39 protein-coding genes and 12 pseudogenes (1 of these 51 running past the window's edge) are annotated in these 57,671 nt (G+C 45.7%); 23 read left to right on the top strand and 28 right to left on the bottom strand.

Annotation, left to right across the window (positions count from 1 at the left end):
• The 4 genes and pseudogenes from mfd to CS022_RS15785 form a co-directional block, all read left to right on the top strand.
• Positions 1–3,392, top strand: a pseudogene (mfd, locus tag CS022_RS15795) (transcription-repair coupling factor); it begins 70 nt to the left of the window's first position.
• Positions 3,393–3,418: 26 nt separating this feature from the next.
• Positions 3,419–3,652, top strand: coding sequence for a CsiV family protein (locus CS022_RS27365; RefSeq protein WP_268967905.1), 234 nt, complete (start codon positions 3,419–3,421; stop codon positions 3,650–3,652).
• A 38-nt stretch (positions 3,653–3,690) separates the two neighbouring features.
• Positions 3,691–4,218 (top strand): annotated as a pseudogene (locus CS022_RS27360) (CsiV family protein); the annotation flags it as partial.
• Between the two features lie 31 nt (positions 4,219–4,249).
• Positions 4,250–4,825, top strand: coding sequence for a GNAT family N-acetyltransferase (locus CS022_RS15785; protein WP_235869558.1), 576 nt, complete (start codon positions 4,250–4,252; stop codon positions 4,823–4,825).
• 123 nt (positions 4,826–4,948) lie between these two features.
• Here the strand turns inward: CS022_RS15785 and CS022_RS15780 are convergent.
• The 8 genes and pseudogenes from CS022_RS15780 to hinT all read right to left on the bottom strand — a co-directional run bounded on the left by CS022_RS15780 (position 4,949) and on the right by hinT (position 11,135).
• Positions 4,949–6,237 (bottom strand): annotated as a pseudogene (locus tag CS022_RS15780) (NAD(P)/FAD-dependent oxidoreductase).
• Positions 6,238–6,619: 382 nt separating this feature from the next.
• Complete coding sequence (locus CS022_RS15775) at positions 6,620–7,411, bottom strand: DUF6279 family lipoprotein (protein WP_145964519.1); 792 nt, start codon at positions 7,409–7,411, stop codon at positions 6,620–6,622.
• 62 nt (positions 7,412–7,473) lie between these two features.
• Entirely contained in the window at positions 7,474–8,340 is an 867-nt protein-coding gene (locus CS022_RS15770; RefSeq protein WP_161569652.1) for a phosphotransferase, read from the bottom strand.
• A gap of 16 nt (positions 8,341–8,356) precedes the next feature.
• Positions 8,357–8,946, bottom strand: a pseudogene (gene lpoB / locus CS022_RS15765) (penicillin-binding protein activator LpoB).
• A gap of 121 nt (positions 8,947–9,067) precedes the next feature.
• Positions 9,068–9,361, bottom strand: a complete 294-nt coding sequence (locus tag CS022_RS15760; protein ID WP_235869557.1) for a DUF1425 domain-containing protein — start codon at positions 9,359–9,361, stop codon at positions 9,068–9,070.
• Positions 9,361–9,855, bottom strand: coding sequence for a hypothetical protein (locus CS022_RS26535; protein ID WP_235869556.1), 495 nt, complete (start codon positions 9,853–9,855; stop codon positions 9,361–9,363). The genes CS022_RS15760 and CS022_RS26535 overlap by 1 nt, the downstream gene beginning before the upstream one ends.
• A gap of 2 nt (positions 9,856–9,857) precedes the next feature.
• Complete coding sequence (locus tag CS022_RS26530; protein ID WP_235869555.1) at positions 9,858–10,634, bottom strand: hypothetical protein; 777 nt, start codon at positions 10,632–10,634, stop codon at positions 9,858–9,860.
• A gap of 153 nt (positions 10,635–10,787) precedes the next feature.
• A complete protein-coding gene (gene hinT, locus CS022_RS15750) occupies positions 10,788–11,135 on the bottom strand; it encodes a purine nucleoside phosphoramidase (protein WP_129123097.1) in 348 nt (115 codons plus the stop codon).
• A 362-nt stretch (positions 11,136–11,497) separates the two neighbouring features.
• Here hinT and CS022_RS15745 point away from each other — a divergent pair, with 362 nt between their 5' ends.
• Together CS022_RS15745 and CS022_RS15740 are read left to right on the top strand one after the other, a co-directional pair.
• Positions 11,498–13,501 carry a methyl-accepting chemotaxis protein gene (locus CS022_RS15745; protein ID WP_129123096.1) on the top strand — a complete coding sequence of 668 codons (2,004 nt, stop codon included), beginning with the start codon at positions 11,498–11,500 and terminating at the stop codon, positions 13,499–13,501.
• A 161-nt stretch (positions 13,502–13,662) separates the two neighbouring features.
• Positions 13,663–14,118 (top strand): hotdog fold domain-containing protein, encoded by a 456-nt coding sequence (locus CS022_RS15740; protein WP_129123095.1) that lies wholly within the window; start codon positions 13,663–13,665, stop codon positions 14,116–14,118.
• 96 nt (positions 14,119–14,214) lie between these two features.
• Here the strand turns inward: CS022_RS15740 and CS022_RS15735 are convergent, their stop codons facing one another.
• On the bottom strand, positions 14,215–14,790 hold the full coding sequence (locus tag CS022_RS15735) for a MarR family winged helix-turn-helix transcriptional regulator (protein WP_129123094.1): 576 nt from the start codon (positions 14,788–14,790) through the stop codon (positions 14,215–14,217).
• A gap of 263 nt (positions 14,791–15,053) precedes the next feature.
• Here CS022_RS15735 and CS022_RS15730 point away from each other — a divergent pair, with 263 nt between their 5' ends.
• Entirely contained in the window at positions 15,054–15,647 is a 594-nt protein-coding gene (locus CS022_RS15730) for a redoxin family protein (RefSeq protein ID WP_129123093.1), read from the top strand.
• 55 nt (positions 15,648–15,702) lie between these two features.
• Here CS022_RS15730 and CS022_RS15725 read toward each other — a convergent pair whose 3' ends face one another.
• Entirely contained in the window at positions 15,703–17,217 is a 1,515-nt protein-coding gene (locus CS022_RS15725) for a fumarate hydratase (RefSeq protein WP_129123092.1), read from the bottom strand.
• 316 nt (positions 17,218–17,533) lie between these two features.
• On the opposite strand from CS022_RS15725, the gene pabB reads away from it, so the two are divergent.
• The 4 genes from pabB to CS022_RS15705 all read left to right on the top strand — a co-directional run bounded on the left by pabB (position 17,534) and on the right by CS022_RS15705 (position 22,627).
• Positions 17,534–18,907 (top strand): aminodeoxychorismate synthase component 1, encoded by a 1,374-nt coding sequence (pabB, locus tag CS022_RS15720; protein ID WP_129123091.1) that lies wholly within the window; start codon positions 17,534–17,536, stop codon positions 18,905–18,907.
• A 58-nt stretch (positions 18,908–18,965) separates the two neighbouring features.
• Positions 18,966–19,640 carry a CoA pyrophosphatase gene (locus CS022_RS15715; protein WP_235869553.1) on the top strand — a complete coding sequence of 225 codons (675 nt, stop codon included), beginning with the start codon at positions 18,966–18,968 and terminating at the stop codon, positions 19,638–19,640.
• 186 nt (positions 19,641–19,826) lie between these two features.
• Positions 19,827–21,098 carry a serine/threonine transporter gene (locus CS022_RS15710; RefSeq protein WP_129123090.1) on the top strand — a complete coding sequence of 424 codons (1,272 nt, stop codon included), beginning with the start codon at positions 19,827–19,829 and terminating at the stop codon, positions 21,096–21,098.
• Positions 21,099–21,265: 167 nt separating this feature from the next.
• Complete coding sequence (locus CS022_RS15705; RefSeq protein WP_129123089.1) at positions 21,266–22,627, top strand: L-serine ammonia-lyase; 1,362 nt, start codon at positions 21,266–21,268, stop codon at positions 22,625–22,627.
• Between the two features lie 367 nt (positions 22,628–22,994).
• Here the strand turns inward: CS022_RS15705 and CS022_RS15700 are convergent, their stop codons facing one another.
• Together CS022_RS15700 and nfsA are read right to left on the bottom strand one after the other, a co-directional pair.
• A complete protein-coding gene (locus CS022_RS15700; RefSeq protein ID WP_129123088.1) occupies positions 22,995–23,582 on the bottom strand; it encodes an acetate uptake transporter in 588 nt (195 codons plus the stop codon).
• A gap of 168 nt (positions 23,583–23,750) precedes the next feature.
• Positions 23,751–24,463: pseudogene (gene nfsA / locus CS022_RS15695) on the bottom strand (oxygen-insensitive NADPH nitroreductase).
• A gap of 236 nt (positions 24,464–24,699) precedes the next feature.
• On the opposite strand from nfsA, the gene CS022_RS15690 reads away from it, so the two are divergent.
• A complete protein-coding gene (locus CS022_RS15690) occupies positions 24,700–24,966 on the top strand; it encodes a GrxA family glutaredoxin (protein WP_129123087.1) in 267 nt (88 codons plus the stop codon).
• A gap of 219 nt (positions 24,967–25,185) precedes the next feature.
• Positions 25,186–26,868: pseudogene (locus tag CS022_RS28180) on the top strand (aspartate:alanine antiporter).
• A gap of 105 nt (positions 26,869–26,973) precedes the next feature.
• Here CS022_RS28180 and pgsA read toward each other — a convergent pair.
• The 3 genes from pgsA to uvrY are packed head-to-tail and all read right to left on the bottom strand — an operon-like array spanning position 26,974 to position 30,055.
• Positions 26,974–27,522, bottom strand: coding sequence for a CDP-diacylglycerol--glycerol-3-phosphate 3-phosphatidyltransferase (gene pgsA, locus CS022_RS15680; RefSeq protein WP_129123086.1), 549 nt, complete (start codon positions 27,520–27,522; stop codon positions 26,974–26,976).
• A 47-nt stretch (positions 27,523–27,569) separates the two neighbouring features.
• Positions 27,570–29,393 carry an excinuclease ABC subunit UvrC gene (uvrC, locus tag CS022_RS15675; protein WP_129123113.1) on the bottom strand — a complete coding sequence of 608 codons (1,824 nt, stop codon included), beginning with the start codon at positions 29,391–29,393 and terminating at the stop codon, positions 27,570–27,572.
• A 17-nt stretch (positions 29,394–29,410) separates the two neighbouring features.
• The gene (gene uvrY / locus CS022_RS15670; protein ID WP_129123112.1) at positions 29,411–30,055 is read right to left on the bottom strand and encodes a UvrY/SirA/GacA family response regulator transcription factor; all 645 of its coding nucleotides are present in this window, start codon (positions 30,053–30,055) and stop codon (positions 29,411–29,413) included.
• Between the two features lie 363 nt (positions 30,056–30,418).
• Here uvrY and CS022_RS15665 point away from each other — a divergent pair, with 363 nt between their 5' ends.
• A complete protein-coding gene (locus CS022_RS15665) occupies positions 30,419–31,132 on the top strand; it encodes a type 1 glutamine amidotransferase (RefSeq protein ID WP_129123085.1) in 714 nt (237 codons plus the stop codon).
• Positions 31,133–31,180: 48 nt separating this feature from the next.
• On the opposite strand, the gene CS022_RS15660 is transcribed toward CS022_RS15665, so the two are convergent.
• The 5 genes and pseudogenes from CS022_RS15660 to puuE form a co-directional block, all read right to left on the bottom strand.
• Positions 31,181–32,401, bottom strand: a complete 1,221-nt coding sequence (locus tag CS022_RS15660; protein WP_129123084.1) for a urate hydroxylase PuuD — start codon at positions 32,399–32,401, stop codon at positions 31,181–31,183.
• Between the two features lie 72 nt (positions 32,402–32,473).
• Complete coding sequence (locus CS022_RS15655; protein ID WP_129123083.1) at positions 32,474–32,986, bottom strand: ureidoglycolate lyase; 513 nt, start codon at positions 32,984–32,986, stop codon at positions 32,474–32,476.
• 70 nt (positions 32,987–33,056) lie between these two features.
• Complete coding sequence (gene alc / locus CS022_RS15650) at positions 33,057–34,049, bottom strand: allantoicase (RefSeq protein ID WP_129123082.1); 993 nt, start codon at positions 34,047–34,049, stop codon at positions 33,057–33,059.
• Between the two features lie 191 nt (positions 34,050–34,240).
• Positions 34,241–34,755 (bottom strand): annotated as a pseudogene (uraD, locus tag CS022_RS15645) (2-oxo-4-hydroxy-4-carboxy-5-ureidoimidazoline decarboxylase).
• Between the two features lie 7 nt (positions 34,756–34,762).
• Positions 34,763–35,683, bottom strand: coding sequence for an allantoinase PuuE (gene puuE / locus CS022_RS15640; protein WP_129123081.1), 921 nt, complete (start codon positions 35,681–35,683; stop codon positions 34,763–34,765).
• Positions 35,684–36,068: 385 nt separating this feature from the next.
• Between puuE and uraH the strand changes: the two genes are divergently transcribed.
• A complete protein-coding gene (gene uraH, locus CS022_RS15635) occupies positions 36,069–36,422 on the top strand; it encodes a hydroxyisourate hydrolase (protein WP_129123080.1) in 354 nt (117 codons plus the stop codon).
• A gap of 108 nt (positions 36,423–36,530) precedes the next feature.
• On the top strand, positions 36,531–37,856 hold the full coding sequence (locus tag CS022_RS15630; protein ID WP_129123079.1) for an NCS2 family permease: 1,326 nt from the start codon (positions 36,531–36,533) through the stop codon (positions 37,854–37,856).
• Between the two features lie 61 nt (positions 37,857–37,917).
• Here CS022_RS15630 and CS022_RS15625 read toward each other — a convergent pair whose 3' ends face one another.
• From CS022_RS15625 to CS022_RS15600, 6 genes and pseudogenes are all read right to left on the bottom strand, one after another.
• Positions 37,918–38,529: a TetR/AcrR family transcriptional regulator gene (locus CS022_RS15625; protein ID WP_129123078.1), complete on the bottom strand. Its 612-nt coding sequence runs from the start codon at positions 38,527–38,529 to the stop codon at positions 37,918–37,920.
• A gap of 321 nt (positions 38,530–38,850) precedes the next feature.
• Positions 38,851–40,133, bottom strand: a pseudogene (locus tag CS022_RS27770) (glycerate kinase type-2 family protein).
• Between the two features lie 192 nt (positions 40,134–40,325).
• Positions 40,326–41,209, bottom strand: a pseudogene (locus CS022_RS15615) (2-hydroxy-3-oxopropionate reductase).
• A 12-nt stretch (positions 41,210–41,221) separates the two neighbouring features.
• The gene (gene hyi, locus CS022_RS15610) at positions 41,222–42,001 is read right to left on the bottom strand and encodes a hydroxypyruvate isomerase (protein WP_129123077.1); all 780 of its coding nucleotides are present in this window, start codon (positions 41,999–42,001) and stop codon (positions 41,222–41,224) included.
• Positions 42,002–42,038: 37 nt separating this feature from the next.
• Positions 42,039–43,819: pseudogene (gene gcl, locus CS022_RS15605) on the bottom strand (glyoxylate carboligase).
• 430 nt (positions 43,820–44,249) lie between these two features.
• The gene (locus tag CS022_RS15600; protein ID WP_129123076.1) at positions 44,250–44,972 is read right to left on the bottom strand and encodes a class I SAM-dependent methyltransferase; all 723 of its coding nucleotides are present in this window, start codon (positions 44,970–44,972) and stop codon (positions 44,250–44,252) included.
• A 527-nt stretch (positions 44,973–45,499) separates the two neighbouring features.
• Between CS022_RS15600 and CS022_RS15595 the strand changes: the two genes are divergently transcribed.
• Entirely contained in the window at positions 45,500–45,844 is a 345-nt protein-coding gene (locus CS022_RS15595) for a hypothetical protein (protein WP_129123075.1), read from the top strand.
• A gap of 52 nt (positions 45,845–45,896) precedes the next feature.
• Here CS022_RS15595 and CS022_RS15590 read toward each other — a convergent pair.
• Positions 45,897–47,107 (bottom strand): annotated as a pseudogene (locus CS022_RS15590) (iron-containing alcohol dehydrogenase).
• 257 nt (positions 47,108–47,364) lie between these two features.
• On the bottom strand, positions 47,365–48,708 hold the full coding sequence (locus CS022_RS15585; protein WP_129123074.1) for a uracil-xanthine permease family protein: 1,344 nt from the start codon (positions 48,706–48,708) through the stop codon (positions 47,365–47,367).
• A gap of 809 nt (positions 48,709–49,517) precedes the next feature.
• On the opposite strand from CS022_RS15585, the gene CS022_RS15580 reads away from it, so the two are divergent.
• From CS022_RS15580 to CS022_RS15555, 6 genes and pseudogenes are all read left to right on the top strand, one after another.
• Positions 49,518–50,246 (top strand): GntR family transcriptional regulator, encoded by a 729-nt coding sequence (locus CS022_RS15580; protein ID WP_129123073.1) that lies wholly within the window; start codon positions 49,518–49,520, stop codon positions 50,244–50,246.
• Between the two features lie 323 nt (positions 50,247–50,569).
• Positions 50,570–51,969: pseudogene (gene xdhA, locus CS022_RS15575) on the top strand (xanthine dehydrogenase small subunit).
• On the top strand, positions 51,959–54,367 hold the full coding sequence (gene xdhB, locus CS022_RS15570; RefSeq protein WP_129123072.1) for a xanthine dehydrogenase molybdopterin binding subunit: 2,409 nt from the start codon (positions 51,959–51,961) through the stop codon (positions 54,365–54,367). The pseudogene xdhA and the gene xdhB overlap by 11 nt, the downstream one beginning before the upstream one ends.
• Positions 54,354–55,172, top strand: a complete 819-nt coding sequence (xdhC, locus tag CS022_RS15565) for a xanthine dehydrogenase accessory protein XdhC (RefSeq protein WP_129123071.1) — start codon at positions 54,354–54,356, stop codon at positions 55,170–55,172. Before xdhB ends, xdhC begins: the two co-directional genes overlap by 14 nt.
• A 22-nt stretch (positions 55,173–55,194) precedes the next feature.
• On the top strand, positions 55,195–56,511 hold the full coding sequence (gene guaD, locus CS022_RS15560; protein WP_129123070.1) for a guanine deaminase: 1,317 nt from the start codon (positions 55,195–55,197) through the stop codon (positions 56,509–56,511).
• 88 nt (positions 56,512–56,599) lie between these two features.
• The gene (locus CS022_RS15555) at positions 56,600–57,595 is read left to right on the top strand and encodes an adenosine deaminase (RefSeq protein WP_129123069.1); all 996 of its coding nucleotides are present in this window, start codon (positions 56,600–56,602) and stop codon (positions 57,593–57,595) included.
• Positions 57,596–57,671 lie beyond the last annotated feature (76 nt).

Here is a 57,671-nt window from a genome sequence, read left to right as displayed (position 1 = left end):
ACTTGGGCTCCTCAATGGCGCTGAGTATTGCCACAATTTCCTGTCAACAACAACGCATGACACTTGTTATCGTGCCTGATACTCAGACAGCACTGAAGCTTCAGCCTGAAGTTCAGCAGTTTGCTGAGCAAACCTGTGAGGTTTTTCCTGACTGGGAGACACTGCCCTACGATAACTTTTCGCCGCACCAAGATATTATCTCTGATCGTCTTGCTCGGCTTTACCAAATGGCGAATCAGTCTTCCGGGATATTGATTGTGCCCGTGACCACGTTATTGCAACGTGTCATGCCGCATTCATTTTTGATGCAACATGCGTTGATGGTAAATACCGGAGACTTACTGTCTCTTGAAAAGCTCCGCGGCCAACTCGAGCTTTCAGGATATCGCCACGTTGACCAGGTTATGGAGCATGGTGAGTACGCCAGTCGGGGCTCAATTCTCGATTTGTTTCCTATGGGTTCAAACGAACCTTACCGGATTGATTTTTTTGATGATGAAGTCGACACCATTAGAGGTTTCGACCCCGAGACACAGCGCTCGACAGGCGATCTTGACGCGCTTCGATTGCTTCCTGCCCATGAATTTCCGACTAACGAAGACGCGGTAGAGTACTTCCGGACACGTTGGCGCGAACGCTTCGACGCACGTCGTGAGCCGGAATCAATCTATCAGCAAGTCAGCAAGAAAATTTGGCCTGCAGGGATTGAGTACTGGCAGCCACTGTTCTTCGAACAAATGGAAACCCTTTTCGACTATTTGCCTGAGAGCACCCTGCTACTCACTGCTGGTGATTTAGAATCCGCCGCTAAGCAGTTTCTGGCCGATGCTGACAGCCGCTACGATCAAAGACGTGTCGATCCTCTGAGGCCTCTTCTAGCACCTGAGGAATTATGGCAGGGCGTGGATGAGATGTTTGGACGTTTCAAAGCATTTCCGCGTGTAAAACTCGACATATCAATTACAGATGAAAAAGCGGGCAGACAGAATTTGCCTCTGAGCGAGCTGCCTGAGCTGACCGTTAACCAGCAGCTCAAAGAACCACTCGTTGCTCTCCGTCAGTATACCGAAACGTTCACCGGCAAAGTAATTTTCTCGGTGGAAACAGAAGGCCGACGTGAAGCGATGCTGGATCTGCTGGCACGCATTAAAATACGTCCGATGGTGTCGGTCAACTTGTCTGAAGCGCTTGACGCTCCGGGACGTTTTGCGTTGGTTATTGGTCATTGCGATGCCGGTTTTCAGGCGTCGGAGCCTGACTTTGCTTTGATTTGTGAAAGTGATTTACTTGGGCAACGCGTTGTCCAACAGCGACGCCGAGACAAAAAAAAGCCAGCCGTTAATAGTGACACCTTGATTCGTAACCTTGCTGAGCTAACTGAGGGACAACCTGTCGTTCATTTAGAGCATGGCGTGGGACGTTATCTTGGCCTACAAACATTAGAGGCAGGCGGTATCGCGACCGAGTATGTCACGCTTGAATACCAGCAGAGTTCTAAACTCTATGTACCTGTCTCATCACTTCACTTAATTAGCCGCTATTCCGGTGGTGCTGAAGAAACGGCGCCACTTAGCCGTCTAGGCAGTGATAGCTGGGAAAAAGCTCGAAAGAAAGCAGCCGAGAAAGTTCGCGATGTAGCGGCCGAATTGCTGGATGTCTACGCAAAACGGGCAACCAAGCCGGGTTTTGCGTTCAAGCATGACAGAGAGGCCTATCAAGATTTCATCGCTGGTTTCCCTTTTGAAGAAACTCACGATCAATCGTTGGCAATCAACGCAGTACTATCTGACATGTGTCAGCCTATCGCAATGGACAGACTGGTTTGTGGTGATGTGGCTTCGGTAAAACTGAAGTCGCCATGCGCGCCGCTTTTCTCGCTGTCTCAAATAACAAGCAGGTTGCCGTTCTTGTACCAACGACACTGCTTGCTCAGCAACATCATGAAAATTTCTGTGACCGATTCGCGAATCAGGCGGTTCGTGTTGAGGTGCTATCTCGCTTCAAATCAGCGAAAGAGCAAAAGCAAATACTCGCAGACTGCCGAGAAGGCAAAGTAGACATCATCATTGGCACCCACAAGCTCTTGCAAAACGACGTGAAGTTTGAAGACCTCGGTTTGCTCATTGTTGACGAGGAGCACCGCTTTGGCGTGAGACAAAAAGAAAAAGTCAAAGCGATGCGTGCCGACGTTGATATCCTGACTCTCACTGCGACACCCATACCGCGTACGCTGAATATGGCAATGAGTGGAATGCGAGATCTATCGATTATCGCGACCCCGCCCCAACGTCGTCTGGCAATAAAAACGTTTGTGCGTGAGCGAGATAAGACACTGATCCGCGAGGCGATACTTCGTGAGACACTTCGCGGTGGTCAGGTGTATTTCCTGCACAATGATATCGACTCCATTGAAAAGACCGCGGATGAAATCGCGGAGCTTGTTCCGGAAGCGCGTGTAACGATTGCGCATGGCCAAATGCGTGAACGAGAACTCGAACGCATCATGACTGATTTCTATCACCAGCGATTTAATGTTCTCGTCTGTACCACGATCATCGAAACAGGTATCGATGTACCGACCGCCAATACTATCATCATGGATCGTGCAGACCACTTGGGACTCGCGCAGCTTCACCAACTTCGTGGTCGCGTCGGTCGTTCGCACCATCAGGCATACGCTATCTACTCACACCGCATCCAAAGCGAATGACCAAAGACGCCATCAAGCGCCTCGATGCAATATCTTCGCTAGAAGACTTGGGCGCAGGGTTCACGCTCGCGACACACGATCTGGAAATTCGAGGTGCAGGTGAACTGCTGGGTGATGAGCAAAGCGGGCAGATTCAGTCTATCGGCTTTACTCTTTACATGGAAATGCTCGAGCAAGCGGTTGAAGCATTGAAAGAGGGCCGCGAACCGAGCCTTGACGATATGCTCAATCAACAAACGGAAGTAGAAATGCGCCTACCTGCGCTTCTGCCTGAAGCATATGTCCCAGATGTGAATACGCGACTATCGCTCTATAAGCGTATCGCAGGAACCAAGTCGTCAGAGATGTGAACGAAGTGAAGGTAGAACTGATCGATAGATTTGGTTTGCTTCCTGACGCAGCGACTAATCTCTTGCAGATTCAACAAATCAAAATCGATGCGGCACGTCTTGGAGTCAAGAAAATCGATGCGCATGACAAAGGCGGTGTGATCGAGTTTAACCAAACAAGTCAAATCGATCCCGGCTTTTTGGTCGGTCTGTTACAATCAAATCCAAGTCGTTATCGTTTTGATGGACCAACCCGGTTAAAAATTATTGAGTCATTGACTGACAGACGTGAACGTGTAGGTTTCATTACTACGCTTCTTACCCAGTTCTCAGAAAACCTTTCGGCCGCCTGACAGGCATGGTCAAACGGAGTAAAAGTTTGAAAAAATATTTTGGGATTTTATTGTGCTTATTGAGCTGGTCAGCAGCAGCAGAGCGTCAGTTCGATGTGGAAGTCATCGTGTTCAAACGCAACCTTAGCCCAGAAGTTGTTAAAGAAAGTTGGCCTGAGCAAACGCCCGCAGTCGACTTCGCAGGTTCGGTATCCGCGTCGAACAGTGCGTCGATGCTGATAAATGACCTTCAGGTTCTGCCAGAAGCTCTTGGCAATTAAACGGCGTTTATAAGAAGCTTGCAAATCATGCAGGTTTTACTCCGTTGGCTCACTTTGCCTGGCGTCAGGGCGATGGTAACCGAAACAAAATGCCGCCGATCCGAGTGTCAGCCGGCAAAAACTATGACACGGAATACAATGCGGACGGTACACCTGTCGGCTCTGTCTCTTTCCAGACAGCGTCTAACGGTGAAGTTAGTCAACAGGCAGGTGGACCTCTCTTCGCTCTCGACGGCATTATCCGCGTTTATGTTCAGCATTACCTGTTTATCGAAACCGACCTGAGACTCAGAGAACCGGGGGAGCGTAAACAACTTACAGCAATCAATGAAGTGGCAATCTCACAGTCAGACAGCAATACTACTGCCGCTGGTTTAATAGTTGGAGAAACAGAGAATAATGTCACTCAGCAAGGGCCAACAGAGCTAGAGAGAACCTATTCAGTTGAGAAATTCCTTCGTTCATTCTCTTTTGTTCAGAAACGCAGAATGAGAAGCGGAGAGATACATTACCTTGACCACCCTCTTATGGGGCTTATTATTCAGGTAAGGCGTGTAAATAGTTAATCAAATCAAGCCCCTCTTCAGGGGCTTTTTAATGAGAATGGCAATGCAGGCAGACCTTGAATTCGTCACAGATCGACTTGTGCTTCGGGCATTGAAAAAAACAGACCTTGCTGAGTTTAAACAAGCAATTTCATCGTCAGCCGATACCATCGGTATTTGGCTCGATTGGTGCCACGAAGGGTTCGATGATTTAGAAGCTGATGCATGGATCAGCCGAAGTCGTCAGAATTGGTTGACTGGCTCGTGCTTTGAATTTCTTGTATTGGACAAAGCCACAGAGCACATCGTCGGTGCAATATACCTTTCCCAAATTGACCAATCCGCTAATCAGGCTAACCTCGGATATTGGATACGTTCTGAGTTCCAAGGTTGTGGTTTTGCTGTTGAGGCCGCTGAGATTGCAATCAACATTGCCTTCAGCCACTTGCTGCTTACCCGATTAGAGCTAGTAATGTCTCCGAGAAATAAAGCCAGTATAAAGGTTGCTGAAAGACTTGGTGCTCATTTTGAATGCCGAGCACGTAATCGCATTATCTATAACTCAGATCCACAGGAAGGATTGGTCTACAGTTTGATCCCCTCAGATATTGAAGTCCCGAGCAGGTAAATAGCGCACTTTTTGCCTGGCTATGGAAATTTAGAGGGGATTCAACCTAATTTCTAATTAAATCCAGGGCTGTCTAACGAAAAAAGCTGCTTAAAAGCAGCTTTTTTCGTACAAGACACCAAATCAGTGAAGCTTTAACGACGGCCTTAACACACGGTTAATACGATCAACAAACATCATCAAACCTGTTTTGAAAATACCGTGAATTGCTATTTGGTGAACTCGATACAATCCAATGTAGACGACACGAGCCAAGCGACCTTCCACCATCATACTGCCTTTGGTTAGGTTGCCCATCAAACTCCCCACCGTTGAGAATTGACTGAGTGATACCAGTGAACCATGGTCTTTGTAGATATAAGGCTTCATCTCCAAACTAGCGACTTGAGCAACAATATTTTTGAAACAACGACTCGCCATTTGGTGTGCTGCCTGCGCACGCGGCGGAACTAACTTACCATCTGGCTGCTCACATGCGGCACAATCACCAATAACAAAGATACTGTCATCACGCGTTGTTTGTAGAGTATTTTTAACAACTAGCTGATTAATGCGGTTAGTTTCCAAACCACCGAAGTCTTTTAGGAAATCTGGTGCTTTAATTCCCGCGGCCCACACCATTATTTGTGCAGGAATCTTATCGCCGTCTTTGGTAGTCAGACCTGTTTCATCGGCCTTCACAACCATTGTTGCTGTCTTGACGTTCACACCCAGCCCCATCAATTCACTTTGCGCTGATGATGAGATACGGGGTGGCAAGGCAGGCAAGATACGAGGACCCGCCTCGACGAGAGTGACATTCAGTTTCGAGCTGTCTAACTCGGAGTAACCATAAATGTTGAGTTCTCGTGCAGCATTATGAAGTTCGGCAGATAGTTCTACGCCTGTTGCGCCACCGCCAACAATGGCAATATCGACAGCACCTTCACCAGAACGGGCATGTAGCTTGAGAAACTGGTTGTTCATTTCCTTACGGATAGGTGCGCCTGCTCTGGGCTATCAAGAAAGATACAGTTATCACGGACACCCTGAGTGTTGAAATCATTCGATGTCGAACCAATCGCCAGAACGAGAATGTCATATTCAAGTTCGCGTTCGGGGACGAGCAGCTCTCCCTCATCATCTTTGATTTCTGACAGTTTGATGGCCTTTCGTTCTCGGTCGATACCACAGAGGCTACCCATGTGAAATTCGAAAGAGTGATTTTTTGCATGAGCACGATAGCTGATTGCATCGATTCCTTCGTCCATCGCACCTGTAGCAACTTCATGAAGCAAAGGCTTCCACAAGTGACTCGCCTTACGATCAACCAGGGTTATTTTTGCACGTTTTTTTCTGCCGTATGTTCGACCGAGTTTTGTTGCTAACTCCAATCCACCAGCACCACCGCCGACTACGATTATTTTTTCCACGAATACACCTCGTAACTTCTAAAAATTTTGTACTCGCTCCGGCTTTCAAAACCCAAGCAAATGAAACTGTATAAACAAGGTTTTCAGGCAATACATCCTGCTCTGCCCACAACGTATTCGAATTTTATTTCGACGATATAGTAGCTAATTTACGTAATAAACTTTCTAAGTCGTTACCATTATACGTCCGTTTTGAGCTGGATCAATTTCTATCATCAAAAAGTTGAATTAATGATAAAAACCAATAAATCCCCAATTATTTCAGTGCGTTAAAAATTATTACTTTTAATATTCGCGCTAATTTTTCATAGGTGTGCATGTACCTATACATGTTATGTAAAGATACATGTTCGTAGAAAGGAAACATGAATGACTGAAAGTGTTAGTCATTGATCAGTTTATTGATGTCGCTTGATAGCGATGCAAGGTGTTCGCGAAATGTTTGGCGTTGTTGAAGACTCAAATGTTTATCCATCCTCAGTAACACTTCGTTGCGCCGAACAAAATAAAGCTGTAATGCTTTCTTATCCTCAAATTTCAACAACACTAGCTCATCAAAATAACGGTTTAGTCTAACCTGCAATCCGGGCTCTTTTCTTGTCGCCAATAACGATTCCAAACCAGACAGACGAGAGTCCGTCACTCCTTCGAAAAGCGGTAACATTTCAAGATAATATCCTGCAATTTCCCGAAACAATCTTTGCTGTCTGTCGTCAATGTCATTCAGCCAGAATTTCGCTTGCTTCTCCATCTTTGATGACCAATGGTTAATCGCTTCTGATTCACTTCTTCCAGCACGGCGCTCTCGTGACTCAGCCACATCTTCTTTCACTTTTTTCATCAGATAAGCCACTTGTTCATCAGAAAGTGTTGAAAAAAGGTGCGACAGTGTGGGTGTTAATCCTTTCAGTGTTGCCAGTATCCTTTCATTTATCCTGTCGTTGTAGCGCGCGACCGCATTGTAATTGAGAGGCTCGGTACTATTTTGTCGCAAATCTGATAGTAACGCGAGGATATTGGGGAGCTCGTTCTTTCTGTGCCAGTCATGAAAGGCCTGAAAGTCTCGGGAAAATCTTGCCTCCTGTGCGCCCGTCATAGGGACATAATCGGCAAGCAGATATTTAGACCAGTAAGGTAACGTATTGTATACCATACGATACTTACATCCCGTCACGAACATGACCAAAAACAATAAGAAGAAAATATGGATTGTTTTTGGGGTCGCTCTAACGACACTTAATAAGCTGCTTTGCCCATGCATAGTCGTCCCTCTAATTCAGTAAGAATCATTTTGGCATTATCCTCATAAATAGGTAGACCATAAAGTTGATAGCCAAGTTCAAACCAAAGTAACGATAAATAATCTGACAACAGCTCGTAGTTGGGCACTAGCCCCGCCCATTTTTCGTGTTCTCTTTGATTGTTGAGTTCGCAGTAGTCATTCATCACCCTCATCACGTCTAGCTCATTTGCGCGACAGAAAAAGACAATATCTAATAAGGGATCACCTGCAGCAGCGTATTCAAAATCAATGATCTGCAGGCCATTTTCAGGAGTCTCGATTAGATTGTATAAACCGAAATCGAAATGGCAGAAAACACGTTGTCCTGTACCCATGCAGTTAATCTGCTGACACTGGTCATGCACGCATTTTAGACGCGAAAAACGCTCACTCTCGGGTGATAAATTTGAAAAGTAATCTCGCCCTTGTTTGGCTGGATGGAATTGCTGGCGAGGAAGCGGCAGTTGATGCAGTCGATGGAGCAGCTTTAATAGTCTCTCCACATCCAGTTGGGTGGGTTGGCTGCCTTCAATCCATTCAACCAACAGCCCTTGTTCATGGTTAATTAAAGGCTTAGACGTTAACTTGTGCTTCGAGGCAATAGTTAAGCACTCATACTCTCTGTTGCGATCAATATTGAAGAGATCGCTGGCTCTACTTTGTGGACGCCAGACATAATGCTTGCCATGCTCATCGGTCAGTTTCAAGCAGCGATTAGTCAGTCCGCCCGCTAAAGGTTGAACGTCGCGAATAGACAAATAAGGCCGCAGTAGCTCAACCACTGCGGCCTCATCATGCGACAACGTATTGCCATTCGTCACATTAATCGCTTATATGTTACCAACCCAGCACTGATCGGCTAGATTGTTTGCGGATCTCTGTTTCGTCGGCCCATTCGATCAAGCCAGTTTCAAGATCCATCAAACGCATGGTCATTTTGTAGTACACGTCCTGCTCTCGACCCGCCGTTTTATTGATGCTGGAGAGGTTGCCATACAACATGTATTGCGCACCAACCATTTTACCGAACTGGACAGCTGTATTTGGGTTGACGAGTTCATCGTTGTTCTGGAAATCCAATTGCTTACGGACATCCTCTACGCGTGTCATATCAACGAAACGGAACTTACCCGAGTTCAAAAGGCGTGTGCTGATACTGTCGGTAATTGATTCAGTGTCGATATGTTCTGCTGTTTTGTTTTGATTGATTCAACAAAAACAATCGGACGTTTTCCAGCAGTAATAACACCTACAGAGCCTGACGAAAGCATGCTGTCGGTCATCTCTACCGCGATTTTCTGAAGGTCAGTTGAGCCAAAATCAATGGTCTTTGTCTCAACAGACTGCGCATCGCCATAGCTGATTTTGTTTGAACAACCTCCCATAAGGAGGGCAACGCCCATTAATGCAATGACGCTTTTTTTCATGTGATTATCCTATTTGTATTGTTGAATTCTTAGTCCAGATTTCTCACAGACACACGGAAGTCTCGCGCAGCTGGATGCAAAGCCATACCCGAAATTACCTTGGTATCTCCGGCATAGATGATCAATTGTCGCATGGGGATTTACCGCTATCCACCTCAAGCCCCTGCGCATCATACCAATCAAACTTATACTGAATAGCCTGATCGCTCCCTGTTTTGTTGGTGACTTTCACCTGCGCATTCAATCTGTCATTGACCATGTTCGTACGAGCATTTCCAAACTCCAAATCTTGCCCCAAGCTTGAATTCGCCAATACAACATTTTGATTACTGCTGTCGATGCTAATGCCTCGACCGTCTGTCGTTGCACAACCCATGAGCAGTGCCGCTGACAGAGCGGCAGCCAAATATCGCATTAAAGTTCTCCTAATATCCCCTGCCAGTAAGCAACACTCTGGCCCTGTCGTGAAAGCCACACCACACTGGTTCGACCCGCTTTTACAGGGACATTGATAGTATGACCACCAATATCCACGTTATGTTTCCCTTCCGACAAATATTTACTGTAAATACCTACCGTGTCTGGCAACGTCTGCCAACTTCTCGTGTCAGCTTGCTCTGTGACCGTATTGTATACATTCGCCAACAGATTAGTGACGCCAGAAGTATCATTTCTGGCAAGCTCTTTTCTGAGTTTGTCTTTGGCAACAACACGCAGTAACTGCCTTATTGCCATCTCAGTAATGTTTTCTCCCAATGCTGACTTTGCCATCAAGGTGACATCAGCCAAAAGCGTTGGCGTAATTGTCGTGCCATCTAACATCAGCGTTTGTTGACTGGGGCTGTACATGTCTTCGAAATAAGGTAACGACAGCGTGTACGTGACATAGTTACCGTTCGAATCGACCATATTCACCGGTAAGCGCCAGTCTTTCGCACTCTGAACAACGCCTTGCTCACTGAAAATGACGATCTGCCTTCTGTTTTAGCCGGACGCTGAAACGAGCCAAACTTTTTTTCCAAACGTTTTAAATCACTTTTTCGGCTTTGCTTTCTCGCCACACGCATCGCAGCATCCGCGATAAAGGCGTTATTTGGTGCCACTGCCAGCGCTCTTGTGTAATCGATATACGCATCATTTAGGTTTCCTTCAGCCTCATACAGCAAAGCCGATAAGTAAAACAGGTAGCCATTCTGCACAGCAGCAAGTTTTTTACCCGCACTGGGATAGCGAGAAAGCACAGAGCCGAGGTTATCATCGCTAATACCATCATTACGTGCTTCACTTTCCGCTTCTTCTAAAGCAGCTTCTCTGAGCTTTCGAGCATTTTCCTGAACTTTGTTAGCTCGTCTGGCTTCAACCAATGCGCCTGTCAGGTCATTTGTCGCCATAAAATTGAGTGCACGATAAAGATGAAGAAAACCCAGTTCATAATCTGAGGGCGTGTAATCAATGACACTGTCATTCACCAATAACGACCCAACCTGATCAGCACCGGATGATAAACGCAGCACAGCCTGGCGGGATTTTTCAACAACTTGCTTATCTGCTTTTTCAAGACTGGCCTGGCTTTCGACATACTGCCCTGCCAGTAATTGAAGTCTCCCGCGCTCAAAGCCATCCAGCACATTTCCAGACGGAGTTTCTGGCAAGTTATCAAGCGCAGTTTGAAAATCCCCCTGCTTCACAGATGTCTCGTGGGCGACATAATCTGGGAATAATGGCTAAAGAAGTTGCTTACTGACATGTTCGCACAGCCCGCAAGCAAAGTAATACATGCTGCAGTCACAACTCGTCTTGAAGTTCGGCGTCGTATCATTTTAATTACCTTACCCAATACGCTATAGCAACATCGGACCTAGAGGACGGCCTCCTACTAGGTGCATATGCACGTGATAGATTTCCTGGCCTCCGTGAGAATTACAATTGATAACAAGACGGTAGCCATCGTCAGCTAGCCCTTCGTCTTTAGCAAGTTTACGGGCGACGCTAAACATACGGCCCATTGCAGCTTCGTCTTCAACCTCAATATCGTTAACCGTTGGGATGACTTTATTAGGAATGATCAAAATATGAGATGGTGCGCGTGGGTTGATGTCTTTGAATGCCGTCACCAACTCATCTTGATAAACAATGTCCGACGGTATCTCTTTTCGGATGATTTTGCTGAAAACCGTTTCCTGTGCCAAAGCCAGCTCCGCTAAGCATTTAAGATATAGATAGTAATTATGCGTTACTGATTGCGATATAACAATATCGAACGTCGTTTTTTTATAGATATAAATGCATAGCAAAAAACTTATTTTGCAGCGCAGTTCAAATTGTACCAATCCAGATTGCTAAAGATGATTAACATTCTGAAATAATGGCCGATACGCAGAAGTGACCGAGACATCATTAGATGCTGTCACAACGATAATTACTATAAAGACGCTTACATTTACAGATTTCGGCCAAATCCAAATAAAAACATTTACTAACACGTCGTGTGCACAACTGGTTAGCATCGAAGTAACTGTACTGGCAGTATGATGCTGACGGAGGAAGGGATATGAAATCACCGAAAAAAGGGTCAGTAATCACCAGGATGTATCTTGGTTTTGCCGTGTTAGCTGGCAGCCTGATTGCTACAAACAGTATCAACTTACTAGGTTCAGAAGAAATACATACCCAACTGAATACCGTGGCATCAGAAGCCGTTCCGCTTGTCTCTTACTCAAACCAGACAAGCGTGAGCTTGCTGTCCGCAGATAAAATTTTCAAAGATTACCTCACTAGCAACGATAGCGATCGTGCCAATCAGGTTCTGGAGAATTTTCAGGCTGCTCAGGTGAATTTTGAAAAGGCGTCGGAAAAACTCCAACAATCAGCCAGCGTCATCCCTGAACTCGATGAAAGGTTTACGCAACTCAATGAAATAAAAGAGCGCTACTTCGCTGAAGTTCAGCTTGCCATTGAGAACGTCAACGTTCAGCGTGAAACAGAGAGAAAAGTTGCAAAAGCACGCCGAGACTTTCAGCGTCAACAATCTGCCCTGACTATTGGTATGAAAGAGTTGATTGCTGAAAAAGGTAGTACGACGCTCAAAATTATCTCCCGTACTTATTTCAAAAAGCTCGCTGAAACCGAAGCACAGACGTCTGACGCACTTGCAAGTGATGATCTTGAATTTATTGCCAAGGCGATGAAAAAGAATTTCAGAAGCACTAAGCAGCTTAGCTCTTCTTTTCGCAGCCTCAGCTCACAACTACCCGAGTTGAAGAAGACATTCCAAGCTGACGTCGACAAATTTATTATTGATGTCAGTAAAGACGGCGGTGTTCTTCAACAACACCAATCTTATTTGTTGTCATCACAGCGACTTAACCAAAACATCACCAATCTCGCTCGAGATGTCGATAGCGCGATGATTCTGCTTGATGACTTCAGAACATCAGCAAACACGGTGATGACAAACTCGATTGCGTCAGCCGATAAAGCCTTCACTAATGGTGTAAAGAACACATTGTTAATTGGCTCTGTCGTACTGATTATGTCTATTTTGATTGGTTGGAACATATCGAGAAGCGTTCGTCTTCCTCTTAACCAGTTACTTAAAACACTGGATGCGCTTACCAAAGGTGATATGACTCAACGCGTGACGGTGAAGGAGCGCAATGAGTTTGGTGAGCTAGGCGATTACATTAACAGCCTCACATCGCACCTTCGCGATATCTTGACTCAGATTCGTGATACCGCAGAGTCACAAACAGAGGTTGCCGCGCAAAACCAAACGACAACTCAGACCGCTAAATATCAGCTTAATGAACAAAGACAGCAAACAACGGCTGTAGCAGCGGCAATGACGCAAATGGACCACTCGGTAAAAGATGTGGCTAACAGCGCAAACCAAACAAAAGAAAAAGTAAAAGAAGTGAGTGATGCAGCCACCAAAGGTCGCTTGGTTATGACGAAAAATATCACGACCACACATCAACTCTCTGAACGTTTAGATGACTCAGTAAATGTTGTGTCATCACTAAAAGAAATGTCTGCCAACATTGGTTCAATTTTGGACGTCATCAGCAACATCGCAGACCAAACGAACCTTCTGGCACTGAATGCTGCAATTGAAGCTGCTCGTGCAGGAGAACAAGGTCGAGGCTTTGCAGTCGTTGCAGATGAAGTACGAGTGTTGGCGAAACGCACATCTGACGCTACATCTGAAATTGAAAGCATGATTAATCAGCTTCAGACTGAGTCTCAACAAGCGGTTGTCGTCATGCAGGAATGCGTTGATGAAATGAACAACAGTGTAAACCAAGCATCTGATGCAAATTCAGCAATGGAAGAAATTGAAGCAATTATTCTGAACATCAGTGATATGAGTAGTCAGATAGTCCTCGCAGCCAATGAACAAGCGACAACCTCAGAAGAGATTGCAAGAAATATTGAGCATATCAGCGAGATCTCAAACATCAGCTTTGAGGCAATGCAGACCGTATCTGACACCAGTGATATGCTTGACCAACAAGCAAATAACCAGAGTGAACTCGTCCATAAATTCACTGTGTAACGCGACAGCTACTGAAGAAAAAGCCGACATGTAATGTCGGCTTTTTTTTATTTGATTTTCTCTTACGCTGTTATTCCTTTAATCCCATTTTAACTTGCTTTGTTGAGTTCTTTCTTATAATGACATAATCTGGTCTGACCAGATTATGAAAAGGAATTTCAATGCGTAAGAATCTGAAAATATACAATCGCCTTTCTCGGTCACCCCTGGGCCGCTGGCTATTTGATTGGGGAGTTTGTTTTATGGCGCCCTATTTCAAAAGTATCAAGCCACGTTTTTTAGAACTCAAACCAGGCAGAGCTGTCATTACGATCAAGAAACGTCGCGCTGTCACTAACCATCTTAAGACAGTACACGCGATTGCAATGTGTAATATGGCTGAGTTGGTTGGCGGAATGGTGACTGACGTATCAGTACCTGATAAAGCGCGGTGGATCCCAACAGGGATGACCGTGAAATACCTGAAAAAAGCAAAGACAGACCTGACTGCTGTTGCTAACGCAGAGAGCGTTGATTGGAGCACTGCTGGCGAGAAGTTGGTAAATGTCGACGTTACGGATACCGACAATAATGTCGTATTTAATGCCGTTATTACCTTTAACGTTCGACATGACTAATAAAGTCATCAGTATGAAAACAATGACGAATCATTTTTCAATTAGCAGTCATCAAAAAAGGGCACCTTTGTGTGCCCTTTGAAAACAATAAAACTATTACCCTTCTCTCTGTTGCGATTTTGATTCGTATTCAACACAGACTTTGACAACATCTTCTGGCGTTAGCGGTGTTTTCACCAATTTACAGTAATACTCATTGTCTGAAATAACACAGTTGTATTGGCAGTTTTCACAAAATCCAAACGGTTTCACCTTTATATTTTTCTCTAAATGAACCAGTAAAGCGTCAACGGCTGATTGCGTTTTATCCGTTGTTTCTTCATCAAGCCCCAGTAACATGACTGAAGAATTATATTCACTGATGATCTGAGCACCCTCTTCTGAAAGGGTAAGTCGACTGATACGCTTATCTGTCTCATCAGGTTGTTTTAATACTAATCCTCTTTTTTCTAGCAACTTGATCGTCTGCGAAACCGAGCCTTTTGTTTGACCAAGGTAATCACACACCGCCATTAACGTGCCAGAAAAACGGTTACAAGAGGCAAGATAGTTCAGTACCTCAAACTGCACAGGTAATAAACCCCATTTGGTTTGAAATGAACGCCTTTCTGCTCTCAATAAATTGCTCAACCTTTCCAGTGTCTGCTGGAGCTTCAATACTTTATCGGTCATAAATCTCTATTGCCGTAGTACTTTTTTGACTATTGATGATTTTAATTGATTTTGAATTTACATCACTGCCAATTTACTCATTTTGCGTCGTGAACATATGCAATTTAACTATGCATCATTTTCTCAACATAATAGTTATGTCTAATACTAGAACACAATTTAACAATTTTGTGTCGATTAAAAACCTTATTGACCTACTTATAAATCCTTACTTAACTATTAAGTATCGAATCGATACTTAATGTTCGTCGGAGGTATGAGCTATGGATATCCCTAAGTTAAGCAAAGCAACAGAACTTGTTACGAGTGAATGGATTAATACCGATGCCCCCCTTTCTATCGGTGCATTACGAGGAAAAGTGGTTGTCATTTATGCATTTCAGATGCTCTGTCCTGCATGCGTGTCACACGGTTTACCACAGATCAAAAAGGTTCAGCAGTTCTGCTCGGAAGCAGACGTACAAGTCATCGGAATACACACAGTGTTTGAACATCACGACGTGATGACTGCCGATGCACTAAAAACATTTGCCTACGAATATAGGCTAACGTTCCCAATAGCGATCGATCAGGCCTCAAATGTAGGCCCCATTCCTGAAACGATGCTCGCATACCGTCTTCAGGGAACACCTAGTTTAGTCATCATCGATAAGGAAGGTTTTGTCAGGTTTCAACACCTTGGGATTGTTGACGATTTACCTTTAGGTAGCTTGATTGGACACCTTGTGGCAGAGCAATCAGATGAAACTGCGATCGCAAACGAATCACCTAGCCCGACGCAAAATGAAACAACTCTCAAGGATGAAAATCTCAGAGAAGTTATATGCAATGATGAACAATGCGAAATAAAACGGTGATTGAGGACAAAAAAAGCCAGCATAGCTGGCTTTTCATTTGTGCTTTAAAACTGAATTATGTGTCCATCTCAGCGATTTTCACTTTCCACGTATCTGGACCAATTTGATGAGCATTTGCCCCTGTCGAGTCAACAGCCACAGTAACCGGCATGTCTTCAACTTCAAATTCGTAAATCGCTTCCATCCCCAAGTCTTCAAACGCCACAACGCGGGATTTCTTGATCGCTTTCGCAACGAGATAAGCGGCACCACCAACAGCCATCAAGTAAACCGCTTTATGCTCTTTGATTGACTGAATAGCAGCATCACCGCGCTCAGCTTTACCAATCATGCCCAACAGACCCGTTTCACCCAACATCATATCGGTGAACTTATCCATACGAGTAGATGTGGTTGGTCCTGCTGGTCCTACAACTTCATTGCCTACGGCGTCAACAGGACCTACGTAGTAGATAAAGCGATTATTGAAGTCTACGCCGTCTGGTAAACCTTCACCATTTTTGAGCATTTCTTGTAAACGTTTGTGCGCAGCATCGCGGCCAGTAAGGATCTTGCCCGACAGTAACACTGTCTCACCCGTTTTCCACTCCAATACATCTTCACGACTCACGTTGTCGAGGTTAACGCGTCGAACATTGTCGCCGACTTCCCATGTCACTTCTGGCCAGTCTTCCAGCTTAGGTGCTTGCAAATCTGCTGGGCCAGTACCATCAAGTGTGAAGTGCACATGACGAGTAGCCGCACAGTTAGGGATCATACAAACTGGCTTCGACGCCGCATGTGTAGGTGCTGTTTTTATTTTTACATCCACCACAGTGGTCAATCCACCAAGGCCCTGCGCGCCAATACCCAGACGGTTAACGCGATTGAAGATATCAAGACGCAACTCTTCCTCGGCATTTTCAGGACCACGCTCAATAAGCTCCTGAATGTCGATATGTTCCATCAGTGATTCTTTCGCCAACACGGCTGCTTTTTCGGCGGTACCACCAATTCCGATACCTAACATTCCTGGCGGACACCAGCCTGCACCCATTGTAGGTAGCGTTTTCTCAACCCATGCAGCAACATCATCTGATGGGTTCAGCATAATCATTTTCGTTTTATTTTCAGAGCCGCCACCTTTCGCCGCGACCTGAATCTCAACCTTGTCACCGGGCACCATATCAATGTGAACCACAGACGGCGTGTTATCGCGTGTATTTTTTCTTTTGCCCGCAGGGTCTGAGACAATTGATGCTCTTAGCGGGTTGTCGGGGTTGTTGTATGCGCGGCGAACACCCTCATCGATCATTTCCTGAACGGTAAGATCACTGTCCCACTGAACGTTCATGCCAATTTTGACGAAACAAGTAACAATACCTGTATCCTGACAAATCGGTCGCTTGCCTTCTGCCGACATGCGGGAGTTAATGAGAATCTGAGCGATAGCATCTTTCGCTGCCTGACTTTGCTCTTTGTTGTAGGCCTTCTCTAACGCTTGTACAAAGTCGAGAGGGTGGTAATAAGAGATGTACTGCAATGCATCAGCTACACTGTCGATGACATCGTCCTTACGAATGACAGTCATAAATGCCTCTTTAATTGTTATGTTCCTGCCCTGAGGGCAGCTTCCAGTCTTTTTCGCGATGGTTTCTCGTTGAGAGACGTTCAACCACTCACATTATGTGTCTTCTAATTGAGTATGGGTCTGAAAGACCATAAGTGTTCTTTTAATACCCCTTCACAGTGTGGGCTGTGAGTGAATTAAATCAGTAAAGCTTCACAATGGTGTCACTTAATACACATCAATGTGCTCTATTGCCTGATTAAAAACCGCCGTTATGATACTCTCACGCCTCACACAGCGCCAACCAGCGCATCAATAGTGATCACAAAAAAAGAAAATGACTGGAATAAACGCCTCAGCAATCACCATTCAGCATCTTGATTATTCGAAAGACGCCGTCACCCGATTCTTCAGCAACATTGCACACCTTCCATGGTCAATGCTCCTGCACTCGGCCGCAGACAATCACCCTGAAAATAGATTTGATATTTTAGTGGCTGACCCGCTCGCAACCATCACCCATACTGACGGCCAAAATCTTATTGCATACGCGGATGGTCAAACAGAGACCAACAGTGACGACCCCTTTTCAGTGCTCAATGATGTGCAGTCGACTCTGCTTCCAAACATCAGTGCCGTTTCACCTTGGCCATTCTTGGGCGGAGCTCTGGGATATTTCGGTTACGATTTGGGTCGACAGGTGGAGTCACTACCCGAAATTGCAGAGCGTGATATTACTTTGCCCGACATGGCTGTTGGCATTTATGACTGGGCATTGATTGCAGATCATCAGGAAGAACAGCTCGTTATTATACAACCAACTGCTCAAGATAGGTTGAAATGGCTGGACAGCCAGTCTCCGAGTTATAGCGGTCAATTTGTATTGAAGCGCGAGTGGCAAGCGAACATGACTCTGAGCAGCTATACGGAGAAATTTGAGCAGGTTCAACGTTATCTTCGCTCAGGAGACTGCTATCAAATCAACCTAGCCCAACGATTCGATGCTCCTTATGAGGGTGATGAATGGGTTGCTTACCAAAAATTAGCCAATAGCAACGGCGCGCCTTTTTCCGGTTTCCTTCGTTTGACTGATGGTACTGCTGTTTTGTCCGTGTCTCCAGAACGTTTTCTGGCACTTGACGATGGAATCATCGAGACCAAACCTATCAAGGGAACACGGCCTCGTCATAAAGATCCAGAGGCCGATAAGTCTGCTGCAACGTGCTTACAAAACGCTGAGAAAGACCGTGCCGAAAACCTGATGATTGTCGATCTATTGCGGAATGACATCGGTAGGGTTGCCGCGCCGGGAAGTGTCTCAGTACCTGATTTATTTTACATTGAGAGCTTTCCCGCTGTTCATCACCTTGTTAGTACAGTGACGGGAAAACTCGCTGACGATAAGCACGGGCTCGATTTATTGAGGGCCTGCTTCCCCGGCGGTTCAATTACTGGTGCACCTAAGGTACGTGCCATGGAAATCATCGAAGAACTGGAGCCTCATCGCCGTAGCGTGTATTGTGGAAGTATTGGTTACTACAGTCGGTGTGGAAGAATGGACACCAGCATAACGATAAGAACGCTGGTATGCCAAAACCAACACATCTATGCTTGGGCTGGCGGTGGAGTGGTCGCTGACAGTAAAGCAAAAGAAGAATACCAAGAGACGCTGGATAAAGTTAGCCGAATTCTTCCCGTTCTCTCTGGTTAGACAGAGCGACTGAGGTGCCAATCTAAAAACAAAAAATAACAAATTTAGAGAGGCGCATATGGATGTAACCTCGCCGACCAGTTTAGGCGCTAACCAAAAAGGCGACGTCGTATTGCCTTTTGAAAAGTATTCAAAATCATGGCTGACGCAGAAATTCTGCCTCAGCCCGTTCCCTCACTACGATCCTAATCTCATCGACCGAGCCAAAGCAGCTACAAAAATGAGAGGCATTAAAGCTTTTGTCCCCGCTGCAGTTATGGTTCCTATTGTTGAAAGAGATGACGAGTTGTTTCTGATCCTCACTCGCCGTGCAAGCCACCTTAAACATCATCCCGGCCAAATCAGCTTCCCTGGAGGAAAGGTTGACCCAGAGGATATCGACGCCTTCTCTACCGCAGTGCGTGAAATGGAAGAAGAAATTGGCGTTACAACCTCAAGGGACGATATGCTGGGTTCACTCCCTGCCTTACCAACCATTACGGGTTACCATGTCACGCCCATTTTATCTTTTGTTGATAGCAGCTATATCGCCTCGATCAATGAACAGGAGGTGGATTGTCTTTTTGAGCTTCCTCTGGGGCTGATACTCGACAAGTCGTCTTGGAACAGCCAACAGATCCGATTCAATGGAAAATCCTACAACATCGACGCAATTCACTTTGAAGGTCACCTGATCTGGGGAGTCACCGCGCAGATACTGCGTGCGTTTATTGCCCAGCTTGGATTCAAATAAATTGTAACGAAGACAATATTTTTTGAATGTCAAACTTCGTTAATTGACTTTGATCACTTTTATTGTATTAAGTTCGATATATTTTTTCATTTTTTGCATATTGCCGTGGATTTACTCTCAAAAATAGTGAGAATGCAGCTCGTCCCAAACGAACTGACACGGCATAGCCGCGATAAGAATACGCTAATGCAAAAAATATCGACTTCTGCAGCAAGAAAACAAGCAGACCAAATGACTTGGTCCGCTAAAGATACAACATGGACGCTTTCTCTTTTTGGTACCGCAGTCGGCGCGGGCATTTTATTCCTGCCTATCAACGCTGGCATGAATGGTTTTTGGCCACTGGTTGCAATGACCTTACTCGTTGGCCCAATGACATTTTTCGCACACCGTGGCCTAGCCCGTTTTGTACTTTCTTCTAAGAAGCCTGGTAGCGATATTACTGAAGTCGTTGAAGAGCATTTTGGCGTGACTGCAGGTAAGCTGATTACCCTGCTCTACTTCTTTGCCATTTATCCCATCGTATTAATTTACGGCGTTGGTATCACCAATACCGTGGACTCGTTTATGGTCAACCAGCTAGGCATGGAGTCATTGCCTCGCGGTTTACTGTCTATCCTTCTTATCCTATCGATGATGGCGATTATGATCGCGGGTGAACAGATGATGCTGAAAGTGACTCAGTTTCTTGTTTACCCACTGGTTGGTATTTTGTTGTCGATGTCGCTTTACCTGATCCCAGACTGGAATCTCTCTGCACTGCAAGAAATTCCGTCAGCGGGTGATTTCCTGTCAACACTTTGGATTTCAATCCCAGTACTCGTGTTCGCGTTTAACCACAGCCCGGCTATTTCGGCATTCTCGATGGCACAGCACCGTGATTATGGCGACCATGCAGAAGAAAAAGCGACAGCAATTCTAAAACGTGCATCTGGCATGCTGCTGGGGTTCGTTATGCTGTTTGTTTTCTCATGCGTCCTCAGCCTGACACCTGCTGATCTTGCACTGGCAAAAGAACAAAACATCGCGATTCTTTCATACTTAGCAAACAAGCACGAAAGCCCATTTATCTCGTATCTTGGTCCTTTGGTTGCCTTCATTGCTATCGTGTCTTCTTTCTTCGGACACTACCTTGGCGCGCGTGAAGGCCTTAATGGTCTGATTGTTAAGCAGCTTCGTGGTCGCAACAAGTCTGTCGATATGAAAAAGATCGACAAGTTCACCGTCGTGTTCATGATCCTGACAATCTGGGCGGTAGCGACGATTAACCCAAGTATTCTCGGCCTCATCGAATCTCTTGGTGGACCGATCATTGCAACCATCTTGTTCATTATGCCGATGTACGCGGTGGAGAAAGTCCCCGCTATGCAAAAGTACGCTGGACGCCTGAGCAATGTGTTTGTGGCAATCATGGGTACTGTTGCCATCTCAGCGATTGTTTACAGTTTCGTGAACTAAGAAATCATGTAGAATACTCGTCCCTATTGGAGCAAGGCTGTATGCCTTGCTCTTTTTAGTCTGGCGATTCACTCAGCCAGCGCGTATTACCTCCATGGATGGAAAAAGAAAGAAAATAAATTCCTGATGTACGTGGCGTCTCCACGGACATCGACTGAGGTATAAAAATGATCAGTGTATTTGATATCTACAAAATTGGTGTCGGCCCATCAAGCTCTCACACCGTAGGCCCAATGAAAGCCGGTAAGTCATTTATCGATGACCTGCGTGATATGGGCAAGCTTGAAGACATCACGAGAATCACCGTTGACGTTTACGGCTCATTGTCTCTCACAGGTAAAGGGCACCACACAGATATCGCTATCATTATGGGCTTGGCGGGTAACAGCCCGGAGCACGTGGATATCGACAGCATTCCGGGTTTTATCAAACGCGTCGAAGAAACCGAACGTTTGCCCGTTGGTATCGACGGTCATATCGTTGATTTCCCGCGTGAAGGTGGAATGAATTTCCACAAAACCAATCTGTCTTTGCACGAAAACGGAATGCAGATTCATGCATGGAACAACGCAGATATTGCTTATAGCAAGACATATTATTCCATCGGCGGCGGTTTTATTGTCGACGAGGAGAACTTCGGTAAAGACGATCAAGGCAACGTTGACGTACCTTACGCCTTTACTAATGCTGAAACATTGCTTGCACAGTGCAAAGACACAGGTCTGTCTATCAGTGCGCTGGTGATGGAAAACATGCGAGCAATGCACTCTGAAGACGAGATTCAATCGTATTTTGCCAGTATTTGGAAAACCATGCGTGAGTGCCTCGAGCGCGGCATGAGCAAAGAAGGTGTGCTTCCAGGCCCGCTTCGTGTTCCGCGACGCGCTGCCGTGCTTAAGCAGCAATTAGCCACCACTGAGAAAAACGATGCTGACCCAATGGCAGTTGTTGATTGGGTAAACATGTTTGCTTTTGCCGTGAACGAAGAAAACGCGGCGGGTGGCCGTGTCGTGACAGCTCCAACAAACGGTGCCTGTGGAATTATTCCTGCTGTTCTGGCCTATTACGACAAGTTTATTCAGCCAGTGAGCCCTCAAGACTACACTCGATATTTTGCTGCCTCTGGTGCCATCGGTGGTCTCTACAAGCGCAACGCATCAATCTCAGGCGCAGAGGTAGGTTGTCAGGGTGAAGTTGGCGTAGCGTGTTCTATGGCAGCGGCGGGACTTGCAGAGCTTATGGGTGGCAGCCCACAACAGGTGTGTATGGCCGCGGAAATTGGTATGGAACACAATCTTGGTTTGACATGTGACCCAGTTGCCGGCCAAGTACAGGTGCCTTGTATCGAACGAAATGGTATTGCCGCCGTGAAAGCCATTAACTCATCCCGAATGGCCCTGCGCCGTTCCTCTGACCCACGCGTGTCTCTCGATAAAGTTATCGAGACCATGCTGGAAACAGGCAAAGACATGAACGCAAAATACCGTGAAACCTCACAAGGTGGACTGGCAATCAAAGTGCTTTGCTGAATACTACCTCGCATAAAAAAGCCGCTCTATGCGGCTTTTTTTTATTGTTCTCTCGTCTTACGTATCGCAGATACTTAAATGCATCAGCTAATTAGCAAGATACCCAACGTTTGCGTGTAATAGACATCTAGTTTGAGAGGCTTGGCATCCCAGCTGTTAGAACAGACCTCATCATCAAAACCTGATTCATTAAGTAGCAAAGTGATACCTTCAACTTATTAATATTTAAAAATACTCGAGACAAACGGAGGCAGCTATGCAGATTGGTAAGATAAATAGCAGGATATATTGGACAATATTCGAGTAATAATTTAGATACAAAAAAGCCAGCGCGATGGCTGGCTTTTCGCGGCTATTTTCGAGGTAATTAGGCCGTTTGTGCTTGCAAGGTTTGTTGCTTTTCACCGACCGGTAAAATCGTACGGCCATATTCTTCATTAAGCACTTGAGCCATTGCAAAATAGATAGCACTGGCACCACAGATAATGCCTTCAAGGCCTGCAATTGTGCCAATGAAAGCACTGCCAGTAAAGTCACGTGCAGCAAGCAGGAAGAACAGCACAGTCAGGCTGCCGAAAACAAACTGCTTCGCAAAACAGTAGCGCAGTGAGCCAACAAACATGAATGCAGTGAAGATACCCCACATAGTCAGATACCAACCCATAAAGCCTGCCGGGCTGGCAGCAGCCAGACCCATTTTCGGCATCACAATCAAACCAACCAGCGTCAGCCAAAACAGACCGTATGACGTAAATGCAGTAGTACCGAAGGTATTTCCCTTTTTGAACTCCATGATACCGACGATAATCTGGGCCAGACCACCATAGAAGATACCCATCGCAAGGATCATTGAATCAATAGGAAAGAAGCCAGCGTTGTGTATGTTCAGTAGAACGGTCGTCATACCGAAGCCCATAAGGCCCAAAGGTGCAGGGTTTGCCAGTTTGGTTGACATAGATGTAACTCACCACAAAAATTGAGAATAGAAATTTTAGGGCGCGAATTATTGCTCAAAAATGTGATTCATTAAACACTTTTTTACTCTATCAACGACAAAATTGATTAAATCGGTGTTTTTCCACTCTACTGCCAAATAAAAACACCGATAACATACCTCAGCGTTTCATATACCTTTACTTTGCAGGAAATCTCTCATGAAAGGGCGCGCTTCTTTATCCAATGTTGCCGTGATTTGCTCTGTCCAACTCATCGACTTGTTACCGCCAGTACGGGTCTCATAATATTCGCGTACATGACTGTCATAAGCCGCAAGAGCTTCTTGGTCGATATTTTGGTATTCATCCTGATGGACAACCAGTGACGCTGGCAATCGCGGCTTGATTTCCGGGTCCTGATCCGGATGACCAAGACACATACCGAACACCGCATATACCTGTTGCGGCAGATTGAGTAATTTACATACCTTGTCAGGATTATTTCTGAGCCCGCCAATATACACTCCACCCAGCCCCATAGACTCAGCAGCCAGCAAAGCATTTTGCGCCATAATGGCAGTATCGACTGCCCCAATGAGTGTTTGTTCGGCAAAGCTACTTTGGCATCCGGTTTAATCTGTGTGTGGCGATTAAAATCAGAGCACCATACTAAAAACTCCGCACAGCTCTCAACATAGGCCTGGTTACCCGCATATTCCGCTAAGAGCTTTCTCTTTTCAGGATCACTGATCCTAATGACACTCACGCATTGTATAAAGCTTGAACTTGAAGCAGCACGAGCCGCATGCAAGATTGCATTGAGTTGTTCTTGGCTTATTGATTGATCAGTGAATTTGCGGATTGAGCGATGCGATAGAATGGTATCAATGGTCTGATTCATAAATATCCTTTTACTAAAAGTGGTATGACTCTACTTTGCACAGACTCATGACCAAAAGACCTATGAGATTCATGCTAATACAAATGTACAGTGTGATAAATCCAAACCCGATAAATAAAAGACATAATGCTCAATGAGTATCCAATAGGTTTTTCCGATTAATTCAATCTGTATAATCAACTTTACCGCAGCACAGCTTTTCATGCATAGTTGGGAAAACTTCTAAGGAGCAAATGATGTTTGTAGTTATTTTTGGTCGTCCAGGTTGTCCTTTCTGTGTCCGTGCTAAGGATTTGGCAGAGTCACTGAAAGAAAGTCGTGAAGGTTTCAACTTCCGTTATGTGGATATCCACGCGGAAGGCATTTCAAAAGCTGACCTTGAGAAAACCGTCGGCAAACCTGTAGAAACCGTACCTCAGATTTTCGTTGATCAAGACCACGTCGGTGGATTTACCGATTTCGAAGCGTATGCGAAAGAAAACCTTGGTTTATATCAAGAATAAGTCTCAGGCTTTCCTACTATTCGCCAAAGCCAGCTACCAAGCTGGCTTTTTTATATCTGACATTCACCTTTCTTCAGTCCGCTTCAAGCCGCCTGAAACACAAGAAAGCTTGACCAACATAAAAAGTTATATGTGAGTCGCATTTTTACATTACATATCGCGGGAAAACAGTATAATTGACGGCCATTTCCTCCTCAGCTCGAACCGGACCCGCTTGCTGTGAACATAGATGTTGCATCACTTCTCCACCAACAAGATATTCTCCTTCTTTTTGTCGTCCTCGCCATTGGGCTTACTCTCGGTAAAATTCGTCTCGGCACCTTTCAGTTTGGTAACGCAATTGGCGTTTTGCTGACAGCGTTGGCATTCGGTCATGCGGGTTACACCTTCGGACCGGAAGCGCTTAATATCGGATTCATGCTGTTTATATTTTGCGTTGGTATAGAGGCAGGACCGAACTTCTTCGGCATCTTTTTTCGGGATGGCAAGTCGTATCTGATATTGGCAATGACTGTCTTAATTTCGTCGATCACATTAACCCTCAGCCTTCAATACCTCTTTGGTTTCAGCAACAGCATCGCGACTGGCATGATGCTGGGTCAATGACCGCAACGCCTGTTCTTGTTGGTGCAAAAGATGCTCTGAAGTCTGGCCTTTCAGGCAATGACCTATCAGCGGATGCAATCGCCAGCATGATAGATAATCTAAGCGTCGGCTACGCAATGGCTTATTTGGTCGGGCTTGTGAGTTTGATTTTGCTTGCCAAGTTAATGCCGAGATTACAAAAAGAAAACCTCGAGGATTCGGCGCAGCAAATAGCGAAAGAGCGCGGCCTAGGCTCGAGCAGCCAAAGAAAAGTGTATCTCCCCATCATCCGGGCTTACAGAGTCGGGCCAGAACTCATCAACTGGATCGATGGCCGAAATCTGAGAGAGCTGGGTATTTATCGCCAAACAGGTTGCTATATCGAAAGAGTGCGCCGTAACGGTATTCTTGCGAACCCAGATGCGATGCCATTTTGCAGGAAGGTGATGAGATAGCGCTTTTGGGGTACCCCGACAGCCACGCTCGTCTCGACCCGAGTTTCAGGAACGGCAAAGAGGTGTTTGATCGGGATTTACTCGACTTGCGGATCACCGAAGAAGAAATCGTAGTCAAAAACGACAGCATCATAGGCAAACGTCTTTCAGATCTTAACTTATCTGAATATGGCTGTTTTCTTAACCGTGTAGTCCGCGCCCAAATCGAAATGCCGATGGACCACAACATTATGCTGGCCAAAGGCGATGTATTGCAGGTAAGTGGCGAGAAAAGTCGGGTAATGGGGCTGTCAGAGCGTATCGGCTTTATATCGGTACACAGCCAGATGTCAGACTTACTCGCGTTCTGTTCCTTCTTCATTCTTGGTCTGATTTTCGGTTTGATTACCATGTCATTTGGTCACGTGACCTTTGGACTTGGCAGTGCCTCAGGGTTATTGTTGGCGGGTATCATGTTGGGCTTTTTGCGGGCAAACCACCCTACCTTTGGCTATGTGCCGCAAGGCGCGATAAACATGGCGAAGGAATTGGGCTGATGACATTTATGGTCGGTATTGGCCTAAGTGCTGGCGGCAATATGCTTGAATCACTCCAAGAGATGGGTCTAGAAATCATGTTCTGCGCGACGGTTGTGAGCCTGTTGCCAGTCATTCTGGCTTACTTGGTCGGGGCTTACCTGCTTAAAATGAACCGAGCCCTTCTATTCGGTGCCATTATTGGTGCCCGAACCTGTGCCCCGGCAATGGATATGATTAACGAGCACGCCAGAAGCACCATTCCTGCACTCGGCTACGCAGGCACCTACGCCATCGCCAATGTACTATTGACATTGGCAGGTACATTGATGGTTATTTTAACATGAAGAAGATTGACGGCTGCCTCTCTCGGCATCGTCATCTTGTGAATCCATTAAAACGAGACAATAAAAAGCCGGGCATGCCCGGCTTTTTTTCTTCAACGAGTAAGATCAGTCAGCAAGCAAATCATCTTTTGCGGCCAACAGATATTGATACATGGACCAGTAGGTTAATGCAGTGGCGATATAAAGTGCGAAATACCCAATCGCAATAATGTATGAGTGAGGGCGCCATAGCAGCATGGTCAACGCAAACATTTGCGCCGCCGTTTTGAATTTTCCCACCCACGAAACGGCAACACTCGCCCGCTTGCCAAGCTCTGCCATCCATTCCCTGAGGGCCGAGATAATGACTTCCCGTGCGATCATCGTCGCCGCAGGAATCGTTATCCATACACTGTTGTAGTGCTCAGCAATCAACACCAGCGCAATAGCTACCATCACCTTATCAGCAACAGGATCAAGAAATGCTCCGAAGCGTGTCGTCTGGTTGAGTGTTCTTGCAAGGTAACCGTCAAGCCAGTCAGTGAAGCCAGCAATGACGAAAACGAGCGCGGCAAAGAAGGCTGACCAGGAAAATGGGAGGTAAAACGCGACAACAAAAACCGGGATTAATGCAATGCGTATCAGGGTTAAAATCGTTGGTATGTTAAGTCGCATATTTCTTTATATTTTATGGGCTACTGGGCTATGGTGCCGCAACGACACTATTGTTGCAATGAAGAATGAATTTTCTCCGCCAAAACCCGGCTAATTCCCGGCACTTTGGCGATTTCTTCAACACTTGCTCGTTTTAATTCCTGTATTCCGCCCATATATTTGAGCAGAGCTTGTCTTCTTTTAGGACCAACGCCTTCGATTTCTTGCAAAACACTCGATTTGCGCACTTTTGCACGCTGCGCCCTGTGGCCAGCAATCGCATGATTGTGACTCTCATCGCGAATATGCTGGATGAGATGTAGTGCTGGTGCGTCAGAAGGTAAAGAGAACTCTTCACCGCTTACTTTAATGAGTGTTTCCAGCCCGGGTTTACGTGTGACCCCTTTCGCGACACCCAGCATTAGAGGGTGTTTAGGCCATGAATCCATGAAAGGCTTTACAACCTGCCATGCTCGGTTTAACTGCCCTTTACCGCCATCTATCAAAATAATGTCAGGGATTTTCTCAGGATCCATTTGTTTGCTGTATCGCCGTTCCAACACCTGTGCCATGGCCGCATAATCATCGCCACCTGTAATGCCAGTAATATTGTAACGTCGATACTCTTGCTTCATCGGTCCATCTTGGCCAAAGACCACGCATGATGCGACCGTTTGCTCACCCATTGTATGGCTAATGTCAAAGCATTCCATCCGCTTAATCGGCTCCAAAGACAAGGTTTCTGACAGTGCCTGAAAGCGGTTATGGATGGTCATTTTGTGGTTAATTTTGCTGGTTAATGCGGTAGCTGCATTAGTTTGTGCCAGCTTAAGGAATCTGGCTCGCGCCCCTCTGGGCTTGCTTTGTAGTGTAACCTTGCGCCCGGCAATTTCAGTGAGTGCTTGAGTGAGAACCTGTAACTCTTCGCCGAGATCGAGACCAACGAGAATACTTGCTGGAATTGTTCGCCCTTCGGCCTGTTTGAGATAAAACTGACCAAGGAAACTCGCAACAACTTCCTCAGCTTCTGTATTGGCTGGCATTTTGGGGAAGTAACTTCGGCTGCCAAGAATTTTACCCTGACGCAAAAAGAGTACGTGGATACAAGCAACGCCATTTTCAATCGAGACACCAATGGCATCGAGGTCGTCCTCACTGTCTTGTGAGACGAATTGTTGTTCCTGAACACGTCGAAGCGCCTGAATTTGGTCTCGATGTTCTGCCGCTTTCTCAAATTCTAGGTTGTTACTGGCAACTTCCATTTTTTCAACCAGTGAAGAAATAACCTGTCTGTCTTTACCTTGCAAAAACAGACGGGTGAAGTCCACCAGCTCCTTATAATCCTCTTCAGATATAATTCCCTCAACACAAGGCCCGGAGCAACGCCCGATTTGGTACATCAAGCATGGGCGTGTGCGGTTTGCATATACCGAATCTTCGCACTGACGAACAGGGAAAATTTTCTGAAGCAAGTAGAGGCTTTGACGCACAGACCCTGCATCAGGAAAAGGGCCGAAATACTCACCCTTTCGTCTTTTTGCGCCGCGGTGCGTTGACAGTCTGGGATGCTGATGAGCGCTGAGAAAAATATAGGGATACGATTTGTCGTCTCGCAACAAAACGTTATATCGGGGAAGATGTTTCTTAATGAGATTGTGTTCAAGAATGAGTGCTTCTGTTTCGCTATGCGTCACAGTGAACTCAACATTGGCGATGGCTTTCACCAAAGCTTTGGTTTTTTCTCCCGATACATTTTTTCTGAAGTAGCTAGAAAGGCGCTTTTTCAGCGCCTTAGCCTTACCGACATAAATTATCTCGCCATCGGCATCCATCATACGGTAGACACCGGGGCTTTCTGGGACTGTCTTTAAAAAACTTTTAGCGTCAAACACGTGCTTTCTGGCTGTTGTCACAGAGTTTCTGTATCCAGAATTCCATGCCTTATTGCAAGGTGAGTCAATTCAACATCTCCGCTGATGCCTAGTTTATTAAACAGGCGATAACGGTAGCTGTTGACTGTTTTCGGGCTTAAATTGAGCTGCTCCGATATATCAGTCACTTTTTGACCTTTAGTAATCATCATCATGATCTGCAATTCTCGCTCAGACAACTCCTTAAACGGATTCTCTGAGGCGGATGAAAACTGACTAAGTGCCATTTGTTGTGCTATTTCCGGTGATATATATCTTTGCCCACTATTAACAGCACGAATTGCCTGAACCATTTCATCAGCACCCGCTCCTTTCGTTAAGTAGCCCGCAGCTCCTGCTTGCATGACTTTGGTCGGAAACGGATTCTCTGTGTGTATTGTTAAGACAATAATTTTTACATCCGGGTTATACCGCAGCATCTTTTTGGTCGCTTCCAAGCCACCAATACCGGGCATATTCATATCCATTAAGATAATGTCAGCATTTGAACTCCGACACCACTTAACTGCTTCTTCACCGCTTTCGGCTTCCCCTACCACTTTTATTCCACGGGCGTCTTCGAGAAGGCGCCGTATCCCTGTGCGAACCAGCTCGTGATCATCTACAAGGAAAACACTAATCAAGCTTGTTTCTCCACTATGATAATGGCTCAGCACATCACTATTGATGGCCAGATTCACTCCAGCATCTTACTTGAGTTTAACTCAACAATAAAAGGCCGGACAGCAGCATTGTGTGGTCAACTGCAACTTTTAGTCGTTGCTGAACGCAATTAGTTCAACCTTAATGATATTTTCTTCATTATGAAGATGAATTTATAATCAATGCGCTATTGCCATATATAATTTTATGTCACAGTGCTCAATGAAGAGATAGTTCAACTCTGAGAAAGATATACTATTTGCTCACAAACGAAAAAATAATCGATAACACGCTAAATTGTCCGTTAAATAAAAGTTATTAACCCGCCCTCAGGATGTCGAAATATGAAGATAGGAATTCTGCTTTGCGATGAGCATCATCCAGATTCACTCGATGAATTCGGAACCTACGACAACGATTTTATTGCTATGCTCGGCGAGGATCACTTTTCAGAATTCAAAGTGTGGCGTTGTTACTTGGGGGAATTCCCTTCATCGGTTTTTGATTGCGATGGTTGGGTATTCAGCGGCAGCAAAACCAGTGTTTATGAACTCGAAAGCTGGATCGATGATACGTGCGACTTCATTGTAGAAGCCGATAGGCAAAAACGTTCTATGCTGGGCATTTGTTTTGGCCATCAAATTATTCATATGGCGTTGGGCGGCGATGTGAAAAAATCTGACAAAGGCTGGGGTGTGGGTGTAAAGCTGTTTTCTGTGCTCGAAGAATATCCACCACTTCGAAAAGACCAGCACATCTCATTAATCGTTGTTCATCAGGATCAGGTTCTGCGAAAAGCCAACGGATTCAAACTCATCGCAGGGTCAGGCTTTTGTCCCAATGCGATTACTGCAAAGGGTGACCATATCCTCACATTTCAGCCTCATCCCGAGTTCACCTCACCCTTCTTCCGGCAACTGGCTGAAAGACTTCGGCAGAAAGCTGATAGTACACTGGTAGATCTTGCTCTTGCTTCTCTAGATAAGTGTGGTGAGGGAGATAGACCGCTAGCAATCTCAATGATTCAAGATTTTTTCTTGAGGCATAAAATTTCTTGAAGCAAAAATAAAAAAGCCCGCACAAGCGGGCTTTTTAACTATTTCACTTTAATTAATAGGTGCGCCAGCAGCTGCCCAATCGCCAATAATGCCCCGCTCCTCATCTGTCATTTGCGTCAGATTACCGAGAGGCATGATTTTGGAGGTCACAGATTGTGCCACAATTCTCGCCACGTCATTTTTCATTTGTTCAGGCGTATCTAACATCACACCGCCCGGTGCCGATGCAAAAGATGGATGTGTCGGTGCTGCTGCATGACAGACCGTACAACGCTCCAAAATGATCGACTGAACCTGTTCAAAAGACACTTTTGGCGCAGCGGCCACAACATTCACGCCATGACTGTGATCATGCGCTACCGGAACAGGTGCCCCTGTTTTCGGTGCTGACACATAAGCCAGACACATAATACCCAGCGCCGCTGTCGGTAACGTCCACGCATACTTTTGGCTACCATGACGCGTATTGAAATAATGCCTTACCAACACACTTAGCGCCGCTAGGACAGCTAAGATAAGCCAGTTATATTCCGAACCGTAAGTGCTCGGAAAGTGGTTACTAATCATGATGAACAGTACAGGCAGTGTCAGGTAGTTGTTGTGACGAGAACGTAAGAGCGCCTTCGCGGGAAGATGTGGGTCTGGCTCAGTGTTGTTCTCGATGGCTTTCACCAGCGAACGTTGACCCGGCATGATCACGAAGAATACGTTTCCGACCATGATGGTACCAATGATTGCGCCTACGTGAATGTACGCGCCACGGCCACTGAATACCAAGCTGAGTGCCCATGCTGCAAATACCAACCCTGCGAACAACAATACGCCTAAAAGCGCAGGTTGTTTGCCCAGCGCTGAATCGCAGGCAAAGTGATAAATAAACCAGCCAGCGATCAACGACGCAATACCAATTCCAACACCCGCGGAAGGCGTTATATCTCCACCCGGTTTGACGAGGTACAAATCAGCGTTTAGGTAAAAAATGACAAACAACAACCCCATACCTGTTATCCAGGTGAAGTACGCTTCCCACTTAAACCAGTGGAGGTTGTCGGGCATTTTAGGAGGTGCCAGTTTGTACTTTTCAAGGTGATAAATACCGCCGCCATGTATCGCCCAGAGATCGCCCGAAAGGCCGTCTCTTGGGTTGGCACGATTTAGATTATTTTCAAGCCAAACAAAATAGAACGACGCACCGATCCATGCGATACCCGTTATCATGTGTACCCAACGAATGGCCAAATTTAACCATTCAAAAAATACTGCTTCCATAGCAATTGTCCTCTTGAATGATCCCCGAAAACGTTCTGCACTCATCGGGAATCTAATTCTATGATTCTTATATTAAAACTGTGGTGAAAGAATCATCGGTTCTTTGTTTTGGAATTCAAATTCGTCACAGTTCTCACCCTCTCCGGAGCGGTCAACAACGAGAAACTGTTCATTATCGTTGAGCACTAACGCCGGGTGATGCCACACTCCCTGACGATAGTTTATGCCCTGCTTTCCGTTCGTTCTGAACGCGCAGATATTGGAAATACTTGGTTCCTCTCCTGCCGGCGCCACCACAACCAAAAACGGCGTTTTCTGAAGTGGCATAAATGCCTGCGAGCCTTTTGGATGACGTTCCATCAACTGGACTTCCAGAGGGTAGTCGTAAGGGTTCGCTGTAAAGATGCTAATGATTACTTCACCTTTTTCGTCGACATCTGTGGTTGCCAATTTATGGTATCTACGTGCAAAACCGGAGTTAATCTCAAAGTAGTCCCTGCCTTCTATTTCAATCACGTCACCAAAGGGCGCGAACGCTTCTTTTGTTAACGGCTGAATGTTTAAGGCATGCTTCTGTTCAGACATTTGATATTCCTCAACAACATTATTTAGCCTCGTCAGTCATAGCGACAAACAGGCCTCCGCCAGTCTTCCTTTACTTTCTGTTGCCAAACAGCCTTACACGACTTAAGCCGCCATCAGGAAAGATATTGACACGAACGGTATTAATCGGGCCTAAGTTCGCAACTTCTTCGGTAAATTCATGAATGGCGTCGGCCGACATTTTTTGTGGAGGTAATAGCTCTTGCCAGTACAGACTTTGGGTTGCCATCTGCTCGGTGGTACCACCTTTTACAAAAGCACCTTGGATTGAGCACTTATCGGGGAAGTTACCTTTAAAGTGTGCTGTATCAATGACAATGCGATTAACATAACCAATGTGCCCCAGCTGCATGACAACCCAGTCGTTTCCGGGTTCTCGGCGCCTCGCAGTTTCCCAACCATCACCCATGTTTACGCCTCGGCCAGGCATATTGAGGTTGTACATGTGGCCGAAATGTTGGTCATTACACAACACTGCTTTACCGCCGTTTTCGACCGCAAGTAAATCAAGTTCTTGCTCAGTGGAAACGGTGCTCCAGTCGATATGTGGCTGACCGTAGACACGTAGTCTGGCAACGCCACCATCAGGGTAGATGTTGAAGCGAATATGGGTGAAGTCATACTCCTTGCAATCAATCGCATGGAAATGATGACTATTGCCCTCTAACGTCACGGAATGGAGAATCGTTTTCCACTCTGATGACTCATCGGGGTCTCCGTCGGGGCAATAGCAGCCGTCTATCGACGCGGAAGGAGGGAAATTACCAGTAAAGTGCGTTGTATCTATATCGACACCATGAACGTATCCTCGTAGGCCGAGGCGAATAACGCAGTAATCATAACCTTCACCGCGTTTTCTCCTCGATTCCCAACCGTCCATCCATTTACCATTATCGTCATATACGTCTTCTTTCCACTCCGCGGGTTCATCTTTAATTAACCGGCTTTTGTCGGCAAAGAAGTCATCCGTTGCGTAAATGACTTCGGCACCCAGTCGGGCACTGGCTAAATTGACTGCGGTACAAAAATCAGCCTCTTTGCTCATGTTCACTGCATCCTCTTATTGGTTAAATGATACGTCCTTTACCCTTTCACACGACTAAGCACAGTGTCGATAAGCTTCAATTTGCAGAACGTGTTTCTCTTTGCATTTTTTTAACACTTACTTTCATGTAAGTTATTCATTTTTAATGGTGCGACGTCTTTGTTATGTCTTTTTATAAACGGTAATAACGCTTACAGCTCAGCAAGCCGGAATGCGGCAATTTTGTTGATTTCTTCTAGTGCCGTTTCCAACTCATCTTCTCTGCTGTTTTTCAGCCTTCTTTCAAACGCTGCGAGAATCAGGTGTCTATCTGCACCTTTCACAGCCATGATGAATGGAAAGCCAAATTTTGTTTTGTAACTATCATTAAAGCGCGCGAACGTTCTAAATTCCTCTAGTGTACACTTATCAATACCCGCACCCGCCTGCTCCGACGTCGACGACTCAGTGAGTTCACCACGTATTGCTGCTCTGCCAGCAGATCCGGGTGAGCGAGAATAACGCCCAACTTCTCTTCATCAGACGCTGACATAAACGTCTCTTTCATGCGTGACTGTAGATTGGCTACCTCATTGTCGGCGGCGGTAATGCCCGACTCCCAAACTCTCGAGGCAATCCATTCACTGTGTTCGTATATACCGCCAAAAGTCGCGATGAAATCGTTATGAGCCATTTCCGATGGCGTCTTGGTTTGAAAGCTCGTCATCAGATTCTCAGCCTTGTGTCTTTGTATAGGGATGCTTAGCATGCCAATGCTTAGCGATATCAATTCTTCTTGCGCACCACACGCTGTTATGGCTTTGAACATACTCGATGAAACGCTTGAGTGCGCCCAAGCGACCTGGTCTACCGATCAATCGGCAATGCAGGCCGATAGACAACATTTTTGGCGCCTCAGCACCTTCTTCATATAAACAGTCGAACGCATCTTTCAAATATTGAAAAAATTGTTCGCCGCTATTGAAGCCTTGCACTGTCGAAAAGCGCATGTCGTTTGAATCGAGTGTGTACGGTATAACCAATTGCGGTTCACCAGTTTCGGTGTGCCAGTATGGGAGGTCGTCATCATATGCATCTGAATCGTAAAGGAAACCGCCTTCTTCAGCGACCAATCGTCGTGTATTGGGGCTTGTTCTTCCCGTATACCAACCCAATGGTCTTTCGCCAGTAATTTCTTCTATAGCTGCGATGGCTTTCTGCATGTCTTCTTTCTCAGCTTCAATGCTAACGTCCTGATAATCAATCCAACGATAGCCGTGGCTACAGATCTCATGGCCCTGTTCAAACATCGTTTTGATCACTGCCGGATGGCGCTCAGCAGCCATGCCCACAGCGAAAATAGTCAGCGGAATGTCATGTTTTTTGAACAGATTTAGGATGCGCCACACACCAGCGCGGGAGCCGTATTCATAGACCGATTCCATTGAAATATGTCTTTTGCCAGGAAGTGGCTGTGCACCGGGCAGTTCAGAAAGGAAGGCTTCAGATTCTTTGTCACCATGCAAAATACATCTTTCACCGCCCTCTTCGTAATTCAAAACAAACGAAACAGCAATTTTTGCGTCACCCGGCCATTGAGGGTGTGGTGGGCGGTCAGCATATCCTATCAAATCCCTTGGATAGCTATCTGTCATCTTTATCTCCTTCAAACGAACAGCGAATGAAATCAGTTTTAATAACTTTATTATTGCAAATTGTATACAATAATCAATAAAATCATGAACAGTTTTTAAATATTCTAATTTTATTTTTTAAACTTTAATAATTTCAGATGATTAAACCATTAATTAAAATAGCTTCTGTTTTATCAACAATTAAAATATTAGGCCTAAAGCGCTCAAAAAGCTGACCGATAGTTCAGCTTTTACCCTTATGTTCTCAATTTGAATACACTAAACCGTGAATGCAAACTTGAAATTTGTATGCAACCTAACCAGACTGAATGTGGAAATTCCGGTTAAAGTCCGATGATGTTCAATCGGGTTACACAATAAATTAATCACAGTCTCAGAGGGAATTATGGGTAAGTTGACGACGCATGTTTTGGATACAGCAAATGGGAAACCGGGTACAAATATCATCATCAGTTTGTACCAGCGGACGGATTCTGGCAGTACCCTGATAAAGTCAACGACCACAAATCATGACGGAAGGACAGATGAACCTCTTCTTGAAGGTCAGTCGCTTACTGCGGGTAAGTACGAACTGGTGTTTGAGACAGCGCAGTACTTCAGAGCCATTGGCGTAGAGGTTGATGAGATTCCTTTCCTTGACGATGTTGTAATCAGATTCGGTCTCAATAACACCGAACAGCATTACCATGTTCCCCTTTTGGTCTCTCCATACAGCTTCTCTACGTACAGAGGTAGCTAAAACAAACAGTTGCGTTTACTAAGCTTTTGACGCAATAGGGTAAGCATCAATCAGCTACAAAAGCTGCAGGTGCTTATTTGTGTTAAAACAAAACAGGAAAATTGACACATGGAAGACTCTTCAAAACTTCAAAATAAGAGTGCACTTGAACATTTCTTTAAAATTGCTGAGCACGGAACCAGCATAAAGAAAGAGGTGATTGGGGGCATAACCACCTTCGCAACGATGGCATACATTATTTTTGTAAACCCCAATATTATGTCATCAACAGGAATGGATGCAGGGGCGCTTTTCGTGGCTACCTGTATCGGCGCAGCAATCGGTACATTGATGATGGGCCTGTTTGCAAACTGGCCTGTTGCACTTGCCCCGGGGATGGGTTTAAACGCCTTTTTCGCCTTTACGGTCGTCGGTGAAATGGGCTATAGCTGGCAAGTCGCACTTGCGGCAGTCTTCATCTCCGGTGTTATTTTTGTGGGGCTGAGTGTTTCCAGCGTCCGGGAGTGGATACTCAACAGCATACCTGACGATCTCCGCTACGGTATGACTGCGGGTGTTGGCTTATTTTTGGGTATTATCGGCCTGAAAACTGCCGGGATCGTCACTTCAAGCCCTGCAACCATGGTAACCCTTGGCGACTTTACGAACCCTCAGGTCTATCTGGCGGCTCTGTGTTTTTTAATTATCTGCGTACTGTCTGTCCGTCAGGTATTTGGTGCGGTACTTATCGGTATATTTAGCGTCACTGCTATCGGTATGGTGATGGGCCTTGTTCAATATAACGGTCTTGTTTCAACGCCTCCAAGCATCGCTCCCACGTTCCTTGCGATGGATTTCAGCGGGATCATGAATGTCGGCATGATCAGTGTCATTCTTGCGTTTCTGTTCGTGAATATCTTTGATACCGCGGGTACCCTGATGGGCGTTGCAGAACGCGCTAACCTCGTTAATAAGGAAACAGGGAAAATTGAAGGTTTACCGAAAGCGCTCAAAGCGGACAGCTTCTCCAGTGTCGTCGGTGCGTGTTTCGGCTGCCCACCTGTCACCAGTTATGTAGAAAGTGCATCAGGTGTCTCTGCAGGTGCACGAACTGGTCTATCTGCGGTGGTAGTTGGCCTTCTTTTCCTCGCTGCTATGTTCCTCGCACCACTCGCAGGCATGATCCCTGGTTATGCCACGGCAGGCGCACTGATTTATGTTGCCTTCCTGATGATGGGCAGTATTCGTCACGTTGATTGGGACGACTTTACCAGCGCAGTTCCCGCTGCCGTCACCGCATTGATGATGCCGCTGACATTTTCTATCTCAAACGGTATTGCACTTGGTTTTATTACCTACACCGTGCTGAAAGCAGGTACAGGTAAGCAAGATCAAATTTCCGTCGCTATGTACGTTTTAACGGTATTGTTTGTACTGAAACTGCTGTTAATGTAATTCAATACCTTAAGAAGAAAAAAGCCCGTTAACTGCGGGCTTTTTTCTCTATGCTTTTCAACTACAAAGGCTTAACGTCACAGCCTTTCAATACCAAGCTAACCAAGAACGCTGCCGCCTCATCAAAATCCTGCTCATCCAGCATGTCTTTTCCGGCGACTTGGCATATTTGCCAGTTAAAGTCAGCGTAGGTCTGTGTTGACGCCCAAAGCATATACATCAGATGATCCGGCGAAACAGGCGCCATCAAGCCTTTGTCTATCCAATCTTTAAACTTACTGACGATAAAACGTGATTGCTCGAGAAGTGCGCCAGCAATATCTTCAGGTAAATGTGGTGCACCTGTCATTACTTCATTTGCAAAGGTTTTTGATGCCAGCGCATGATCACGAGAAATGATTAATTTGGTTTTAATGTATTGAGTCAGTGCCTCTCGTGGATCATCAAGTTCCGCAATTGGGTTACTGGCCTCAAGCAAAGGCTTGGTAACACTCTCAAGCACCGCCCTATATAGCTTGTCTTTGGTATTGAAATAGTAATAGAGATTAGGTTTGGGGATGTCAGCTTCTTGTGCGATTTCAGCCGTGCTGGTTCCGGCATAGCCTTTCTCAGCAAATAAGCGACTGGCAACCGCAATAATATTGTCTTGATTCTTTTTTCTTATCCGAGACATCAAACCTCCATGTACCGACGCATTCACCTAAATCTATCTGCATACCCTCGCCAAGAAAGGAGAACTGGCAAAGCACGCCAAAACAAAGGAATTGTCAGAGAGTATATTACAGGCTAATCGCGATGTCCGGTTTCAATAACGAGCACAGTGAGCAAGCGAACTTTGGCAGCGTCAAAAGAGGTCGTTTTTGAGTCGAGCAAAAACAGAAGGTATATTCTGAGCGACAGACACTAAAAAACTCGCTTCTTAGCTGCCGACGAAAGGGAGTGTGGCGTTTGATGCTGAAGCGAGAAGAGTGGGGACTGTATGCGCCAGCTAATCTTAGGGTTCAGGCAAGATCAGAATGGCACGAAAATCGTTCACATTGGTTCTCGTAGGTTGGGTTACGATGAGCGCATCCAATGCGTTAAAAAATTCGTAGCTGTTGTTACTGTCGAGATAGTGTCTGGGATTAAGGTTTAACTTCTCTGCTTTCCCATAAAGCTCAGGCGTTAACCATGCACCTGCGTTGTCCTCCACCCCATCAATACCATCGGTATCGCACGCCAACGCGTAAATCTCAGTGTTTGCAGGCTGATTCTGCAAAGATGCAAAAACGGATAACAGGAACTCGCAGTTTCGGCCACCTTTTCCACTGTCACTGGTCACAGTCACCGTTGTTTCTCCACCAGAGAGGATCACCATCGGTGGCAAAAATGGCTGTTGAGTGTTGACACAGTGGACGGCCATTGCCGTGTGCATGAGACCGATATCCCGGGCTTCGCCCTCAATGCTGTCACTGAGGATCACTGCGGGTAATCCGCCTGTTCGGCGAGATTTTTAGCTGCGTCGAGAGAACGCTGAGGTGTTGCAATGAGCTCCAGCCTGCTGCGGGACAACGCAGGGTCACCTGGTTTCGGGGTCTCACTCGCTTCACTATTTAACCAGTCGTTAACCTGTTGGCTGACAGAAATATTGTATCTTTGCAAAATATCCAGCGCATCATGACGCGACGTAGGGTCTGCCACTGTAGGGCCAGATGCAATCACGTCAGGTTCGTCACCGGGAACATCTGAAATTGCCAATGTCAGCATAGACGCAGGATAAGCCACTTTGGCCAACCGCCCTCCTTTCACCGCTGACAAATGTTTGCGAACGCAATTCATCTCACTGATGGTTGCGCCTGAACGAAGCAGCGCTTTGTTGATTTGGCGCTTTTCATCAAACGGTACACCAGCAGCAGGAAGGCTCAACAGCGCTGACCCGCCTCCGGAAAGAAGACATATCACCTGATCGTCTTCACTGAGGTTCTCTACCATGGCAAGAATACGACGCGCGACTTTCTCCCCTTCATCATCAGGAACAGGATGAGAGGCTTCAACAACTTCAATGCGTTTGCAATCGGCACCATGTTGATAACGGGTTACAACCAAGCCCTCAATCTCACCCGACCAACACGATTCCATCTCGAGAGCCATTGATGCGGCGGCTTTACCTGCGCCGATAACCACCAACTTACCGTTCCGATTTTCAGGCAGGTAGGCGTCTAGCTTTCCTTTAGGAAGGGCTGCATCCACCGCGGTATCAAAGAGGTGTAAAAGGAAGCCTTTTGGATCTGCTTTGATATCCTCAATCGACGTCAGAGGATGAGTCGGTGTCAACGATGTCCTTGTCGAAACAGCCAAAGTTTATCTCCATGATAGTGTTCTGTAAATTCGATGTTAACTCTTTCAGCTTATATTCTTTACGCCTGAAGTCGTCAAAATATAAGTGAAAAAGGCCCGGGCCCCTTCAATGCGCCGGGCAAAGCTTCCGGTTTAGCGGATACTGTGATTGGAAAGATGTTCGATCGCTTTGACCATTGCAGAGTGATCCCACCCAGAGCCGCCAAGCTCGACACATGTCGAAAACAGCTCTTGTGCTTTCGCGGTGTTAGGCAGGGCTACACCCAATGATTCAGAGCCTTGCAGTGCGATGTTCAAATCTTTTTGGTGAAGTTGAATACGGAAACCGGGGTCGAAGGTTCCTTTCACCATTCTTTCGCCATGCACTTCAAGGATTTTCGAATTTGCAAACCCGCCCATTAACGCATTGCGGATTTTTGCCGGATCAGCGCCTGCTTTGGAGGCAAAGACCAATGCCTCAGAAACAGCTTCAATATTAAGGGCAACAATGATTTGGTTGGCCACTTTACAAACCTGACCTGCCCCATTGTCACCGACAAGGTTGATGTTCTGGCCCATGATCTCGAACAATGGCAGCGCTGCATCAAATGTCGCTTGATCCCCACCTACCATAATTGTCAAAGCTGCATTGATCGCGCCAACTTCGCCACCCGATACAGGTGCATCAAGGTACGCGGCGCCAGTCTGTTTGACTCTCTCTGCAAAACCTTTGGTTTCGATAGGAGAAATTGAACTCATATCGATGACAGTTTTCCCTGCCGACAAGCCTTCTACCAGACCATTTTCGCCGAAAAGGACTTCCTCAACCTGCGGTGTATCCGGCACCATGGTGATAATGAACTCCGCCTCGCTTGCCGCGTCTTTCAACGTCTCTGCCACCAAGCACCGCCCTCTACCAGATCAGTATCAGGTGCACCGCGATGGGCCGATAATACAAGCTTATACCCTGCTTTTTGCAGGTTCTGGGCCATAGGTTTGCCCATGATACCTGTACCGATAAATGCGATTTTACTCATGATAATCCCTCCTCAAAAACCGTGGCTTTTGAGCCAGGTCAGTCCTTCTTCTGTCGTTGTCTTGGGTTTGTACTCACAGCTGACCCAGCCGTCATAACCAATCTCGTCAATATGCTTGAACAAGAAGTGGTAATTCAGCTCTCCAGTGCCCGGCTCATGTCTACCGGGGTTATCTGCGAGCTGAATATGACCAATTGATCCCAAGTGAGCGCTCAGCGTGGGCGCTATATCACCTTCCATAATTTGCATGTGATAAATGTCATACTGAATTTTCAGGTTATCACTGCCCACTTTGTCCAATATCGATAGCCCTTGCGGGGTATTGTTCAAGAAAAAGCCCGGAATATCGCGGGTATTAATGCCTTCAGCAACCAAGTTAATACCTTCATCTTTCAGTGCTTTTGCCGCATATTTCAGGTTGGCGACAAACGTTGCTTCCGCTTCTTCATCGGTAAATTTTTCAGGTGGGATACCAGCAAGGCAATTCACCTTGTTGCAACCCAGCACCTTGGCATAAGAGATAGCCATCTCAAGCCCTGCCCTGAATTCATTCACTCTTTCAGGGTTTGCGCCAATTCCTCTCTCGCCTGCTTCCCAATCACCAGCGGGAAGATTAAACAGAACCTGCTCAAGACCATGTTTGTCGAGTTCCTGTTTTATTTCATGCGCGTCGTAGGCATAGGGGAAGAGATACTCCACCCCTTTAAAACCTGCTTTTGCTGCTGCACCGAATCGCTCCATAAACGGCAGCTCGGTGAATAACATCGACAGGTTGGCAGCAAGTTTTGGCATTTTATATTTCCTTATTCGCTAGATACTTACAGAGGTATTACTTTGAAGCTGAGGCGACGATTGCAGTTGGCGCGTCTGCAATACTCTCCGCCAAAGCTTCAAATTCGTTAATCGCGTTGATATCAACACCCATCGAAATGTTGGTGACTTTCTCAAGGATAATTTCAACGACGACAGGTACTTTATATTGTTGAGCCATTTCTTTCGCGCGCTCAAGTGACGATGCAATATCTTCAGGGTTTCTCACTCTGAGAGCCTTACACCCAAGGCCTTCAACCACCGCCACATGATCAACACCATAACCTTCAAGCTCTGGGGCATTCTGGTTTTCGAAAGCAAGCTGAACACAGAAGTCGATATCGAACTGCCGTTGTGCCTGACGAATAAGCCCAAGATAAGAGTTGTTCACCAGAACGTGCACATAAGGCAGATTGAACTGGGCACCCGCAGCAAGCTCTTCAATCATAAACTGGAAGTCATAGTCGCCAGAGATTGCAACAATTTGCTTATCCGAGTTTGCTGCGCGAACACCCAATGCCGCAGGAACCGTCCAGCCCAGTGGGCCTGCCTGACCGCAGTTTATCCAGTGACGTGGTTTGTAGACGTGTAGGAACTGGGCAGCAGCGATTTGTGATAAACCAATGGTACTGACATAGCAGGTATCACGATCGAAAACCTTGTTCATTTCTTCATAGACGCGCATCGGTTTGACTGGCGTTTCTTCATAATGGGTTTTTCTCAGCATCGTCGCTTTTCTTTCCTGACACTCTTCAACCCATTTGTCACGATTTGCCAACTGTTCCGCTGCTTTACGCTCTTTTGCTACTTCGAGGAGTTGTGTCAATGCTTCACCTGCATCCGACACAATGCCCAAATCTGGACAAAAAACGCGGCCTATTTGCGTTGGCTCAATATCGATGTGAATGAACTTACGGCCTTCCGTATAGACACCCACAGAGCCAGTGTGGCGATTCGCCCAACGGTTACCAATGCCGAGCACTAAGTCAGAACTGAGCAGCGTAGCATTGCCATATTGATGCGATGTCTGGAGACCTACCATACCCACCATGAGAGGGTGATCATCAGCAATCGTGCCCCACCCCATCAGTGTTGGGATGACGGGGACATTTAGAATCTCTGCAAGCTCTTGAAGTTGCTCAGATGCATTGGCATTGATGACACCGCCGCCTGAAACAATCAGAGGTCGCTCGGAAGAGTTAAGCATATCAATAACCTGCTCAGCCTGTTTCCTGCTCGCAGAGGGTTTGTATGCTTCTAAGGGCTCGTAACTATCGAGATCAAATTCGATCTCACCCAGTTGCACATCAAGAGGTAAATCAAGCAATACCGGACCGGGACGGCCTGACCGCATAACATGGAATGCATGTTGAAAAGCACGTGGTACCAACGCAGGTTCCAGAACCGTTGCGCAGTATTTAGTCACGGGCTTGGCGATAGACTCAATGTCTACAGCCTGAAAATCTTCCTTATGGAGACGATCGCGAGGAGCCTGACCTGTAATACAAAGAATGGGAATGGAATCAGCATGTGCAGAATAAAGGCCAGTGATCATATCGGTTCCAGCTGGGCCTGATGTGCCAATACACACTCCGATATTACCCGGCTCAGCCTCGTGTACCCCTCAGCCATATGCGATGCACCCTCGACGTGTCTTGCAAGGACGTGTTGAATACCACCCGCCTTTTTCAATGCAGAATAAAAAGGATTAATCGCAGCACCCGGAACACCAAACGCCACAGATACACCTTCTTTCTTTAATACAGCCACAGCCGCGTCTATTGCTCTCATCCTCGCCATTATAATTTCCTTTTGTATACAATTTAAGTAGGCAATTGTATTCTTAGATCGGAATCAAATATTATGCAAGAATTAAAAACAATCAAGACTAGAGTAATTACATTAATAATAACAGGTTAATTCAGTAAACATCTGAAATAGAGAGCAATAACTTTCATATTTAATTGTAAACACATCTGGTATGACCAGAATTGTATTATTGATTATTTCGCTACTAAATTAGTCTTTATATCAGAATATATTTATCTAATATGTACACAATATTATATGTGAATGTTCACATTAATACGACAGAGGATTGAAAGTAACGCCCAGAGTCTCCGAATTGGTCGTGCGGCTATGGAGTTGCAATAGGTAGGGGTCAGAAAAAGGAAGACGCTAAACGTCTAATAGTAAATTGCAGGCGCGATAGGACGGGTCAATATAGTTATTAATAATTCTTAAATACAAACGGAGACACAGGAAAGCTCAAATTTTCCAAGGCGATAAACGTATTTTTCTTCACACCTGAAAAAACTGCAACGCAGCCAACAATATCAATTTCTATATGGTCAAGGTGCTCGCTTAACATGTCTTTTAATGCATCGAGTGTGTCGTTTTTATTCGCATAGATGCCAAGCCGATTATACGTCTTCATCAGAAGCTTACCCACAAACCCAAGTTCATCATTTTGGTCGGCTAAAACAGTACTGCCGAAGAGCTTTCCTCCCGAGTTTAGAAAATTAACGATGTTTCCAATGATCTGGGATTTGTCTTTCATCGTGCCGGGTAGGCCATGAAGAAGAGAGTTAACACTGATTGAGTCAAACCCATCGCAATCAAGTTCAAGTGGCCTACGAACATCCGCTTGATATACCTCAGGTTGAAAGCGAGATATTCTTCGACTGGTGGCTGACAAACATGTTTTGTTGGCGTCGAGTAAACCGATACGATTTGTCGTTTCAGTCAAGCACTCGTCGAGGTAATATCCACTCCCAACACCCACATCCAAATGATTGTCACTTAAGGATATCTCAAACTTTTCTTTGATAACTCTTGTTGGGCATTTCCAAAGGTATAGATTCGTTAAACCCAGCACCCAGAAGTCATATATCTGAAGGATGTTAGGTGTATAAACCTCGTAAGATGGTAAGCTAGATTGCTGAGACTGCATACATACCCCTGATTCACTGCAATGCTGTTATTTCGAGACCAAATAACTGACTAAAGGTCTAAATATAAAAATTCTCTAATCCAATTGTAGATAAATCGCTGGTACTCTTCGGCACCTTAGAAGGATAAAAGGCGGTGAGTTTCATAAATGAAACACAGAGTTAGCCTTGAAATATCCACACTATATATGCAGTGCTCGACGGTTCTTATCAAAGCGGACGTGGATAGCATATTCATGTGCAATGTTATCTTTCTATCCGTCGCCCTAAATGGCAAAAATATCAAAAAAAACACATTTTCACATCATTTCAAACTTTGTTGATATTCGTGCAAAAAATAGTTTTGGAAGTGGTTGATTTATTGAAGCCACTGCGCATATCGAACAATATGAATAGGTTACTTGAAAAATCTCTATCTTTTTTGCTGTTGCAATACTCCGAGACCAAAGCTCATAGAGTGCTATTTTGAAAACCACTTTATGAATTCATACAGGTCATTCGCTTATAACTATTACATAATGTCGACCCTATGAAAGAGATTAATAACTTAATTAACAAGGTTTTACTCATCGGCATCTCTTTGGTTGATGACGAAGAGAATGCTATTGAACGAATCCAAATATTTGGACCGATCATTTGTGTTAATGCCGAGGGTATAGTAATACGCCGAAACGACACACATACTGAATTCAAAATTCCACCAGACTTTGAAAGTCTCCTTCCTGCGGCAGCCGGAGAATATCACCTAAATACCAGCGGCGAAATTGTCACAGACCCAGACTATCTCTGCAGTTGGGTGATCTATGGCGGAGAAGACCCTGAAACTGGAAAATATACCCTATTCGATTACAGCGCTTCTGCAGAAGTTGTCTGATTTCTCATCATAAAACCGCGGAAACGCATTGTCTCTGCTTGGGCAGAAGCTGTTACTTGGATAGGAGCTGAGAGATAAGTCTTTCGCACTGCTCATTTTCCATATAAACGGGGACAGGATACGTCCAATGCGCTTCTTTCAAGGCTGCTTTTGCAAGATCCGGGATATCCTCTTTTTTCAAAGCATCCAATGTATTTGGAATATCAAATTTCTTTTGCAGCCCCAAAATATAATCAATGAACGCCTGCGCTTTCTGTTCCTCTGATTGTTCTTCTGAACTCACTTTTGCCGCATCCGCGAGCAAAGCAAGGTTGGTTTTCATCTCAAATCTAAATTCACTTAGTACATGTGGCAACACGATCGCATTGGCAATACCATGCGGCGTACCATATTTCGCCCCTAGATTGTGTGCAATCGCATGAACATAGCCCACACCTGCTTTAGTAAATGCGAGACCCGCTAAATAAGATGCAAAAACGGTATTGAAACGAACATCAACGTCTTTCCCATCACTGACTGCTTCTTCCAGGTTTTGGGCTAGTAACTTTACAGCGGCGAGCGCATAACCATCTGTATCTTCTGATTTGTTCTTTGAAACAAAGGCCTCAATAGCATGAGTAAATGCATCCATGCCTGTTGCCGCCGTTGCATCGATGGCAAACCAACAATTAATGTCGGGTCGAGAGCCGCCATTATTGGCACAAGCTTTGGGTCGATGATAGGAGTTTTCTTGTGTGAAATTGGATCAGAGACTACCGCAGCAATGGTGGCTTCAGACCCCGTCCCTGCTGTTGTAGGTATCGCGAAAAACGGCGCAACTGGCTTGAAAAGGCGAAAGTATCCCGACATGCGCTTCACACTCTTTTTATTGTTAACGCCCGCAGCAATAACTTTTGCACAATCGATTGAAGAGCCGCCTCCTAGTGCCAATACACCAGAACAACCCGAGTCGTTATATAGCTTGAGGCCAGCTTCAACCTGCGCAGACGTTGGGTCTGGTAAAACACCATCAAAAAGAACACATTTAACGCCGACTGACTCAAGCTCAGACTGAATTCGTCCTGCAACACCGAGCTTAACAAGCGGATTGTCAGTGACGAGCAGAATCTTTTGAAAGCCCATTAAGCCGATTGTATTACAAAGCTGACTGGTAGAGTTTGCACCCGTGAACAGTGTAGGTTTAGGGAGTGGTACTATCGTCGAAATGGTCGAAAGTACTTTCATAAAACTCTTATAACCAATCAGGCTTATTGAATTTGGCATAGCTAAGCTTCCCTATTATCGAAATTATATTCGCCAAGTTTTATATGCAGTTATTTTCTTTAACGCACTAGCTTATGGTTTCTGCACACTCGATTCTAGAGTAAACAATCTTATTGTGACGATGAGTCACAAATGTGTGACATCTCTACTTGAAGGTTAGCTAATGGTGACTAGAAAGCGGAAAGATACAAAAACAGCGAGTATAGGAAGAGATGCAAAATAGGTGAGGAGACGCATAGCGTCTCCTCGTGAACGACTTAGTCTTTATCTGGGATAAGTAAATTGAGGAAAATGGCAATAAATGCCGCTGGCAGCAAGCCTGATGTCAAAAAGACTTTCACTGTGCTGTTTACATGCTGTAAGGCCCCTGGTTCTTGTTGAAGCCCTAGGCCTATAGAAATAGAAATCGCAAAGATAATCATGTTACGCCGATTCCACTTCACCTCTGACAACAAAGAGATCCCAGCAGACACAATCATTCCGAACATAACGATAATACTTCCGCCTAATACTTCGATGGGGATTGTCGTAATCAGCGCACCAATTTTCGGAACAAAACCTGCGAGAATGAGGAATATGGCACAAATAGTAACAACGCCACGGCTCATCATGCCGGTGAGAGCAATAACACCAACGTTCTGCGAGAACGATGTATTTGGTAATGAACCAAATAACCCCGCAAATGCTGAGCCCAGACCATCCGCAAAGGTCGCACCTTTGATTTCATCGGCTGTGGCTTCTCGATCTGCTCCCGCTTTTGTGACGCCTGAGACGTCACCAACCGTTTCAATCGCAGAGATAAAGGACATCAAACAAAAACCGATAACACTGGCGATGGTAAAATCAACGCCGAAGTGAAAAGGATTGGGGATAGCAAAGTAAGCCGCTTTCCCTACATTGGCAAAACTGACCATTCCCATTGCCCAAGCAACAACATATCCCGCAATCATGCCTATCAAAATGGCTGATGCTGACGTCATGCCGCGGGTGAGGAATTTAACAGCAATGGTCACAATCACCACCAAAACAGCGACGCTCCAATTAAGCAGGCTGCCATATTCTTCAGTGCCGATTGCAGGCACACCACCAGCAGAATATTGAATGCCAACCTTGATCAGGTAGAGACCAATCATGGTCACAACGAGGCCGGTAACCAAAGGTGGTAACGCAAAACGGATTCTACCGACAATAGGCGCCAGCATGGCGTGGAACAAACCACCAACCAATACCCCCCCCGTCACAATCGCCATGGCATCAACGCCTTTGCCCGCGACAATCGGAATAATGATCGGCACAAATGCAAAGCTGGTACCTTGAACGATAGGAAGCCTTGCGCCAACAGGACCAAATCCAATCGTCTGGAATAACGTCGCAACACCAGCAAACAACATGGATACCTGTATCAGGTAAATCAAATTATGGAAATCAGGTGAGTTGGAGCCATATCCAAACCCTGCCGCACCAGCAATGATGATAGCAGGCGTGATGTTGCCGACGAACATTGCGAGTAGATGCTGAAGGCCAAGCGGGATTGCCTGAGCCATTGGTGGAGTATAATCGGGGTCTTTCAGTTTCTCGGCTAAAGAGTCTTGTTCACTCATTAATAAACCTCCCTGTAAGGTTCAACGTTGGTAGTCAAAAGTGTGGTGTCTACTTGACCTCTTCACATTAGAAAAGGCCTTAGCCGAACCCACTGCACTCTCAGAGCAAAAGCATAAGCTCCGAAATAATAATTGGATACAATATAGATTAGCATGTGAGCACAATTTTTAGTCAAACGACGATTGGAACTCGAAGTGTTTCAACAGCAGAAAAAAGAAAGGAAAAATAGGCAAAAAAATAAAGGACTCAATATCACCCTCTTACTTCAAAATTTTTTAAATTTCTGATTTTATAATATAAATTCAAATAATTTATACTACCAACCTTCGATTATTACCCTCTATTGCCATCGGAAACTTTCATCATAAACTCCTCATATAGACCGATTTTTCAGACATATAAATCATCTCTAATAGAGTGACTATTTTTATTTTTTATATATATTTCAGATGTTTAAATTTTTATCATGATTGAGAAATTGGTGGACATGATTGATATTTTCCCTTCTAGTCAGCTAACTCTGAAGCAACAAGGGATCAAAAGGATATTCCGCCATATGCATATTGTTTAACTCCTCATTACATCATCCGCAATAACTGAACAAAGCGCATTCTTTACCATTGGGGAGAAACTCGCAGAATTGTCAAATAACTGCATCATTAGAAGCACTTTTAAATACAAAATTTTACTCGCTGATATACAATCAGAAATACAAACTGTATGCGCTTAAATGGTTAACTTGCCTTTATCCATATAAGGCTGGCATTATCGCGGTAACGCAATCCCAAGAGATAAGATAAGTTGGAACATGTCGGGACTATCTAAAACCAAAATAAAAACATCCAAACAGTCAAATCGTACTCAAGACGATGTGGTTTATGGCCATATTTTCGACGCAATTCTTGAACACCGGTTGCCACCCGGTACCAAGCTCAGCGAAGAAGCACTTGGCGAAATTTTTGGTGTCAGCAGAACTATTATTCGTCGCGCACTGCTGAGGTTATCGGTAGAGCAAGTTGTGGTTACGCGACCAAACAGAGGATCTGTCGTTGCCTCGCCGACGGTTGATGAAGCATTACAAATACTCAAAGCTCGCGAGGTGCTTGAACTGGCGATTGTTGAACTAGCCACTCAGAATGCTACCAAGAAACAAATAGAAGAAAGTCGAGCAATGATTTTCGAGGAACAAAAAGCCGTTTCAGAGGGCGACGAGGGTAAAGCGATTCGTATATCGGGTGAATTCCACATCAAACTTGCTGAAATGGCAAATAACCCTCCCCTGTTAAGTTTTCAACGAAGCCTTGTTTCCCAATGTTCACTGATCATTGCGCTTTATCAAGCCACGAAAACAACCAACTGCTCATTGGACGAACACACACTGCTCATTGATGCGATTGAACAAGGCAGCAAAGACAAAGCCATTGCGTTGATGGTTGAGCACCTCGACCACATCAAGTCTAAACTCCGTCTCAATGAATCTACATCGAATAAAGACCTTCACTCAGTCTTCTCAAATGTACTGAGCAAAAAGCTGTAGCTTCTTTACCTCTTCTTATCTCGCTGCGCCTAAAAAATGAAGTCGACGTCAACCTGACTCGGCTTCATTGCCAAAGAAACATGTAAATTTCTATCTCTCTGATTACCCGAAAGAAATAACTCTCCATATGCATTCAAACTGGCTTCAGTCTCAGTTTTGACTCTATCTTCCTTAAGCATTTTATTGACCGATTGGTCAGTAATTATTAGATTTAAGTTGTTACATGATGGTTAACAACTATTGAAAACTGTGTGCAAGGAGGATGCGTGATTCGTTTTTTATTCAATAACGAGATCCGCGAGGAAACCGATTTATCACCAAATTTGACGGTACTTCGCTACCTTCGTGAAAAGGCAGGTAGGTGCGGGACGAAAGAGGGCTGTGGTTCAGGCGATTGTGGTGCATGCACGTTGTATTAGGTGAAGTGAAAGACGGAAAACTCAGTTATCAAAGCATTAATGCGTGCCTGACCTTCGTGGGTGCGTTGCATGGAAAACAACTCATCAGTGTCGAAGATTTACAGACTGACGAAGGGCTTCATCCCGTCCAAAAAGCAATGGTCGACTTTCATGGCTCTCAGTGCGGTTTTTGTACGCCGGGGTTTATTATGTCGATGTTTGCTCTTACCAAGAATTCCCCTAATGCTGACAAACACAGTGTTGAAGAAGCACTCGCCGGTAATTTATGCCGCTGCACAGGCTATCGTCCGATCGTCGATGCCGCCCTGTCACTCAGCAACAACACGCCCCTGAAAGATCAATTCTCAGATTATGAAGCACAAGTCGTCAACACACTGTCAAAACTAAACCTGACGACAACCAGCCTCCATGGAGATAACAAATCTGCCTTTGTGCCCACTTCGACCGATGAATTAGCCGCAATCCTTGAAAAACACCCGGATGCCAAGCTCGTGGCGGGCGGCACAGACTTAGCATTAGAAGTGACACAGTTCCATCGTGATATCGATACCCTTGTGCACCTCAACAACATTTCCGACATGAAGAGCATTGTTGAAACTGATAACCATCTGGATATCGGTGCGAACGTGTCGCTGTCAGAAGTTGACCATGTTATTACCCCCCACTATCCCGATTTCGGGAGGCTGTTACAGCGATTCGCGTCACTGCAAATCCGAAATCAAGGTACGCTTGGAGGGAACATTGCCAATGCTTCTCCGATAGGCGATTCACCGCCTTTACTGCTTGCATTGAATGCAGAGATTGTTCTTCGCAAAGGGAATAGACGCCGAACGGTGAATCTGGATGATTTCTTTCTCGGCTACAAAGTCACGCTCTTGGAGCCCTCAGAGTTCATCGAGCGGGTGATTATTCCTAAGCCCCATAAGCATCAGTTTTTTCAAGCGCATAAGATATCTAAACGTATTGACGATGATATCTCCGCGGTATGCGGCGCGTTCAATCTGACGATTGAAAACAACACAGTGACCGATGTATGCCTTGCCTTTGGTGGTTTAGCAGCCATTCCTGCAAGGGCGACATCTGCGGAAGCAGCACTTATTAATAAAACGCTGGATGACAAAAGTATTGACGCTGCAATGAAAGCATTGACGCAAGATTTCTCACCGATTACTGACTGTCGTGCGACAAAGGAATACCGCCTGGAAACAGCCGCGAACCTGCTTTACCGCACCTATCTTCGCATTCGATTGGATCACAATAACAGTCAGGCACAACAAATTGAGGTGACCAGCTATGTCTCGTAAAACGACCCCCGCTATGAGTCAGGAAGAAATGGTCAGCCAAGCGAAGGAAGGGTTGCAGACCGGCGTCAGTAAATCCGTCAAACACGAGAGCGCGGAAAAGCATGTGACCGGTGAAGCCATTTACATTGACGACCGCCCAGAATTTCCAAATCAACTTCATGTCTATGCGCTAACCAGCCCATACCCACATGCCAAGATTACCCATATTGATACCGCACCTTGCTATGAAGTGGAAGGTGTAGAGTTTGTCCTGACGGCCAAAGATGTACCGGGTGAACTCGACATCGGCCCTGTTCTGGCTGGAGACCCACTGCTGGCACTTGATGAAGTCAGCTTTGTCGGTCAACCCGTTATTGCCGTTGCTGCTGATTCACTAGATAACGCCAGAAAAGGAGCAGCTGCAGCAATTGTTGAATATGAAGAGTTGCCTGCAGCACTGGATGTGGAAACGTCTCTGGCTCAAAAGTTATTTGTCACCGATAGCCATACCCAAAAACGCGGAGATTCGGATAGTGCTATCGCTTCTTCGCCACATATTCTTGAGGGTGCATTGCATATCGGCGGACAAGAGCACTTCTACCTCGAAACACAAGCGTCAAGTGTTGTTCCCACGGAAGATGGCGGAGTTATCGTTTACTGCTCCACCCAAAACCCAACAGAAGTACAGAAACTCGTGGGCTCCGTACTCAATACTCCAATGCATAAAGTGTTGGTTGATATGCGAAGAATGGGCGGTGGTTTTGGCGGAAAAGAAACACAAGCCGCTTCACCCGCATGCATCGCCGCCATTATTGCAGTGAAGACAAAACAACCTGTCAAAATGCGGCTCCCGCGCCGAGAAGATATGATCATGACGGGCAAGCGGCATCCCTTTTACAACCAATACCGCGTGGGCTTTGATGATACGGGAAGAATTGAGGGCATCGACATAGTGGTATCGGGAAATGCAGGCTATTCACCGGATCTCTCCCGCTCGATTGTCGATCGTGCCATGTTCCACTCAGATAACGCCTACTTCCTGAATAACGCAACGGTAACCGGGCATTGTGTAAAAACACACACCGCCTCAAATACCGCTTATCGCGGTTTTGGTGGCCCGCAAGGCATGATGACGATCGAACACATCATGGACGATATCGCCTGCAAACTCGGTAAAGACCCGCTAGAGGTAAGGAAACGCAATTACTACAGCGACGATGGTCGAGATGAGACGCACTACTTCCAAAAAGTCGAAGATAACCTGATCCTCGAAATGACGGAAGATCTGGAACAAGACTGTGACTACCAGAAACGTCGGGCAGAGATTCAGGCGTTCAACGAACAAAGCCCGATACTCAAAAAAGGTATCGCGCTCACGCCCGTCAAGTTTGGTATTTCATTCACCGCAACCTTCCTGAACCAGGCTGGCGCTTTGGTCACCGTGTATACCGATGGCAGTATCTGTCTGAATCATGGTGGAACAGAAATGGGACAAGGGTTGAATACCAAAGTTGCTCAGATTGTCGCTGAAACCTTCAGTGTCGATGTCAACACGATTCAAATAACCGCTACCAATACTGAGAAAGTTCCCAATACATCACCAACAGCAGCATCATCAGGCACCGATTTAAACGGGAAAGCCGCACAGAATGCAGCGTTAACTATAAAAGCAAGAATGATTGAATTTGCCAGAGCGCATTTCAACGTCAGTGAGATCGACATTATATTCAGCAACGGTATCGTTACTGCGGGTGATAAGGCCGTAATGACTTTTGCAGATTTTGCTGAACTCTGCTGGTTTAACCAGATTTCTTTGGCCAGTACTGGTTTCTACCGTACGCCAAAGATATTTTATGACCATCAAAAGGCTAGAGGCCGCCCCTTCTACTACTTTGCCTACGGCGTCTCCTGTTCAGAGATTATCGTTGATACTCTGACCGGAGAATACCGGGTACTGCGCGCCGACATACTTCACGATGTCGGTGCCGCATTGAATCCAGCTATCGACATTGGTCAGGTCGAGGGCGGATTTATACAGGGTATGGGATGGTTAACCACCGAAGAACTTGTATGGAATGAAGCAGGCGCACTGGCAACCAGTGGCCCTGCGACATACAAAATTCCGGCGGTTAATGACGTACCCGATATTTTCAACGTCAGACTGGTTGAAAACAGGGCTAACCCTGAAGATACGGTTTTCCACTCTAAAGCTGTCGGCGAGCCACCATTCATGTTGGCAATCTCCGTCTGGTGTGCACTTAAAGATGCCATCGTCAGCGTTTCAGAAAATGGAGATATCCCCTACCTCGCCGCACCCGCGACACCGGAACAAGTGTACCAAGCGATCAAGCGAGTAAGAGGAAAGCCCCCTATCTTCAAAGATGAGGAACGCAGGGAGGCCGAAAATGTATCGAAATAACTGGATACAACAGTTAGCGAAACTAGAAAAAGAAAGCATCCCTTGCGTGTTAGTGACGGTGATGGATGAAAAAGGTTCTGTTCCGAGAGGCACAGGTACCAAAATGCTGGTAACAAAAGAGAGCATTACCGACACCATTGGTGGCGGGCATCTTGAGCACATGGCAACGCAAATCGCCAGAGAAATGTTAGAGGACGGCACCCAGACAATACGAACCGAGAAATACAACCTTGGCGCCAGCCTTGGCCAGTGCTGTGGTGGTATGGTCTCAATTTGTCTTGAGCCGATCATTCCCCAAAAGCACAAAATCATGCTGTTTGGTGCAGGTCACGTGGCAAAGGCACTGGTGCCCATACTCGCTTCTCTGCCTTTTAATATTGTCTGGGTGGACGAAAGAAAAGAACAATTTCCGGAGCAAATTCCTGACAATGTAGAGATCAGGATTTCTGACGATCCCGTTAGTGAAGTTGCCACGCTGCCAGCCAATAGTTTCTATCTGGTGATGACGCACAACCACCATCTCGATTTTGAGCTGACAAAGGCCATCCTGAAAAAGGATGACAGCAGTTACTTTGGTGTCATTGGATCGCAAACCAAGCGCAAACGCTTCATTCACAGATTGAGACAACGTGAGTTCAGCGATACACAGATATCGAGCATGATCTGCCCCATTGGCCTCTCAGAAATCAGTGGCAAACATCCTGCAGAGATCGCAGTCTCAGTTGCTGGTGAACTTATTGGCTACTATCAGGCCATTGAAAATAAACATGTATCTGATGACGTAAAACAAGCGTCATCAAGATGAAGAACACGACAAGGTAATAACCATGATTCGTCCTCAGCATGGGAAAATCGCATTCCGAGCAGCGCTGCTTCATCTACTCGAAGACCCTGCGAAAGAGTCTTTAGAGCAGAGCTATCAATACATTGACGATGGTATTTTACTTATCGAAGACGGCCATATTGTCGCCCTCGGAGAGTATCGCGATCTCTCAACGCAACTTGATGATAGCGTCGTAACCGATATGAGCGGCAAACTCATTGTGCCGGGATTTATCGACACACACATCCACTACCCACAGACACGAATAATCGGAGCTTACGGCGATCAACTTCTAGATTGGTTGAACAATTATACCTTTCCTGAAGAATGCAGATTTGCTGACCGCCAATATGCCGAAGAGGTCGCAGAGGAGTTTTTTGACCAACTCGTTATGAACGGTACAACCACAGCGCTGGTTTTCGGCACGGTTCATAAACACTCCGTTGATGTTTTTTTCACTGAAGCAGAAAAGCGCAACTTACGAATGATAGGTGGCAAAGTGTTGATGGATCGCAATGCGCCAGATGCACTGCTCGACACGCCGGAAACAGGGTACGAAGACAGCAAAGCACTGATCGATACATGGCACAACAAAGGACGATTAAGTTACGCTGTCACTCCTAGATTTGCACCAACCAGTACCGATGATCAATTAGCATTGGCGGGTAAGTTATTGCGCGAGTACCCGGATGTTTATCTCCACACTCACCTTTCTGAAAATCAGAACGAAATAGAATGGGTACAGGCCCTTTTTCCAGACAGCAAAAACTACCTCGATGTATATGACAGACACGGCCTAGTGAAACCTCGTGCCGTTTTCGCCCACGGCGTACATGTCTGTGATGATCAATGTGGAAGGTTGGCTGAAACGGGCGCGGCAATTGCCTTTTGCCCGACATCAAACCTCTTCCTCGGCTCTGGATTATTCCCGCTTGAACACATTGAGAAACAGGGCGTTAAAGTCGGTGTGGGCACTGACGTTGGGGCTGGAACCTCGTTTTCAATGATTGAAACTATGAGTGAAGCATACAAAATCATGCAACTGCAGGGCAAAAAACTCAATCCACTGAAATCCCTTTATCAGATCACCTTGGGTGGCGCCAAGGCACTGTACCTCGATGACAAAATTGGTAACTTTACTGCAGGGAAAGAAGCCGACTTCGTTGTTCTTGATCTGCAAGCCACAGACTTACTCTCTGTAAGAATGAAAAACTGCCAGAGCGTGGAAGAAAAGCTATTCGTATTGATGACACTCGGTGATGAGCGTGTTGTGTCACAAACCTACTCGATGGGCAGCCCCATTTACTCGCGTGATAGTTAATTCATGCCATGATTATTGTAAGGCACTGGTTTACTGGCTTCTATAGCGGTCAGTGCCTTACAGCTCAACGGCAAAAAGGAGCGCCGTCATGGAAGACTTTATCCGCAAACTCCCAAAAGTCGAACTTCACCTTCATATTGAGGGCTCTCTCGAGCCAGAGCTCATGTTTACGCTGGCTGAGCGAAATAACATTTCCCTGCCCTATGCCAGTGTCGAAGAGGCGAGAAACGCCTATCAGTTTACCGACTTACAATCTTTCCTCGACATTTATTACCAAGGTGCCAATGTTCTCCAAACCAAACAGGATTTTTTCGACCTGACGTGGGCCTACCTGCTCCGTTGTCAGGAAGATAACGTCATACATACAGAGATATTTTTTGACCCGCAAACCCATACTCAGCGTGGAATACCTTTCGCAACGGTTGTAGCCGGTATCTCAGATGCACTCGAAAAAGCAGAGAAAGAACTGGGAATTAGTTCGCTGCTGATTATGTGTTTCCTGCGTCACCTCAGTGAACAAGATGCCTTTGATACGCTTGAACAGGCTAAACCACACTTAGATAAAATTGTCGCTGTCGGGCTAGATTCCTCCGAACTTGGACATCCACCGGAGAAATTCAGCCGCGTATTTTCAGCCAGCAGACAGCTCGGGCTTCGATGTGTTGCGCATGCTGGCGAAGAAGGACCACCAGCAAACATACGCTCAGCCATTGATGACTTGCACGTAGAAAGGATTGATCACGGAGTGAAATGTGCTTCCGACAGAAAGCTCGTTGATGAACTGGCAAGAATGAAAATGCCCCTGACCGTCTGCCCGTTATCAAACATTAAGCTCTGCGTTTTTTCCTCCATGGAGCAACATAACTTCCTCTATCTGTTGAAAAAGGGTGTGTGTGTCACGATCAACTCTGATGATCCTGCGTTTTTTGGCGGCTATATGACTGACAACTTTCTGGCCGTTCATAAAGCGTTGAACCTCACCCGGCCACAACTCGTGCAATGCACGATGAATGCGATTGAGGCGTGTTTCCTTAATCAGAAAAACAAAAAAAATCTACTGAAGATAGTTGAAAGTTATTATTAATTATTAACGAGAACATAAATTGTAAACATCCACCTTCTAAAGAAGGTGGCTTTCAATGAGCCCCCTAAAAGGGGGC

Source organism: Veronia nyctiphanis (genome assembly GCF_004116385.1).
Taxonomy (GTDB): Bacteria; Pseudomonadota; Gammaproteobacteria; order Enterobacterales; family Vibrionaceae; genus Veronia; species Veronia nyctiphanis.
This window is presented reverse-complemented; position numbering and strand designations above follow the sequence as displayed.

What these genes read in the sequence shown, in the direction of transcription:
- CS022_RS15785 (WP_235869558.1), top strand. Translation starts at nt 4,250, where the DNA reads ATGAGAATGGCAATGCAGGCAGACCTTGAATTCGTCACAGATCGACTT.
- CS022_RS15760 (WP_235869557.1), bottom strand. Translation starts at nt 9,361, where the DNA reads ATGCGATATTTGGCTGCCGCTCTGTCAGCGGCACTGCTCATGGGTTGT.
- CS022_RS26535 (WP_235869556.1), bottom strand. Translation starts at nt 9,855, where the DNA reads ATGGTCGATTCGAACGGTAACTATGTCACGTACACGCTGTCGTTACCT.
- CS022_RS15745 (WP_129123096.1), top strand. Translation starts at nt 11,498, where the DNA reads ATGAAATCACCGAAAAAAGGGTCAGTAATCACCAGGATGTATCTTGGT.
- CS022_RS15740 (WP_129123095.1), top strand. Translation starts at nt 13,663, where the DNA reads ATGCGTAAGAATCTGAAAATATACAATCGCCTTTCTCGGTCACCCCTG.
- CS022_RS15735 (WP_129123094.1), bottom strand. Translation starts at nt 14,790, where the DNA reads ATGACCGATAAAGTATTGAAGCTCCAGCAGACACTGGAAAGGTTGAGC.
- CS022_RS15730 (WP_129123093.1), top strand. Translation starts at nt 15,054, where the DNA reads ATGGATATCCCTAAGTTAAGCAAAGCAACAGAACTTGTTACGAGTGAA.
- CS022_RS15725 (WP_129123092.1), bottom strand. Translation starts at nt 17,217, where the DNA reads ATGACTGTCATTCGTAAGGACGATGTCATCGACAGTGTAGCTGATGCA.
- pabB (WP_129123091.1), top strand. Translation starts at nt 17,534, where the DNA reads ATGACTGGAATAAACGCCTCAGCAATCACCATTCAGCATCTTGATTAT.
- CS022_RS15715 (WP_235869553.1), top strand. Translation starts at nt 18,966, where the DNA reads ATGGATGTAACCTCGCCGACCAGTTTAGGCGCTAACCAAAAAGGCGAC.
- CS022_RS15710 (WP_129123090.1), top strand. Translation starts at nt 19,827, where the DNA reads ATGCAAAAAATATCGACTTCTGCAGCAAGAAAACAAGCAGACCAAATG.
- CS022_RS15705 (WP_129123089.1), top strand. Translation starts at nt 21,266, where the DNA reads ATGATCAGTGTATTTGATATCTACAAAATTGGTGTCGGCCCATCAAGC.
- CS022_RS15700 (WP_129123088.1), bottom strand. Translation starts at nt 23,582, where the DNA reads ATGTCAACCAAACTGGCAAACCCTGCACCTTTGGGCCTTATGGGCTTC.
- CS022_RS15690 (WP_129123087.1), top strand. Translation starts at nt 24,700, where the DNA reads ATGTTTGTAGTTATTTTTGGTCGTCCAGGTTGTCCTTTCTGTGTCCGT.
- pgsA (WP_129123086.1), bottom strand. Translation starts at nt 27,522, where the DNA reads ATGCGACTTAACATACCAACGATTTTAACCCTGATACGCATTGCATTA.
- CS022_RS15665 (WP_129123085.1), top strand. Translation starts at nt 30,419, where the DNA reads ATGAAGATAGGAATTCTGCTTTGCGATGAGCATCATCCAGATTCACTC.
- CS022_RS15660 (WP_129123084.1), bottom strand. Translation starts at nt 32,401, where the DNA reads ATGGAAGCAGTATTTTTTGAATGGTTAAATTTGGCCATTCGTTGGGTA.
- CS022_RS15655 (WP_129123083.1), bottom strand. Translation starts at nt 32,986, where the DNA reads ATGTCTGAACAGAAGCATGCCTTAAACATTCAGCCGTTAACAAAAGAA.
- alc (WP_129123082.1), bottom strand. Translation starts at nt 34,049, where the DNA reads ATGAGCAAAGAGGCTGATTTTTGTACCGCAGTCAATTTAGCCAGTGCC.
- puuE (WP_129123081.1), bottom strand. Translation starts at nt 35,683, where the DNA reads ATGACAGATAGCTATCCAAGGGATTTGATAGGATATGCTGACCGCCCA.
- uraH (WP_129123080.1), top strand. Translation starts at nt 36,069, where the DNA reads ATGGGTAAGTTGACGACGCATGTTTTGGATACAGCAAATGGGAAACCG.
- CS022_RS15630 (WP_129123079.1), top strand. Translation starts at nt 36,531, where the DNA reads ATGGAAGACTCTTCAAAACTTCAAAATAAGAGTGCACTTGAACATTTC.
- CS022_RS15625 (WP_129123078.1), bottom strand. Translation starts at nt 38,529, where the DNA reads ATGTCTCGGATAAGAAAAAAGAATCAAGACAATATTATTGCGGTTGCC.
- hyi (WP_129123077.1), bottom strand. Translation starts at nt 42,001, where the DNA reads ATGCCAAAACTTGCTGCCAACCTGTCGATGTTATTCACCGAGCTGCCG.
- CS022_RS15600 (WP_129123076.1), bottom strand. Translation starts at nt 44,972, where the DNA reads ATGCAGTCTCAGCAATCTAGCTTACCATCTTACGAGGTTTATACACCT.
- CS022_RS15595 (WP_129123075.1), top strand. Translation starts at nt 45,500, where the DNA reads ATGAAAGAGATTAATAACTTAATTAACAAGGTTTTACTCATCGGCATC.
- CS022_RS15585 (WP_129123074.1), bottom strand. Translation starts at nt 48,708, where the DNA reads ATGAGTGAACAAGACTCTTTAGCCGAGAAACTGAAAGACCCCGATTAT.
- CS022_RS15580 (WP_129123073.1), top strand. Translation starts at nt 49,518, where the DNA reads ATGTCGGGACTATCTAAAACCAAAATAAAAACATCCAAACAGTCAAAT.
- xdhB (WP_129123072.1), top strand. Translation starts at nt 51,959, where the DNA reads ATGTCTCGTAAAACGACCCCCGCTATGAGTCAGGAAGAAATGGTCAGC.
- xdhC (WP_129123071.1), top strand. Translation starts at nt 54,354, where the DNA reads ATGTATCGAAATAACTGGATACAACAGTTAGCGAAACTAGAAAAAGAA.
- guaD (WP_129123070.1), top strand. Translation starts at nt 55,195, where the DNA reads ATGATTCGTCCTCAGCATGGGAAAATCGCATTCCGAGCAGCGCTGCTT.
- CS022_RS15555 (WP_129123069.1), top strand. Translation starts at nt 56,600, where the DNA reads ATGGAAGACTTTATCCGCAAACTCCCAAAAGTCGAACTTCACCTTCAT.